Genomic DNA, 57671 nt, shown 5'->3' on the forward strand with positions numbered 1-57671 from the left:
TAAGTTATTGGTTGGCTCGTCCAGTAATAAAATATCGGGATTCGAAAAGAGCGCTTGGGCTAATAACACACGTAGCTTCCAACCAGGGGCAATTTCACTCATTAGACCATAATGCTGTTCAATGGGAATGCCGACCCCTAACAATAGTTCGCCAGCACGAGACTCGGCACTATAACCATCCATTTCGGCGTATTGGGTTTCTAAATCAGCCACTTTAAAACCATCTTCTTCACTCATTTCCGGTAAAGAATAGATCCGATCACGTTCTTGCTTGATTTCCCACAACTCAGTATGCCCCATAATCACCGTATCTAACACGGTAAAGGATTCAAAAGCGAACTGATCTTGACGTAATTTACCTAATCTTTCATGAGGATCTAACGCCACATTACCCGAAGTTGGCACCAAATCGCCACCAATGATTTTCATAAACGTTGACTTACCGCTACCATTGGCGCCAATAAGCCCATAACGATTGCCGTTCCCAAATTTAACCGAAATATTTTCAAATAGCGGTTTACTACCAAATTGCATGGTGATGTTATTTGTACTTAACACTGATCTATACTCTCTAAATGATTAAAGCTTTAACTTGATGCTTTTAATACCTTATAAGTTAAAGTTAAAAAATGTGATTTAACGCACATTATGCCATAGTTTAAACCTTTTGAGGATCCTAATAGTATTGAAGTGAGTCTATAAGGGCTGTAGGATAATTATGAACTTCAATGATCTTATTATCCATAAAGTTAGGTGATTGAAAATAATATCTTTTATCCTTAATAAACAGGTTAAAGATAAAATTGCCTTGGCTTTGTTCTTTTGCTAATCCTTGATAGGCGCAAAGACTGACGTCGTTTTTTAGGTATAACGGTAAATCGTAATCAAGCGTATTAAGTTTAATCTTAGTATCATGAATAGTAAGTGTTAAATAAGTCGAACTATAATGACCATTAAAATCTTTTAAGGTCGTTGGTTGATATTGCAAAATAGTATTAATTGCTGATTGATAATGTTGTTTGTATCGTTCTTCTAACTCAGGATGTTGTTCGACTAATGCTTCGGTGACAAAGTCTCCTAGAAAGTATCGGGAATGTTTAGGATCTCGGTAAGAATATAGTTGTGATTGTTCAGTGTGCTTATCGGTAAGTAAAAACCATGATTGCGAACCTAACAGGATATCATAAAGTTTATTATTTTTGGTTAATTCAGCTTTAATATAGATACCATCAGGGGTAAAACCATAATAATGTTCAAAATTAACATCATCGGGTAAATATTCTTCGTGCTTATTTTGCGTAATCTCTAGAATATCGTTTGCACTTAAATGCCAATCTAAACACATTTGGTAATAAATGAGATTTCGAAATTTTAAATCATGACATGACTTAGTCATATTGGTTATCTCATCTTGTGCTTGGCACGAGAAGGTTATTAATAGGCTTGTTATTAGTATTAAAATTTTATTCATTATTTCCAATCTACATTGTTATTTTTTATCATGCTTTTATATTAAGATTAATCTATTGATTGGACTAATATCCAAGCATTGAATTATTATTTAGGTATAGTTGAAAGTTCTTTTAACTCAACTTCGTACAAATCATCAAAGTTGTATATTTTTTTCGAGATGATTTTATTTTTTTCATATTGCGTAATAATTTTATAGTCTTTTCCAAACTCGTCGGGGTGGTAATACGCCGTTTCGATCAATTCGCCTTTTTCATTATATTTGTTCCATAATCCAACTTGGATTCCTGTTCCATTATAAATCCCTTGGCAACCTGATAATTTTAATGTTCCATTTGGAAAGTATTCTTTTATCGGTTTTTGACATAAGGCTTTGTCATTGGATAAAGTTTGACTAAAATCGCGTTTATTTTCGTCAGCCAAACTTGAATTACATGAACATGAAATGAATACTATTGCGACTAGTAAATATAAATTTTTTTTGAAATTACTCATCTTTTAAATTTTCCATGTTTTTTAGCTGTTTATCTTCTTTCGAACTTAAACTTTATTTGCCATTAAATTCGACTTGTTCATGACTTATCCATTGATTACCTTTCCACTCTCCGTCACACTTTTGCACCCCAGACCAGACAACTTTTGATTTTTTGATATCGATAATGACACATTGATAGTTTTCGTGTAGCCATCGCTAATTGTCTGATATTTCAACATAACCTTTGATAATCGCATCCATTTTAACATAATGTTTATTTTCAGATATTTTAATATTTATTGAGTCAATACCGGTATATTGGTCATCATCATCATATCCTTTGATTTTAGATGTAACCCCATTTTTAATTAATCTTGGATCTGAATAAAGATTGAATTCTTCATTATAAGTTAAGAAGATTAATTCTATTTGATCGGTAATTTTTAGTTTATTCGCAATAGGGACTGGTTTTATAGTTGTACCCACACAGGAAAGGCTAAAAATAAGTAATGTTATATATAATAAATATTTCATCAATCTTTTCGTTGCGTTTATCACATCTTATGGCAAGAGTATACCTTATTTCAGGTAATATTGAATTGTTTATTTTTCATTTAATGTGGATTCTTAATCAATCAATTACTCTGAATAATAACAATTTTTGTGAATACATTTTTTTATTATCCCGCATTTTACGCACTGCAATCCATAGTATAAAAATCTAGAATTGTTAAATACCATTTATTATCTAATTGAGTTAGATAAAATATGAACATATTTTTTTCATCCCTTGGTAAAATACCTGGAAAGTTTTCTATATAAACAACTTTCACTTTTTTAGGGGCTTTTTTATCGGCAATGGCTTGATACTCCTGCCAAACTGGTCTTTTTTCAAATTGATAGTGTTTTAATTCCCAATGATAATAATCAAGCGCTATTTTTAAAGCGTCAATATTACTTTCTTTTTGAAAAAAGATTTGCAAATATCTTTAAACCTCCTAAAAAATAGATAAATGCTTTCTATTCTATCAACAAAAGAAGAACACCAAACATTCACTAGTGCATGGAGGAAGAAATTTTCTTATGGTATTATTAAGCCATCATTTAAAGAAGTTGGAAATTTCGCAAGAGAATTATATAAAAATTAACCAGAAAATTAAAAAGTTTAGAACTATGAAGATAAAATATAGAATTGTTAAAAATTTTAATAAAGAAGAACAAAGTAAATTAGAAAAATTATGAATTAATGTAGGAGAAGGGTGGGATTCATTTGAAATCGAGGAAAATAATCAAAATTTTGAACCAATAAAAAATATGTTGAATAAGGATTGGGATAATGTTGCTCAAAAGAAAGGTTATTTTTCAGAAAAAGATATATCATTAGCCCCGTATTTAAATATATATGCAAATAAAATGTTGGGATATGCAAAACCAGATGATAAATCTATTGTAGATGAATACGAATATCCATTTGATATATACCCTTATTACAAAGGTGTCTTTGAAATAATTAATACTGACAAACAATTTGGAATATTAAGAGGAAATCAAATCGGCTATTATTCTTTAGAAAATGAACCTAATTGGAGAGGAAATGAAATTGCATGGACAAATAACATTGAAGATGCTTTTTTTGTAAAACCCGAAGTTTTTGAAAAAATATTTAGACCGTTAAATATTAAATCTTTGCCAGTTATCAATTATAAAACTCAAACAAAATTAGAAAATGTTGTACAAATAGTTCAACAAGGGATTAGTAAATCTCATTTAATTATTAATAAAACTCAAATCAAAGAAAAAACACATATTGTAAATTGGGATATTGATAAATATGTATTAAGAAATGATTCTTATTATCCATCTTTTGATTCTTCACCCGGTGAATTTGATTTTTTTTATACGCATGAGTATTTTGGTACAGGAGGATTAACTCAAAGAAATACAATAATTTCAAAAAAACTTTATAACATATTAAAAATTAACAATATTAAAGGTTTAAATTATTATCCTATGAAAGGATAATAGAAAAAGTTTAAAAAAATTGATACATGGATTTAATCAATATGAAAATAAAATATCGATTTTTTAAAAATTTTTCCTTAAAAGAAGTTTCTCAATTAAAAAATATAAATATTTATGTCGATGTGGGATGTGATGCTTTTACATTCTATGAAAATGACGAAATGAACGAGCAACTTCAATCCATATTCGGAAGCAACTATAAATACTATGTTTCTGTTGTCAAAACAGAATTTTCAGAAAACGAAAGAATTAATGCCGATTATTTATCAATTGAGTCTAGTAAAATATTGGGATATCCTCAACCAGAAGACTTAGATGGAAATGATGAATTGGAAAAATTTCCTTTTAATGTTTTTCCTTATTTAAAGAACGTATTTGAAATAACAAAAAGAAGTGAAAATTTTGGAATTATTAGAGGAAAGCAAATTGGAAGTATCTCATTATTAAGCGAACCTAAATGGAATAAAAAAGGTATAGGAACAATATATTGGCTTGAAGATACATTTTTTACTACACCTTCAATTTATGAAAATATATTTAAACCACTAAATATACAAAGCAAAAGTGTAATTGGGTATGGTAATCAAAAACCTCTAGTTACAGTAGTTCAATTGTTACCACAAGGAATATCCTCATCTAAATTAAATATAAATGATAATAATATAGATGAGAAAACACATATCCCAGAGTGGGAAATGACTAGGTTTCATTTAAACAATAAAGGATTTTTTCCGTCTTTTGAAAATCATCCTGGAAATTTTGATTTTTTTGTATCTCAAGAAAATTTTGGTTCCGGTCATGCCAATTATAAAGAAGTCTTTGTATCGCAAAAGCTATATCAACTTTTAAAAAATAATAATATAAAAGGACTAGATTATTACCCAGTAAAGAAATAGTAAGCAGAAAATTTATGTTGTTAGGGAGGAGTAACGGATAAAACAGCGAAAAGTTATATTGATAATGCTGCAAAATATTCCAACGCAAAACTAAACGGAACAGAACTTTCAAAAGAAATCTTCCTTCAAGTTCAAAATATGAAATGCGTTTTTCAAAAAGTATTAGACTATGCCAAAAAGAAAACGTGACTATTATTTTTTTGCTAGTTTAGCTTTTAAGTAAAATATTTTCAGACTTAAAAGCATAGCAATGAATAAGAACAACATTATCAAGTCAACATTCACGTGGTTGTTTTGATGATGTGTTTCTCATTTAATTCATTACATGGATTAGAAATATGTGATATCTCTTTCCTCTTATTCTTTCCAGACAAATTTTTCACCCGATTGTTTTTTTGTAAACACTCTTCAGTAGTATATTGTTGTGGGCAAGCAAAGCAGTCTTTTGTATTTTCATTGGCCAAATCTAAATCATCAGGGATTTTTATGATGCCATTTATTGGTTTTATTTTTTGACTTAAGCAGATCAAGCTTGCATTTGCAGAATCATAATCATCTTTTGCTATTTCAAATGTAAAAAGGATACGATCCCAACCCGTTTGTTTGAAGATTTCTAATTTGTTATTTCGTTCTCGAATAAATAATTGATAAGCGCTTACGCCTATTGTGTTTTGTATTTCGACAATGACATAATCCAATTTATTTATTAAAGAGATTTCAAAAACTCTTTCATAGCTATTCTGGAAATTTAAAAAAACGTCGGATTGCAAAATTATTTTATGAGAAAAAATATCAAAAGTATCCAAAATATAAGTACTTTCGAAATTATTTTCTATAATGGGTGACATTGCTTTAGCCGTTTCATGTATATTCTTTTTTTCATTAAAGAAACTAACTTCCACATTTTCTTGATTTAATTGTTTATTACTACAACTACATAGCAATACTATAATAAAAAAGTAACTTATTTTATTTTTCATCACGTTATCTATCTTATCGATTAAAACATTGTTTATCATATTTTATAAATTCTTCGATCCATTTGGTATTTTTTTCTTTATTCAATATTATTAAGTCCACCATTAATTTGTTTGGTAACAGATTCAACATCTGAATCTGTTAAACCTTTATCCATCACCTTTAATGTTTGTTTTATATAAATTGTAGAATACTTATCCTGCTGAGTTAAACAAATGAAATAAATCCTTGGAGAAATCTACTTCATCTTTATAATTTGTAGGACTTTTGTTTGATCTTCGAAGGTACTTCTAAATTGGGTTTTTCTATATAGAGTTGAGCAAGAAAGTTTATTTTTCTTTTTACATCTTTTAATATCAAATTTATCAATCAATAAAGATTAGTTTTGAATGATTATTTTTTTTATTTACTCATTTATATTGGTTTGCTTACCACCGTTCTTACTAATAAGGTGATAAGTAAAATTACCGGTTGTTTCATACACTATCGTTACTTCAATTCATCGATTTCTTTATCCACAAATTTGCGTTCGATAAGCTCACCGTCTTTATAGGTTTCTGTGTACAAAAGTTTGCCTTTTTTAGCAGAAGATAGATCAGCAGATCCATCTGGCTTCTCTTGGTAATCTAATTTATAAAATTTCCAAATTCCAATTGGTAACCCTTTATGGTAATTTGCTTCAAGATAAGTATAACAGAGAGGATAAGTATAATAACCTTTCGGCTTCTTCAACACCATAAAAACGGTAGGATCATCCTGACAAATAAGAATTTTGGTAAAAATTTAATTACTAGTAATATTATGATTAAAATCTTCAATAATTTCATAGTGCCATCCATTTATAATCTTCTTGGATAGATTGAATTTTGCCCTTTAACTGTCACCGGACTGTATCTTTATAGCGGAATAGGGTAACAAACCTTTCTTTGTTTTATCACTATTCTTTATATTGAAAAATTTTTGTACAACAATTTAGAAACATCTTGAGTCATGACAGGATGATTTGTATTTAATCATGTTTATGTTCCTTTAATATCTGAATTAAGTTCAATATATCTACGATTATTGGGTGTAAAATTCGAAATTTTATTTTCCATTAGACTTTTTACTTGTGGAATGGATTTTGCTACGGCAGTATTCGATGAAGAGTAATAATCATTTGTATACAGGTTATCAAGTAATGTAGTCGTGTAGAATGATTGAATAATTTAGATCATTAACGTTATTTGTCACCAATTATTGTAATAAATCGTTTACAAGTTAATGATGAATTGGTACGATGCGTGCAATTTAAATTTAATTTGTTATTTGTGATTTATGTTTTATCTTATTTTTGTCACGATTGTTTGGTCATTTTCATTCAGTCTCATTGCTGTTTATCTCAGTGGACAAGTTGACTCTTGGTTTGCTGTTGTGATGCGTGTTTTGTTAGCTTTTATTACTTTTATTCCTTTTTTTCGATTTCGTGGTATCCGCTTTAAACAGATGATTTTGTTAATGGGCGTTGGAGCCTGTCAATTGGGGATTATGTACTTTTTTTATTATAATTCCTTTCAGTATATTTCAGTACCTGAAGTCCTTCTTTTTACCATATCAACGCCTATTTATGTCACGATCATTTATGACATATTGCAAGGGCATCGTCTTCGATATAGTTATCTGTTAACGGCTATTATTGCCGTTATTGGTGCAGCTATTATTCGCTATGATCATATCAGTCGTGATTTTATTATTGGATTTTTATTAATTCAGGGCGCAAATGTTGTGTTTGCTTTAGGGCAGGTTGGATATAAACGAATTATGGAACTTTATCCATTGCCCCAACATCAAGCTTTTGCATGGGTCTATTTAGGGGCTGTGCTTGTTGCTAGTCTTGGCTGGTTATTGTTTGGTGATTATTCAAAATTACCTACAACCAACTTACAGTGGGGTATCATTATTTGGCTTGGTGTGATTGCCTCTGGTTTGTGTTATTTTTTATGGAACTATGGCGCAACTAAAGTGGACTCAGGGACATTAGCGATTATGAATAACGTGGTTATTCCAACAGGCATCTTGGTTAATGTCGTAGTTTGGCATCAATCCATTGACTGGATTCGATTTTCAATTGGAAGTGCGGTGATTGTGTTTGCTTTAATACTTCATCACAAAATAAAACGCCACTCCCCAAAATAAATTAAATAACATTATGTTAAGCCAAATTGTAACATAATGGATAATATCAACGGTGTTGTTATGGATGATAATGCTGTTGATATGAGTAAACTTGATGCAATAGGGCCTTGTAATACCTCAAATTGTCTTGCCATCATATAACAGTTAATCGCAATCGATACTGAGCTTAATAATACAATAACTTGTAATTCCAATACGGGTAATCCTAACAGTTTTCCTGTCACAAATGTAACAATAGGTAGTATTGCCAGTTTTATCATACAGATTGTTGCGGTAATGTGTAATTTGTTCCTGATTTGATATTCGGCCAGCCCCATGCCTAATACAATAAGTGATAAAGGTGCTGTCATGTCACTGACCATTTTTGTGGATTGTTGAATGAATTTAGGTAATGTGATACCCGTATAATTAACCGCAATACCGGCAAAAATGCCTATAATTATAGGGTTTTTGGTGACATTTTTGAATGCTTTAATAAATCCTTTGCTGGAAAGTTTTCCCATTTGTACAAATTCGATCGATACGGTTGCTAGCATCCATAAAATAAGTGCATTAAAGATGACAATAATCGCAACAATTGGAATTGCACTGTCACCCAGTAGCATTTTTATGATTGGGATACCAACAAATACTGTATTGGTATAGATTCCCCCCATAGCAAACATCGTACTTTCAGAACCATTTAGGTGAAAACATTTGTAGGCAATTAAGCAGCCTAAAGCAAAAACAATAAATGAGCTACCGAAGAAGACGAATAATAGTTTCATATCGATTTCAGAATGCTCGGAAAAATGGCTCATAATTTGAAAGAGCATAATCGGAAATGCGATATAAAAGGTGAATTTGGTTAAACTGTCGGTCACCGTTTTTTGCCAGCGACCTAATTTAACCGCTATATAGCCTAATAAAATAAGAATAAATAGCGGTAATGTTGCGACAAATTGTTGTCCTAACGTCGAAAAAAAAGCCATATGATAATTACTATTTATTGATGTTTACGAATAAAATACCATTCTAACTGCGTCGATCGTTTTGGATCAAATTGATAGCCTTCAAGGTTAAAGCTTTTTATATCATCAGGTTGATTGAGGTTATTTTTGATAATGTAACGACTCATTAATCCTCGTGCTTTTTTGGCATAAAAACTAATTACCTTGAATTCACCTTTACTTTCATCTAAAAAAATAGGTTGGATAATCGTCGCTTTTAATTGTTTTGGTTTAATGGCTTTAAAATACTCATTCGAGGCTAAATTGATTAACGTTGGATTTGCAGTTTTATGAAACTCATTATTTAACTGGTCGGTTAATTTATCTCCCCAAAATTGATATAAATTATTGTTATGACCGTTTTTTAGGCGTATCCCCATTTCTAAACGATAGGGTTGAATAAGGTCAAGGGGGTTGAGTAGACCATAAAGTCCGGATAAGATCCGTAAATGAGATTGAGCAAATTTTAAATCTGCTGCTGAAAAATCGTCGACATGAAGCCCTTCATACACATCACCTTTAAAAGCAAGAATTGCTTGTCTGGCATTTTCAAGATTAAATTCTTTATGCCAATGTTGAAATCGTTCATAATTTACTTCAGCCAATTTTAGACTAATTGACATCAATTTAGCTAAATCGTCGGCGGATAATTTTTTACACTCTTTAATAAGTATCTCAGAATCTTTAATAAATTTAGGTAATGTGTGTGTTTTTGTGATAAGCGGACTTTGAAAATCGAGGGTCTTGGCAGGAGAAATTATCGTTAGCATAAAGTGATACACCTATTGTAATTTATGTAAATTGAGGGTATTTTACACCTAATCTTGCAAAAAAGGGGTATAAAAATGAATCAAACCAAAAAAGAAATACATGACCTTCGTTCTTGGGCAAAAATTCGTGAAACATCTCTAGAAATTGCAGAAGCCATTTTTGAGTTAGCGCATAATGATGAAAAGCTTGCTGAACAAATTTGGTCAGAAGGAAGTGATGAAGTATTGCCACTTGCCTTTTCTAAAACAAAAGCAGATAGACTGTTTTGGGGTGAACAAACAATCGAGCGTAAAAATATCTAAGTTTTATGAAATTGACTTTTTTAGGCACCAGTGCTGGTTGCCCAACAGCTGAGCGTAATGTGAGTAGTATTGTGTTAGATCTTTTGCAAGAACGTGGCAAATTATGGTTGTTTGATTGTGGTGAAGCCACTCAAATGCAAATGCAAAAAGTTAAATTTAGTCTTGCAAAACTTGAAATGATTTTTTTAACACATTTACATGGTGATCATCTGTTTGGGCTTCCAGGGGTATTAACCACGCGTTCTTTAATGCAAAATCAATCCGCTTTAACCTTAATTGCACCTAAAGGGGTGAAGCAATTTATTGAAACGGTTATCGCAATTAGTCACTCTTGGTTAAGTTATCCACTCAATATCATTGAGCTTGAAGAAGACTGTACGGTTTTCGAAGATGAAAAGTTCAAAGTCGAAGCAACATTGTTGCAGCATCGCGTTCCTTGCTTTGGCTATCGTATTATTGAAAAGGATTTACCAGCTAGTCTAGATATCGATAAATTGAAACAAGATAATATCGAAATTGGCGCACACTATGCACTTTTGAAAGCCGGTAAAACTGTTACCTTAGAAGACTGCCGTGTTATTCATGGTAATGATTATTTAGGATCGGTAAGGCAAGGTCGAAAATTGGCAATTTTTGGTGACACTGTCCCATGTCAAGCCTCAATTGCGCTAGCCAAAGATGTTGATTTAATGGTGCATGAGGCGACTCAAGAGCATGCTTTGGAAGAAAAAGCCTTAGAACGAGGGCATTCTACCACTGTTCATGCTGCAACGATTGCTAAATATGCCAATGCCAAGCAACTTATCATGACCCATATCAGCCCAAGATATAGCCTTAAAGATAATGATAAATTAATTAATGAGGCAAGAAGCATATTTGCTAATACGGAAATTGCGAGTGATTTTTCAACGTTTAATATCTAATCCTTTTCGCCGACTGTTTCGGCGAAAAGGATATTTTTTATAAACAAAAATCTTTAATCAAATTTTCGATAGCTATTTTAGTCGGTTTTAAAAAATCCATTGAAATAAACTCATCAGGTTGATGTGCTTGTTCAATTGAACCAGGACCTAATACAATGGTTGGTGAAATTTGGTTTAAATAGGGCGCTTCAGTACTGTAGTTTACGGTTTGCGCAGTTTGACCAACTAATTTTTCAACTTGCTGTAAAGCAGGATGATCTTTTTTACATTCATAACCCGGAATTGGGGATACTTCATATTCAACCGAAATACGGTTAGGGTATTTGTCCATGATCGGTTGTAAAGCCTGACAGAGATCATGATAAAGCGAATTAACATCGTTATTTGGCAATACACGAATATCAATAATTAGTTCGCAACAACCACAAATACGGTTTGCTGCATCGCCCCCATGAATGACCCCGAGATTAAGCGTCGGATAGGGAACAGTAAAACCGTCATTATGATACCGTTCTTTAAACTGTTGTTTCAGTTTTAACAATTGTGCGATAGCTAAATGCATGACTTCAATCGCATTTATTCCTTTGTCTGGATCACTTGAATGACCAGACTTACCAATGACTTTGATTGAGTTGGAAATAAAGCCTTTGTGCGCACGTATCGGTATTAATGATGTTGGTTCACCAATGATTGTACAATCGGGTTGTAAGTGAGTATTTTTAGCAAAAAATGATGCTCCAGCCATGGTGGTTTCTTCATCAGCGGTAGCAAGAACATAAATAGGTTTAGTTAGTTTGGTTAGATCAATATCACGTAAGGCATCAAGTATAAAAGCAAAAAAACCTTTCATGTCTGCTGTGCCTAATCCATATAACTTGTTGTTTTCTTGCGTTAATTTGAAAGGATCTTTAGTCCATTGTCCTTCATCAAAAGGCACTGTGTCAGTATGGCCGCTAAGCAGTAATCCACCTTGTGTCTGGTTTTCATTATTTGAATAAGTCGCTAATAAATTAAATTTACCGCGAGTATTCGGTACGGGCTGTATTTCAACTTTGAAACCTAACTCTTCAAACCAGTTTGCTAATTTGTCTATTAAAGGTTTGTTTGAAAAATCGAGTTTTTCATTGGTTACATTGCTGATTGTTGGGGTTGATATCAGTTCACTATAAAGCGTTAAAAAAGAGGGCAGTGCCATACAAAATCACCTTAAATTGCTAATTAAATTAAATCCATTAATAAGATGATAAGCATATCACTTACTGTAAGATTTGCCTATGACTAACGCTTATGTTTCACGCTGTTTTTAATCTGCATGACTAATTTAGTAGTAACTCATTATGACCAGCAAACATTAATTTGGTGTGATCAATTGATAAAGATTCACTGATTTTCAATTTTTTAACATTTCTTGCGTTTATTTTGTATGCTGATTTTATTTGTAAAAAACATTTGTTATTATTTGATCATTACTAAATAGCATATAACGATTCAATATTTCGTTAAGCTTGATTATAAATTAATTATCTTGAACAAGGCATGAGTTATGAAACAAATAAGCAAAAAATGGATTATTATCACCGTCGTTATACTTGCTATTATTTTTATTGCATGGCAGCAACTAAAAACGGATGGATATGGTGCGGATTTTACTAGTGGAAATGGGCGTATTGAGGCAACCGAAATCAATATTTCTGCAAAATTAGCAGGTCGAATTGAAAAAATTAACGTGAATGAAGGGGATTTTGTTAAGGCAGGGCAACCACTCGTTGTAATGCAAACTGATACGTTGCAAGCCAAATTGAACGAAGCTCAAGCCCAATACCTTCAAGCTATCAGTAATGAGGCAAGTGCTAAAGCACAAGTTTCTTTAAAAATGAGTGATAAAATTGCGGCTTTAGCCGGTGTTACTCAGCGTGAAAGTGACTTAGATATCGCTTCAAAACATCTTCAACGAACAACCACCCTTTATCAAAAAGGGGCTTTATCCATTCAACAATTTGATGATGATACCGCTAAATTCAATAGCGCTAAAGCAGCATTAGATTCCGCTCAATCACAAGTGACAGCAGCGGATGCCGCAATAGAAGTTGCACAAGCTGGTGTGGAAAGTGCTAAATCAGCCATTAATGTTGCTGATGCCAATATCAGACAAATCCAAGCCGATATTGATGACAGTACACTCGTTGCACCTGTCGATGGTCGTATCCAATATCGTATTGCTCAATTAGGTGAAGTGATGCCTTCTGGTGGTAAAGTGCTAAATCTGGTTAATTTGTATGACGTTTATTTAACCTTCTTTTTACCCGAAACTGTAGCGGGCAAAGTAGCCATTGGTGACGAGGTTAGATTGATTTTAGATGCCTTACCTGACAAAGCCATTTCCGCTAAAATTTCGTTTGTTTCGAGTGTTGCACAGTTCACCCCTAAAACGGTTGAAACGAAAGATGAACGCCAAAAATTGATGTTTAGAGTGAAAGCACAACTCGATCCTGAATTATTAAAATGTTTTATCAATCAAGTAAAAACGGGTTTACCAGGTGTAGCATGGGTGAGATTAAACCCGAATACTTCTTGGCCAGCTGATTTATCTGATGTAGCCAAATGTCCAACTAAATAATTGGAGATAGCATATGTCAGAATCAGACAATAAGGATTTAGCTTTATTAGCAGAAGCTAAATCTATTGATGATGCAGTGGTTAAAATTAGCGATGTTTCACTGCATTATGAAAAAAATTGTGCGCTGGATAACATTAGTTTAACTATTCCACCAAGGTGCATGGTGGGATTAATTGGACCCGATGGGGTTGGTAAATCAAGTTTGCTGTCTTTGATTGCGGGTGCACATGTTATTCAAGACGGTTTAGTTTATGTTTTAGATGGCGATATGCGAGATAAGTCACATCGTAAAGCGGTGTGTACTCGTATTGCTTACATGCCACAAGGATTAGGTAAAAATCTTTATCCAACATTATCTGTCGAGGAAAATCTTCAATTTTTTGCTCGTTTATTTGGTAATGATGCCGCAGAGCGCCGACGTCGCATTGACGAATTAACAAAAAGTACCGGGCTCTATCCCTTTTTATCAAGACCAGCAGGGCGACTATCTGGCGGTATGAAACAAAAAGTCAGTTTATGTTCTGCTTTGATTCATGATCCTGATTTACTGATTCTTGATGAACCTACCACGGGGGTCGATCCCCTTTCCCGAGCGCAATTTTGGCAATTAATTAATAAAATTCGGCAGCAAAGACCACAAATGAGTGTTATTGTGGCAACAGCTTATATGGATGAAGCACAAAACTTTGATTGGCTTGTTGCAATGTATGGCGGTAAAATTTTAGAAACCGGCACACCTAAATCATTATTAAGCCAAACAGGAAAAGATAATTTAGACGATGCCTTTATTCAGTTGATGCCAGAAAGTGCCAAACAAGGCTATCAAGCCGTTGAAATTCCACCTTTGGATGTGAATAACAATCTACAAACAGCGATAGAAGCGAAAGGGCTAACTAAGCAATTTGGGGATTTTATTGCAGTCGATCATGTTAATTTTTCGATTAAACAAGGCGAGATTTTTGGCTTTTTAGGGTCAAACGGTTGTGGTAAATCAACAACCATGAAGATGTTAACTGGCTTATTACCTATTTCGTCCGGTGAAGCTTGGTTATTTGGAAAACCTGTTGATGCCAATGATATTAATACCAGACGGCATTTAGGTTATATGTCTCAAGCTTTTTCTTTGTATAGTGAATTGACTGTTGAGCAAAACTTAGTGCTACATGCACGTTTATTTGGCATTGAAGAAAGTAAAATACCTGAACGTGTTTCTGAACTTCTTAAACGGTTTGGATTAGAACAAGATGCTCAAAATCTACCTGATAGCTTACCTTTAGGGGTTAAACAGCGTTTATCTTTATCGGTCGCCGTTGTGCACAACCCAGAAATATTAATTTTAGATGAACCGACATCGGGCGTCGATCCGATTGCTCGAGATGACTTTTGGCGTTTGATCATCGAATTATCCCGTAAAGATAAAGTAACGGTTTTTATTACTACCCATTTTATGAATGAAGCCGCAAGATGTGACAGAATTTCTTTAATGCATGCGGGGAAAGTGTTGGCAAGTGATACTCCCGATAATATTATTGCATCGAAAAACGCGTCGACTTTAGAAGATGCCTTCATCCGCTATCTAGTTGATGCAGGTGCTGACGATAGCGATGCACAACAAAAATCGACCGAAGCTCCAGTTACCGCTGACAAATCCCAAACAGTCATCCCACCAGCGAATCATCTTCAAGGATTTAGTTTAACACGGATGATTGGTTGTTTATGGCGTGAAACACTTGAACTGTCGCGAGATCCTTTACGTGCGATGTTGGCATTAATGGGGTCAGCAATCTTAATGCTCGTTATGGGTTATGGGATTACGCTAGATGTCGAAAATTTACGTTTTGCCGTGCTAGATCGTGACCAAAGTGAAATCAGTCAAAACTATACGCTTAATTTGTCTGGTTCCAAACGTTACTTTGTTGAAAGGCCACCTATAACGGATTATGCCGATATGGATGCCCGTTTACGAAGTAATGATATTGCGTTAGCGATTGAAATTCCACCTAATTTTGGACGAGATATTCAACGTGGTGATTCCGTTGATATTGGTGTTTGGATAGATGGTGCCATGCCACTACGCGCAGAAACCATTAAAGGCTATGTACAAGGTATGCATCTTGCTTGGCTAAGTCAAAAAGTGAAAGAAATGTCGGGAAAAGATTCAACCAGTTTGGCGAATATTGAGACGCGGTATCGATATAATCCTGATGTAAAAAGCTTACCGTCAATGGTACCGGCGGTTATTCCTATTTTATTATTGATGATTCCTTCCATGCTGGCAGCTTTATCGGTTGTCCGTGAAAAAGAGATGGGATCGATTATTAATTTATATGTTACCCCTGTAACGCGTGCTGAATTTTTATTAGGTAAACAAGTACCTTATATTGTTATTTCTATGTTTAGTTTTTTGCTGTTGCTGTTTATGGCGATTACTATTTTTGGCGTGCCAATCAAAGGCAGTTTATTTACCTTGTGTCTGGCTGCTTTAGCTTATTGTATTATTTCAACGGGACTTGGGCTGTTGGCGTCAACAATTACACGTAGTCAAATTGCAGTGATATTTTTAACCTGTGTCGGCACTATGTTACCTGCTATTCAGTTTTCGGGTTTACTCAATCCTGTGGCTTCATTGGAGGGGAGTGGGCGTTATATCGGTGAAGTTTATCCAACAACACATATGCTAATCATTGCACGAGGTGTATTTAATAAAGCACTGGGTTTTAATGATTTACACAATTCTTTATTCGCATTATTAGTCACTATTCCTGTTGTGTTGTGCGCCAGTATTTTTCTTCTTAAAAAACAGGAAGGGTAGTTATGAAGCAAAGCTTAATTAATATTTATCGATTAGGTATTAAGGAATTATGGGGACTATTACGCGATCCTATCATGCTTCTGTTAATAGGTTACTGTTTTACGTTTGATATTTATATTGCCGCTACAGCAACATCTGACTCGCTTCATCATGCCTCAATAGCGGTGGTTGATGAAGATGATTCACCGTTATCAAGACAAATTGTTGCGGCTTTTTATCCGCCGATGTTTAATCAACCTGTAAAATTATACTCAATGGATGAGGTGGATCGAGGCATGGATACCGATAGTTATACCTTTGCTTTAAATATTCCGCCTAATTTTCAGCGTGATGTGTTGAACAATCAAAGTCCTGAAATTCAATTAAATATCGATGCGACTCGAATGGGGCAAGCTTTTGTAGGGAATGGTTATATCACACAAATCATCACGGGTGAAGTGACAGAGTATGTTAATCGTTACAGCAAAGCAACGGATTTACCTGTCAATATTCAAGTTCATACCTCATTTAATCCGAATTTAACTCGCTCTTGGTTTGGCTCGGTAATGGAAATAATTAATATTGTGACGACGTTATCCATTATTTTAACCGGAGCTGCATTAATGCGAGAACGTGAACATGGCACTATTGATCATCTGCTTTCCATGCCTGTCACACCGTTTCAAATAATGATATCTAAGGTATGGTCAATGGGATTAGTGGTCTTAATCTCAACTTGGGTGGCATTACTATTGGTGGTAAAAAGCTGGCTTAATGTTCCAATTAATGGCTCAATTACGTTATTTTTGATTGGAGCCGCTTTACATTTATTTGTGACAACGTCACTCGGGATCTTTATGGCAACCATAGCCAAATCAACGGCACAATTTGCCATGTTGTTAATTTTAATTTTATTACCGTTGCAAATGTTGTCCGGTGGTAGTACACCAAGGGAAAGTATGCCTGAAGTAGTACAAAATATTATGATGATTGCCCCAACAACGCATTTTGTCGAATTAGGGCAAGCCATACTATATCGTGGTGCAGGGTTGAGTGTTGTGTGGACATCCTATGTATGGTTAATTGGAATTGGATCGGTCTTTTTCTTTATAGCATTAAGACGTTTCCGTAGCTCAATTGTTAATATGGGATCGTAAGTCACTTGCTATATGCTGATAAACCATAAGCAATCGATTGATTTTTAATGAGTTGGTTATGGTTTATTATTTTTTCAATTTAATTGCCTTCATCTTCTATAATGGTCATTATCATCTTGAATCAATCATATTTACTTAAACCGATCAGTGAATAAAATTGCAATCTTCGTTTATTGAGCTAACTTAATGTTTGTCATTAATATTGGGTTGTTACGCCAAATATTTTCATAATTTTATAAATATGAATGATTTTGTCACTAAAATGAATGTAAATGTCATTTCTTTTATATCAGTTATTGTTAAAATTTACCGCAAATTTAGCCAGCTACAAGTGTTAAATCCTAATAAACATAATGGGTTAAGATTAACAGTTTTGGCAATGTTATTTTCTTGAGTAGTAAATAAATTAATGCTTGTGTTTGTCATTTAAGACTGTTGTATGAAAATTTAATGGTTTTCATATGATGAAATTCAGCGCTATTTCGTTAATTTAATTTTAGTGGTCTTGTTGTCGCTAATAGTTTTCACAAATTTTCAGTAAACGTCACGAAATAAGTAAAGGCTGTATTATTTTTGTTTTGAATTAAGGCTGATTCAACCTTAATTCCTGTATGTCTATCTATCAAGATAGATATTAAAATCTTTAAAGTTCCACCATTTATTCAATTACTAGAACTAGCATGTTTACCAGCGAAAGTAATATTCATTCTTAACGTGGTTTCCATTTAATGGAATAAATGATGAAATGTTTATTAGTTTCGTTTGGTGTTTTTTAATTCTCTTGGCGTTAATCCAAAATTAGCTTTAAATCTTTGTGAAAACCGAGTGGACGAAGAATATCCTATCATTTCAGCGATATATTCTGTTGAAAAATTAGAGGTTTGTAATAAATGAAGCGCTTGTCCCATCACGAGTTTTTCCTTAATTTTTTGTATATTTTCCCCTTCAAGTTTCAATTTTCGATACAACGTTGCTTTACTCATGCAGATTTCTTTGCAAATTTCATCAATGGTTATTTTTTTATTGTCTTTTTTATTAAATATTTCAATTACTTTTTGCGTGGTTTCTTTTCGATTGGGTAAACATGCCAAATTTTCATAACCGGAATGGACTAACAGTTTAATAATTTCTTTTCTACGATTTGTAATGATGTCATCAGATGCCCATTCTAAGCATTCTATCATTTGTGAAACACATTTATAAAAGGCAGAATTTGCTTTCCCTGCGGTATACTCATTGGTTTTCTTTGTATTGATGTTGATTGATGTATCATTAAAATCAGAAAATTCAAAATTAATAAGTAATGCAAAATAATTCGTATTTGCGGGTATATTTCTCATGTTCATTGATTGAACATCGGTGAAAAAAATAAAATCTCCTGTATTGCAGGCTAGTTTTTTTTCATTACCAATCACTTTGCAACCACTTAATATAATTATCAGTAAAGGCTTTAAAATTGGTATATTTGATAAATTTTGTTGCTTTTTAGAGGTGTAAATTGAGATATAATTGCTGTTACTATTTGCTTCACTTAACTGTTTAAGTTTTTCAATTTCTACTGCGGTATTATTCATCCTAATTGCCCCATTACTTTCGTGTATTTTTTATCGTGATGATGAAAAACATGTTGACGTTGTTCAGTATATCGTTCTGTTATAAAATTTATGTTTCATACACTGAATCTATTAACGTATAAGCAAACAATAAATAAGGTCACAAAAATTTTTTACACATTTAGTACTCCAGTTGGTTATGGAAAAATGTAAGCCAATGTCCAAAAAGTTGTGGCCTTTAATGGAAATTTTCTTATAAAGCTTTGTTACTAAAAAATTAATTCACAACTTTTTATAAGCAATGCCATAACCTATCAAACATAATCTATGTGAAAATGTATATTTATTTAACGTATTTTAATTACTCAAAATAAAGCTATTTATTTCGTTTAAAACTGTTTTTTCGAGCTTTGTTATTTCTGGATAAGCATTTTGAAGACATACTTTAGCACTGTATATTCTTCTTTTTTGACTTATTTTTGAACTGTTAGTATGCATTTAATACACGCTAACAACTCGATAAAGTTAACATATTTTAATCAAAACGTTAACTTTTTGTAAAATAAATTTTATGAGTAAAAAATCAAATTTGCATGTTATGACTATTTTTATATGCCCAATCGTTATTTATCTTAACGTTTATTATGATAAAAAAACGTAATTTAGATTTTTCTGTTGGAAATGCAAAAATTTACAACATTATTCTTCGTTATAATGATTGGTTATTTTTGTTGCTAATTATCATTTAACTAATGGTAATTCATCCCAACGTGTTGTGTAACGTTGGCTAAGCCGTTCTCGTTTGATCTGCCAAGGTGCGGTTTTTCTACTTCCGCCTAATTGAATGGTATTTTTACCCATTTTTTGATTAATGGTATCGATTGTTTTCATTAAGTTATCATTTTTTTGCTGTAAGACTGGCAGACTATTTAAAGCAAATAAGTCAGATTGGCAAAAGCTATCTTTAGCTTTTAAATCGAGTAACATAACACCTGACTTCATAAATAAAAATCCTTTTTTATAAATTGTTGTTAGTCCCTGTTGTGCCGCATGAATAATTACTCTTGAATCATCAGTAGGTGATAGTAGCGGTACGACAATCGAGGGATTGTATTGAATTAAGTCTTGACGAAACCGATTTGTTTTCAAAAAAACAAGTACAGCATTAGCAATCGATTTTTGTTGTCTTAGTTTTTCAGCGCCTCGACTGGCATGAATACGAATGGCCTCTTGCAAATCAAATAATTCATCTGTTAACTGCCCAAAACTACGTGATGTCATAATGTTTTTTTTAGGTGTTGCAATGTCATCTAATTCAATAGCGTTAATACCTTGCAACTCTAATATGGTACGTTCAAGCACGACGGAAAATTGTTGTCTAATTTGTTTTAAATCTGCCTGACGCAGATCCCACGCAGTATGAATACCTAATGTTTGCAATCTTTTGGCTATGCGTCTGCCAACGCCCCAAATTTCATCAACAGGAAATGATTTTAAAATCTGATCAAGTAAGGCTGAATCGTTAGGAAGGCAATAGACCCCTTGATAAATAGGCTGCTTTTTTGCAATGTGGTTTGCCAACTTTGCTAACGTGTGGGTTGATGCAATGCCAATACTTACCGGAATTCCCGTATCACGTTTTACTATTGCCCTTAAATGTTGACAATGGGTTGTAACATCGCTAAATCCCGCCAGTTTAATAAAAGCTTCATCAATAGAGTAGGGTTCAATATCGGCAGTATAATGGCTGACAGTATCAAAAACACGTTGGCTCATATCGCCATAAAGTTCATAGTTAGAACTTAATAATGTAATTTGTTTTCGAATGTTAGCCTCAATTTGGTAGGCAGGCATACCCATTGGTACTAAAGGTTTAAGTTCATTGGAGCGTGCGATGACACATCCATCATTATTGGATAAAATGCCAATTGGTTTTCCTTCTAATTTAGGGTTAAAAACACGCTCACACGAAGCATAAAAGTTATTACAATCAATCAGCCCAATCATGCATGACCACGTTTTCGTAAAGAATGAATAGTGTGTATAACAACGCCCCATATATGGACTTCTTTACCCGCTAATGAAATAGGGGGATAAAGTTCATTGCCTGATAATAGATAATGTTGTCCATCAATAAGTCCCAGGCACTTACATGTTAGTTCACCGTCAACAGCTGCAACGACAATATCTTCTATTTGGGGTGCTAATGAACGATCTACTACTAAAAGATCACCACTAAAAATACCATAGTTAATCATTGATTCACCTTGTGCTTTAATATAATAAGTAGCACTTGGGTGTTTAACTAAGTGATCGGTTAAGTCCAGTTTGGCTTCTAAATAATCATCAGCAGGCGATGGAAAGCCAGCCCTGACAGGGGTATCAACCAAAGGTAAGTAATTTTTGATAGTGCTATCAACGGTTCCTAGCACAATACAGGATTTACTCAAGAACGTTTCTCCTAAAAATATACAGGTAAAATTTATACTATGTAGTAGTATTCGTGATAAAAAACGAATAGTGTATAAATATACAGTATAAAATTCTTGATTCAATGAAAAACACTGTAAAAAATTAGCAATGTGACAAAAAATGACCATGTGTAATGGATGATAAGTATATTTTAACGAACCAGTAAGTTTGACGATCTGAATCAAGAATAGTTGAAATAATGGCAGGATTGAATTTGTATTGTTGCAAAAAATAAAGAACAAAATCGCAAGCTATCATAATAATTGATTTAAATTACATTACGGCATTTTACAAAACCACTTAAATAGTTTACATTATATTGATTATTTATTAATTAATTTACAACATAATTCACTATACCTTGTATTTTTGTTCACAGCCCTTATATAAGAGACTAAAGGTAAACTTTAAGTGTGACTTATCGAAATAATACAAAAAGTCAATTTGTTAACCTAACTACGCCTGATGCAATTTTGATTGGTTATCGATGATAAAAAGCGCTATTTAGTTTGTTTTAGCTTAATTTTGATTTTTACTCTAATTTAACGCTCGTTTTTTTTATTTTCTAATCTTTTGTTTTTTATAAGAATAAAATACAAATATTGATATATATCAATAATATTTGTTGCGATTTTTTGTTTTTTTAGACAGTCAGTATTGTCAGCTCGACACAAGGGCGAAAAGAATCAGATATAATATTTTCCAAGTTATGTTATTTGACATTTAAATATAGCAAGGGTTGTCGTATTAAAAATATTTTTCAAAAACACAAAGTGCGTAAAACAACATTTAGTTATATCAAGTTTTTAAAAAACTGAAAAAAAGGTTTTGGCGCTAGTTTTATTATAACTGGGTCATGTTCAGTTTTATTACCTACTTATTTTAGCTCGGTCTATAAATATAAATTCTAATCCAAAGTTACCGACCAATTACCGAATATGTATTTTAAGTAATATTATTTTAGGAGTTTTAAAAAAAATGAATCTAATTTGGTCTGCAGTAGGGCAAGTTGTTAGTTCTTGTCTTCCGGTGTTTTTATTAATTTTTCTTGGTTGGTTATGTGTTCATCAGAATATTTTTACCAAAGACTCCAAGAAGCTATTATCCGGTTTAGTGTCAAACTTTGTATTTCCGGCATTGCTTTTTGTGCATACATCACATGCTAAGCCGTCTGAAATATTCAACGGTATTTGGATGATTGCATTTTTCTGTACAATGTCATTTTTATGGATAATTTGTTTTTTAACCAATAAATACATTTTACATAAAGATTTAAAATCAACAGCGATGAACGCGATGTTATGTTGTTTCCCGAATATGGGGGGAATGGGCGTACCATTTTTAACATTGATGTTAGGTGCATCGTCAACCATTTCAGTCGCTGTAGCGAATTTTGTGGTGGCGTTATCATTGATACCAATGACGATTTTCTTATTGGAATTGTGTGATACGAAAATATCTGGCGGAAAAGTAACGGGCAACATGGTATTTAGCGCAGTGAAAAACTCGTTAATGAAACCAATGTTTTTAGCGGTCATTCTGGGCTTAATTGTCAGTGTTACAGATGGAACAAAATGGTTACCACATTTTGTCTTTAATACCTTTGATATCATGTCGAATGCTTGTAACTTTATTTCGTTAATTGCCGTTGGGGTAGGTATCTATGGTGTTAAATTGAATTTTTCAAAACCGTTGATTATCAATGTGATTTTAAAAAGCTTCTTTACACCAGTAGTAGCTTTAATTGCGGTAAACCTTTTTGGTATTACGGGTATGGAGGCGGAAGAGTTAGTATTCTTGTTAGCTATGCCAACAGCATCAACAGCCGTTATTTTGGCTTATAATTGGAATGTTGAGCAAGAACAAGCATCAAGTATCTTTTTTGCTTCAACAATTTTATCCATATTTATTTTACCAACGTTGCTTTTAATTATGCATTTTACGGTACCGGGTGTGCAATAAACAATTTGTTTAAGCGAAAAATAGGTATAAAAAAACGGGTATTAAGCCCGTTTTTTTGTTTATTACTTGTTGTTGTTTTTTTATTTTGGCGGTGTTTGCTTTAACATAAGATAAAACAGTATTTTGATAGGATTGTTTATTACAATTTAAATAAATTTTCACTAATGTAAAAAGCTATTTTTGTGCAATAAATACCGCTCGCATTGGGGCAGGATAACCCTCAATGGTTTTACTCAGATCATTTGGATCGAGAAAATCAGCAAGTGAATCAGACGTCATCCAATCGGTTTTACGTTGTTCTTCTAAACTAGTTTGTGAAATATCCACCATTCTGACATCTTTAAAACCGCATTTTTGCAGCCAATTTATCATGGTAGGTACCGATGGAATAAAGTAAACATTGCGCATTTGTGCATAACGTTCACCTGGCATAAGCGCTTGATGTAAGTCACCTTCAATAACGAGTGTTTCTAATATTAATTGTCCACCATCAACAAGCTGATCTTTTAACTGGTAAAGATGATCAAGAGGCGAACGGCGATGGTATAAAACACCCATCGAAAATACCGTATCAAAAGCATTAAGCTTTGGTAGCTCTTCAATGCCAAGTGGTAATAAATGTGCTCGTTTATCATCACCTAATAATTTTCTGACGGCTTCAAATTGACATAAATAAAGAGCCATAGGATCGATGCCTACTGCAAGTTTAGCCCCAGCGCCAATCATTCGCCATAAGTGATACCCACTATTACAACCAACATCTAAAACAAGTTTACCTTCTAAATTGTCAATATGATGAATAAGACGTTCCCATTTCCAATCAGAACGCCATTCAGTATCGATATCTATACCATAAAAATGAAATGGTCCTTTGCGCCAAGGCATCATGTTTTTTAATAGCTGAGTGATACGTTGCTGTTCCCCAGTTGAAAGAGGAGTTTGCGTTTTTACGCTGACACTATGCAATAAATCTATATGATAGGGCGTTATAACAGGTAAGTGTTTAATACTATTTAGCCATTGTGTAAAACGGCTATCTAAGTTTTGTTTTTGCCAATTGGCTAATTGTGCCGGTAATACTTCAAGCCAGCTACTGAGCCTATTTTTTGCGATAATCTGGTAAAAATCACCAAAATCGATCATTCTTTTGTGTCCTTATTAATTTGATTTTTGACTGATATATGGATTGATAACTATCCTAAATAACGGCTATTTTATAGCAATGATAGAACCAAAATTGAAACATTGGAACCAGGTGTTAATATGTGTAAAACCTGCTTTGGTTAAGCGTTCATTATGGATTTCGACAGTATCAGTCAGCATGACATTTTCTAACATATTACGCTTTTGACTAATTTCTAACTCACTGTAGCCATTCGCACGTTTAAAATCATGATGCATATTGAACAGTAAGTCATCAATAGTTGAATCAGTAAAACTAAATTTTTCAGATAATACCAATATACCATTGGGGTTTAATGCTTGATAAATCTTATTCAAGACTTGTTGTCGGGATTCGGGTGTTAAAAATTGTAATGTAAAATTGAGAACAACCATGGATGCATTTTGCATCTGGATATTACAGATGTCGTCACAGATTACATCAACGGGCGTATTAGCCTTAAAGGCGTCGATATGGCGTTTACAACGTTCAACCATCGGTAACGAATTATCAATAGCCACAATATGGCAATTTTCATGTTTAATATTACGACGAATAGAGAGCGTTGCTGCACCTAATGAACAACCTAAGTCATAAATCATTGAATTCGGTTGGACAAATCGTTCAGCCAACATACCAATCATAGAAATAATATTCGAATAACCCGGCACCGAGCGTTGAACCATATCTGGAAACACCTCAGCAACTTTTTCATCAAAAGTCCAGTCACCTAATTTATCGATAGGGGTTGAAAATAATTGATCTATTTTTGAATTCATAAAAGTTGAAGTTATAGATAACGAATAAAAAATAATTCTGTTATGATACCACTTTTTTAAGTTAATTTGTTTGAAGCATTATGAATTTTGTTATTCTTTTTATAAGTTTGATGAGTATTTTAGTCATTATTTACTTAGGTAAACGGTGGTTATTTTGGCTAGATTTTCATTTAAATGGTTATTTGAAATTGGCTTATTGGTTAGCATTAGCAACCATAGCTACCACATTTATCCTGTCAAAAGTATTGAATGATTTTCCGGCCTTTTTTGGCATATTATTCAGTTTAACTATCTGTTTTGTTTATGCGACATTGCTTTTTGACTTTATTCACTTAATAAGTAGAAAAAGATTTAAACCCGATTTTTGGGTGAGTTATGTTTATGTCGGTTGCGTAATTGTACTGTTTATATTTGGTCATCAAATGGCGACTAATTCTAAAATAGTAAATTATCAAGTTACGATTAATAAACAGGCTAATGTTGATCATTTACGTATTGTTCAATTAAGTGATATTCATCTTAATGGCTTAACCCAGCGTAAATTTATCAAGCAAATGGTGGACGAAGTTAACAAACTTAATGCCGATCTTATCGTTATCACGGGTGATACGCTAGATAAACAATTAAAATCATTTACAGAAACTGACTTTAATAAACAATTTTCACAATTGAAATCGAAATATGGTACCTATATTATTTTTGGTAATCATGAATATCTAGCCATTAATAAAGAACATCCTCATGGCGAGGATATTGTTGATGCGTTTAAAGCTGCCAATATGCGCGTTTTACGAGATGATATTGTGTACCTTAGTGATTTGAATATCACGTTAATTGGTCGAGAAGATTTTTCATCGAGTAAGTATGATTTAAAACGAGCGGAACTTGCTGATTTAATGATGTTTGCTGATACGTCTACACCCATCATTTTATTAGATCATCAACCCAAAAATCTTGATGAAACAGCTAACGCCGGGGTTGATTTAATGATTTCAGGACACACGCATGGTGGGCAACTTTTTCCAATCAATCTTTTGTTATCTGTTATTTATAAAAATGCTGATGGGATATATCATGATATAGAAAAACAGTTTACCAGTATTGTAAGTAGCGGTTATGGCTTTGGAAGTATACCTTTACGCTTAATGACACGTTCAGAAATTGTTGTCATTGATGTGACGTTTGATAATAACAAAGAACAATCAAATCATTCTTTAGAATAGGTAATTAATATTGACTTATCAATTTATTATAAATAATGAACAACTCGCTGATTATTGTTCAAAAATCAAAAATAGTGCAGCTATTGCATTGGATACTGAATTTGTTCGAACTCGAACTTTTTATCCTCATTTAGGCTTACTTCAGGTATTTAATGGTGAATTTGCTGCCTTGATCGATCCTATTGCAATCACCGATTGGCAATGTTTAATCGACATTTTTCGAAATGATGCCATTGAAAAATATTTTCATTCTTGCAGTGAAGATATTGAAGTATTTATGCATCATTTTGATTGTGTCCCAACGCCAATCATTGATAGTCAAGTCCTTGCATCTTTTTTAGATAATCCATTAAGTAGTGGCTATGCCAGTTTAGTTAAAAAATATCTCAATATTGATCTTGATAAAAGTGAAACCCGTACAGATTGGTTGAAACGACCATTGACAGACAAACAGTGTCAATATGCGATTAATGATGTGATATACCTGTTTCCGTTAATGCAAAAACTTAAATCACAATTAATCAGCAACCATTATTTAGTTGCCGCTTATCAAGAGTGTCAAATGGTTATTGGTCGCAAATGTGAGGTGATCAATCCAGATGATGCTTACCTGAGTATTAAAAATAGCTGGCAATTGAAAGGTAAGAGTTTAGGGCAGTTATATAAATTAGCGAGTTGGCGCTATCAATTAGCTAAGCAGCAAGATATTGCTGTAAACTTTGTGGTCAAAGAAGAGGTATTGTGGAAAATAGCTCGTTATTCACCCTCATCCTTGTCAGAACTCGATAAATTAGGATTGCATGGAAAAGAGATTCGGTTATATGGCCAACAGATTCTGAATATTTTATCGGAACCTATTCCAGACATTCCAGCAATACGTCGTATTAATAGTTATCCTGATTATAAGATGATTACAGATCAACTAAAAAATGCAGCTGTCCAGATTGCCTCACAAACAGGGCTTAATGCAGATTTGTTACTATCCAGACGATTAATAAACCAATACGTGAAGTGGAAGATTGATAAAATAGGGCAGGATCCAGAAATTTTATCAGGCTGGCGAAAACCTTTATTTGAACCCTATTGTCAATAAATGTTGCTAATGAGCAGATATGATCTGCTCATTTAATATGACATGTTTTTCAATTATCAATGTCTAAATTTGACAACAATTAAGCAAGTTCAGTTAGCATTGATTCGACAATCAATGAAGATTGTGTTGCAGCCAATTTTAAGAAAGATTGGAAATCAACGGCTGATTCACTATCACCATTATCCGAAATTGCTCTAACCACCACAAAAGGTATCTGATATAACCAACAAACATGACCAATAGCAGCCGCTTCCATCTCAACAGCGATAGCATTGGGAAATGTTTGCTTAATTCGTTCCAGATTGGTTTTTCCATTGATAAATGCATCACCACTACCGATCGATCCTTCAATAGCGTTGACCCCTTGTTTTTTAATACACTCTTTGGCTAATGTTTGGTAAGTTTCACTTGCCTCAAATGCAATCGGGCATCCTGACATTTGACCTGGTTGATAACCAAACGCAGTTAAATCCACATCATGATAAAATACATTTTTCGATACCACGATATCGCCAATGTTTAATGCCGTTGAAAGTCCACCTGCTGAGCCAGTATTGATAACCGCATCAACTTGATAATTGTTTAATAATAGGGTGGTTCCTGATGCTGCTGCGACTTTTCCAATGCCTGATTGAAGAAGTACAATTTCACAATTGGCTATTTTTCCAAGATGAAAATCGCAATTTAGATGGCGTTCCACTCTATAATGGGTAATTTTACTTTTTAATATCGCAACTTCTTCTTCCATTGCGGCAATGATAGCGATTCTCATACGATCCTCATGACTAACGTTAAGTAACTTAAATTAAGATGTGATATCATAATTGCTATAGGCTAACTTGACAACATACAACTATCTGGGAGAAGAGAATTGCGCACAATATTTATAACGGGCTGTTCAAGTGGAATAGGGCTGATTTCGGCTGTTGCACTCAAACAACGAGGATATCGTGTTATTACTTCTTGCCGTAAAGACGAGGATCAAAAAAAACTTATTGAGCAAGGATTTGAAGCAGTGATTCTTGATCTCAATAATCCTGAATCTGTCACTCAAGCTGCTAAGGAAGTGTTAGCATTATCCAATAACAAGTTATATGGTTTATTTAATAATGCTGGATTTGGTGTATATGGTCGATTAAATACAATCAGTCGTGAGCAGTTAGAATCTCAATTTGCAACTAATTTTTTTGGTGTTCATCAATTAACTCAACTGCTCTTACCCGCCATGATTGAACATAATGAAGGACGAATCATACAAACCAGTTCAATCGTTGGTATTATTGCAACACCGGGACGAGGTGCTTATTCAGCCAGTAAGTATGCTTTAGAAGCCTGGTCGGATGTATTAAGACTTGAATTAGCCAATACAAATATTAAAGTGTGTTTGATTGAACCCGGTCCATTAACAACAGCTTTTTCAAAAAATGTCAATCAAACAGAAAAAACACATCGGATTGAAAATCCACCAATAGCTAAACGATTTACCTTACCGCCCGAGGCCGTTTTGCCATGTTTATATCATGCCCTTGAACATCGCAAACCTAAAATACGTTACAGGGTAACAAAAGTAACCCAGTTAGCGGCGATTGGCAAACGTTTGCTTCCAGATAGATTAATGGATAGAATTTTACTCAATAAATAATGAATCTCAATATTCATAGGACATAATATGCAAAACCCTTTTATTTTTGATGTTAATGAACAAAATATTCAAGAAATTTTAGAAAAATCAACTAAACAGCTTGTGTTATTTTACTTTTGGTCACCAAGAAGCCCAAATTATGAAGAAATGACACAAACATTGACTAAATTAGCTGATGAATATCATGGTCAATTTATTTTAGCGAGTGTCAATTGTGATGAGCAACAGATGTTGGCTGCTCAATTTGGGTTACGTGCCATTCCGACCGTTTATTTATTCCAAAATGGCCAACCTCTCGATGGTTTTCAAGGGCCTCAACCCGAAGAAAAAATTCGTGAATTACTTACTAAAGTGTTGCCTAATGAAGATGAACTTAAGTTAATTGAAGCACAAAATCTATTTAATGAAGAAAAATACGAAGAAGCTTTGCCATTATTAAGACAAGCATGGAAGAATTTAAAGGATCATTTAGGTAAACCAAGATCCGATATTGCATTCATGTTAGCCAAAGCACAGATAGCATTAAAGCAGCTAGCGGAAGCAAAAGATGTTTTAGCTTCTGTTCCATTGCAAGATCAGGATACTACCTATCATGGTTTACAAGCTGAAATTGAGTTATTGGAACAAGCTGCAAATTCTCCCGAATTGCAATTATTACAAGCTGAATTAGAAAAACACCCGGATAATGTAGAGTTGATGATCCAATTATCATCGCAATTAATGCAAGTAGGACGGCAAGAAGAAGCACTTGAATTACTATTTAAGCCTCTTACTCAAGATCTTAATGCAGGTGATGGACAAGTTAAGAAAACCTTACTTGACCTTTTAGCAGCGTTAGGCACAAGTAATCCGTTAGCGGCTTCTTATCGTCGTAAACTTTATACATTACTTTATTAAGATGAATTAGAGAAGATAATCATGATTCAACAATAAATTTATTGTTGAATCATCAGTTTTAGTGTTCGATTACTCGAGGGAAGTTTTCATTACTGCGTAGCGTTAATACTTCAACACCATTATCTGTCACTAAAATAGTGTGTTCATATTGAGCAGAAAGTCCATGATCTTTGGTTTTTACGGTCCAACCATCTTTCATTGTTCGAGTACGCCAATCACCTGTGTTTACCATAGGTTCTATAGTGAATGTCATACCCGGTTTTAAAATAACTCCACCGTCATCAGCATCATAATGCAGCACTTGCGGTTCATCATGATAAACTTCACCGATTCCATGGCCACAATACTCCCTAACAGATGAAAAACCAAATTTTTCTACATATTTTTGAATTGTTTTACCGATTTCTCTTAATCGAATACCTGGCTGAATAATTTTAATCGCTTCATACAAGCTATTTTGTGCCACTTCACACAACTTTTCGCCAGCAACGGTTGGTTTTCCTGCAATATACATTCTTGATGTGTCACCGTGATAACCGTCTTTGATAACAGTGACATCAATGTTAAGTATGTCACCATCTTTTATTTTTTTATCAAAACTTGGGATACCATGACAAACAACGTCATTGATTGAAATACAGCTTGTATGTTGATAACCGCTATAGCCGATATTTGCAGGGATAGCTTTTTGAACATTGACAATATATTCATAGCAGATTTTATCCAGTTCACCTGTCGTAATACCGGGCTTGACATAGGGTTCGATCATTTCTAATACATCGGCAGCAAGTTTGCCAGCGATACGCATTTTTTCGATTTCTGTTGGCGTTTTTAACTTAATAGACATTAAATTGTTCCTGTAATGTTAATGGCTATATCCTATCATATAGCGCTATGACGTCAAACCTTGGTAATGAAATAATTAAATATCTTTTTGATAAATAATTAATTTTTATTTTCAAAAAGTCAATATCAGGCTGTCTTTTGTGGTTTGGCTTAAAATAACTAATCTTTGAAACAATTTAATTATATAATAACTTATTATAAAACGAGGTTATGACTATAATGCAGTGTCGCTATTATCAGCAAAAAAAATGTTTATCATGTAACTGGATCAATTATTCTTACGCCACCCAACTTCAAGAAAAACAGAGTAATTTATCAGAAAAAATAACGGAGTTTAACCCTAAAGAGGTTAAGCCGCCTGTTGCTAGCTCAGAAGTAGCTTTTCGTAATAAGGCAAAAATGGCCGTACTTGGCACTGTTGAAAAACCGATATTGGGTATGGTAAATGGTAATGAAGCTATTGATCTTTGCGATTGTCCGCTTTATACCACCAGTATGCAAAATATTCTTAAAATAGTACGAACGTACATCCGTAAACAAGGTTTAGTTCCTTATAATATTAATAAGCGAAAAGGGGAATTGAAGTTTGTCATCATTACAGAAAGTACCACCGAAGAAACAAATGGTTTTATGATTCGATTTGTGATGAGATCACACAAGTTTGTTGAGAAAATCAGAAATTCACTTCAACAGCTTCAAAACAAAATTGAAAATTTACAGGTTGTTTCAATAAATATTCAACCTAATCATTCAGCTATTTTAGAAGGTGAAGAAGAAATTGTTCTTACCCAAAATAGTTATTTGAATTTTACATTGAATCACATTCCCCTTTATATTAAAGCTAAAAGCTTTTTTCAAACCAATACCAATATTGCTAAGAATCTTTATCAAACAGCAAGTGATTGGGTAAATAATTTAAAAATAAGCTCCATTTGGGATCTGTTTTGTGGGGTAGGCGGATTTGGTTTACATTTAGTCAATTCTTCAGATAACAAGAATATAGAATTGACGGGAATAGAAATTAGCCAAGATGCAATAGAGTGTGCTTCACGCTCAGCACATGAAATGGGTTTTACTCATCTTACCTTTAAATCATTAGATGCAACCCGGTATAGCATTGGACAACAGAATATACCTGACTTAGTATTACTCAATCCACCCAGAAGAGGGGGAGGTGAAACATTAATGCAATTCTTAGCTCAAGTTAAACCTCATTATATTTTATATTCTAGCTGCAATTTATCATCATTAGTTGAAGATATACGCTTATTATCGGATTACCAACTTAAGAAAGTTCAATTATTTGATATGTTTCCTCATACAGCGCATATGGAAGTATTAGTTTTATTGGAAAGAAAAGACGGATAGGGTATGATTAATCGCCTTTACAAATAGTTAACAACATAATGCTAATTGAGTAATGCCTATAAAACAATAGGGCTACACAGTGCACCCAATAACAATGATTAAAGTTATGACTCTATATTCAATTGATTAACTGATTGATCAAATAACGATTAAACTTTAATCTATCGAACTAATTAATAAAAAATAAATTAAAAAGTTAAAGGAGATTTTTATGGCTGAGTCCAACATTGAGATAGTTCAAAATACAATAAATAGCCTTCATGAATCCGTCTTATCGGTCATATTATCGACCACTAATCAAAACGGAGAGGTCGAAACAAGTTATTCACCTTATTTTTTTGATGGTAAGGATTACTATATACTTATTTCTGATTTAGCCCCACATAGTCAGAATATCAAAGCTAATGCCCATATCTCCGCTTTTATTATTGAAGATGAATCTAAAACGAAGAACATTTATGCTCGTAAACGTTTAAGCTTTCAAGCCACAGTTGTTATGATCGAAAAAGATTCTGAAATGTTTAATTCTATTATTGAGCTATTTGCTTTACGAGTCAGTAAAATGGTTTATATGTTGTCAGAAATGAAAGACTTTAACTTATTTAAAATTTCACCAATTCAAGGCAGACTGGTTATTGGATTTGGTAAAACCTATCAAATCGATCATCAAAATAATAGTATAACGCAAGTTGATGAAAGCTATATTGCCAATCAAAAAGCACAACAACAGAGTTAAAACTTTGCGAAATTGATGATATCTAATTGTTTTACATTAAAAGGAATGCGGATGATTACCCATTCCTATCCATGAAATAGACAAGATTATTAAATGTCGATTCATGACCTAACTATCAATAATAAATAGTATTATTGAGTGTTTTCATCTTTGAAATCAGTTCTAATCTGATAAAGCATGAGTGAAAAGCCAAAATTACCAATAGAAGCTTGTAAATTATGATAATATTGAATATATAAAACTCAATTTAGGATAAATAAAGATTATGATACCTGATGTTTCTAAAGCACTTAATTGGTTAGAAAAACATTATACTATCTTACAAGGTATTCAACGTGGACTGGAACGAGAGACCTTACGAATTTTACCCGATGGTTCTTTATCTAAAACGCCTTTTCCCAATAAAATTGGTTCAGCCTTAACTCACCCTTGGATCACAACTGATTTTGCTGAGTCGATGCTTGAGTTTATAACACCGGTCAATACGAACATTGATTATATGTTAACGTTTTTGCGAGATTTACATCGTTATGCCAGTATTAATATTGGTGATGAAATGATGTGGCCACTCAGTATGCCGTGTTTTGTTGCGAAAGAAGACGATATTATTTTAGCGCAATATGGTTCTTCAAACGAAGGGCGTTTAAAAACACTGTATCGTGAGGGATTAAAAAACCGTTATGGTGCAATGATGCAAACTATTTCAGGTGTCCATTATAATTTTTCTTTACCGACAGCATTTTGGCAAGCAAGAGACGGGGTAAAAAATACTGAAGAGGGTAAAGACGTTATTTCAGAAGGCTATTTCACTTTAATTCGTAACTATTATCGCTTTGGTTGGGTAATCCCGTATCTTTTTGGTGCATCACCATCAATGTGCTCTTCATTTATTCAAGATCCCGAAAAAGCGAAAGCATTCATTGAACAAACTAACGGCAACTGTTATTTACCTTATGCCACATCTTTAAGGCTTAGCGATATTGGTTATACCAATAATGCTCAAAAGCAATTGGGTATCACTTTTAATCATTTGAATACTTATGTCGAGGGATTAAAACGCGCAACTAAAACACAATCTCCCGAATTTAGTCGCTTAGGCATTAAAGTTGATGGTCAGTATCGTCAATTAAATGATAGAGTCTTACAAATTGAAAATGAGTTTTATGCGCCGATTCGTCCTAAACGTGTTCCTAGGGCAGGGGAATCACCTTCAGATGCATTGCTACGTGGTGGAATTGAGTATATCGAAGTAAGAGCTTTAGATGTTAATCCATTTTCACCAATCGGTATTACAGAAGAACAGATTCGATTTATCGATTTATTTTTAATTTGGTGTGCATTAGCACCGGCACCTGAAATGAGCAGTCAAGAGCTAGAGTGCGCAAAATTAAACTGGAATCGAGTTATTTTAGAAGGTCGGAAACCGGGGATTGAAATAACAATGGGGTGTGGAAGTTATCATGAACCAATGGCCAAAGTAGGTCATCAATTATTTAAGGATTTACTACGTGTTGCTGATGTTTTAGATCATCATGATGAAAAACAGCACTACCGTAAGGTTTGTGAGCGACTTGATGTTATGTTTGATTATCCAGAATTAACTTTATCAGCAAGAACATTACAGGCGATAAGTGATTTGGGAACAGCTAAATTTGGTTTAGCTTTAGCAAGTCAATATAAAAAACAGTTATTGTCAGAACCTTTAGCCGTGTTAACCGATAATGATTTTGTTCAACAGCGCTATATTTCACTCGAGAAACAGAAAAGATTAGAAGAAAATGATAAAGTATCGTTTGATGAATATTTAGCTCAATAAAATAAATAGTTAATATGTTTAAACATCGAGATTATACCTTACGATATCGGGCAAATAATGAAGTAGAAATTATTTTGCCCAATAGTCAATTGATAGTAAATAAACCATTAATTGATAAAACTACTTTTACAATTATGGTTTGGAATATTTTTAAACAAAAAAGAGCCGACTGTATTCAAATTTTAGAACATTATGCAGATGAAACTAAATTGATATTATTACAAGAAGCGCAAACCACACCACAATTATTGAACTTTATTACCCGACAAAATAAGATAGCAGACCATGTGCCCGCTTACTGCTTCAATAATATTTATGCTGGTGTGATGACAATTACAGATACATTACCTATCTTTATCTATTCATTTAGAGAAAAAGAACCCCTTATTCGCGTTCCAAAATCCGCTTTAATCACGATATATCCTATTTATAACTCAACACATCAATTGCTGGTTGCGAACATTCATGCCGTTAACTTTAGTATTGGTGTGAAAAGTTATCGGCAACAAATGCATATGCTATTAAATCGAATCAAGGAGCATAATGGACCGGTGATCTTAGCGGGTGATTTCAATGCTTGGAGTCAACAGCGGTTAAATCTTTTATATCATTTAGTAAGTACAATCGACCTCAAACCGGTGAATTTTTCAATTGATATTCGAAAAACATTTATGGGAAGACCATTAGATTTTGTATTTTATCGAGGATTACAATTAGATACAGCAAAAATAATTAGGACTTCGGCATCTGATCATAATCCTTTATTGGTTAAATTTAGATTGGATTTGCAAGATTAATGGTTAATACATCACCTTCTTTGATATCCTGATCGGTCAAATTATTCCAAGTTAAAATATCTGTAATTTTAACACGATAATTTTTAGCTATAGTTACTAAATCATCACCTGCTTTAACTTGATAAGTGATCTGTTTATTGGATTTAGTATGAAGCGTTTTATTCTTATTATTTATTCCACTTGACACTTCGGACTTGATTGCTACTGTTTTGACTTCCAAAGGCATAGTGTTATGAGGCACATCTTGTAAAAGTTCTGTGATTTCGGCTGAAACAAGATTTTGTGCTTGTAGCTTTTTATGTAAATCTTCCGCATAAGAATACGGAACCAGTAAATGAAATGGTCCACTTACAGTTTGTTGTAAATAGCCTGCATTAAAACTTTTTAAGTCGTTAATTGGTATCCCAGTATATTGAGCAATTTTAGCTAATGAAATATTTTTAGACATATCAATTCTAACTAATGAGTTTTCATAGTTACAATCGGGTAATTTAATACCGTAACGTTCACTATTTTTTACAATATCAATAATGGCTAAAATCTTCGGTACATAGTGTCGGGTTTCAGTTGGTAAATCCAGCGCCCAATAATTTGTTGGTAAACCATTTGCTTTATTTTGTGCAATTGCTTTTCTAATGCGACCTTCGCCAGCATTATAAGCAGCAAGAGTTAATAACCAATCCCCTTTAAAACGACCGTTCAGATCTTTTAACAGCGTTATCGCTGAATTTGTTGATGCAATTAAATCACGTCTTGGATCAAATGAGTGACTTTTATTGAGACCGTATTCTCTGGCCGTTATGGGTACAATCTGCCATAAACCGGCAGCTTTACCAGCCGATGTTGCTAACGGATCGTAGGCACTTTCAATCAGTGGAATTAAAGCTAATTCTACTGGTAAATTATTTTGACGTAGTTGATCCATTATGTAATATACATAAGGCTCAGAACGAAGCGCTGTAGTTTCAAAAGCTTTAGGGTTGCGTAATAAAAGCGCTCTTTCTTCTTTAATACGATTATTTTCAGGGACTTTCACATTCAGTTGGCTTATCATATAATGCCAAGGATTTTGAGTAATTAATTTATTATTAATTCCACTACTTTTTAAAAGTCCACTGGTAACGATTGATTCTGAGTTATGTGTTGGATAGACACTACTATTATATTGAGATTGATGGTTTTGGCATGCAACCAAAAATGAACATAATGCTGTGAATATAAATAACTTTTTCATTACCTTAAAACATTAAACATTTATTAAAACCGTATATTATACCTAAAAAATATCCTTTTGGCTTCTAAAAAAAACAAATAAATCTAACTCATTGTTAAAATTTAATTTATTTTGTATGTTTTTTTCTTTACATCGTAGAAAAACATTAATTTGTTTTTCATTTCTTAAAGTAGATGGTAAAGTAATTGATTTATCGGAAATTAAATCATAATAGGCACTAATTTTAGTATCATTTGGTAACATATTGAGTGCAAAATCGAGATTAGATTTGGTATATTCATGACCAGCACAGACTAGGGTATCATCAGGTAATTGGGCTAATTTGTTAAGTGAATTTAGCATTTGCTGATAAGTACCTTCAAATACACGTCCACAACCAGCCGATAACAGCGTATCGCCACAAAAAAGATAAGGCTGACAATAGTAAGCCAAATGACCCAATGTATGGCCTGGTACAGGAATTATCTCAAATTTAAAATCGGCAATAATTAATTTATCCCTATTTTCTACATATTGAATAGGTAAAGGAATCTCTTTGGGCCCATATACCTCAATAGAATTAAAATCATTTTGTAGTTTTACCACACCGCCAATGTGGTCTATATGGTGATGAGTAAGCAAAATTGCAAGGGGTGTTAAATTATGTAGATGTAGATAGTTATAAACAGGTTCGGCTGCCCCTGGATCAATGATAATAACTTGTTTAGCATTATTTTCTAATAACCAGACATAATTGTCTTTTAAAACGGGGATTATGTGTAATTTATACATAAATGAAATCCATGCTATTAAGTGACATTTGATAACTATAATGGGTTGGTCTCATGTGAAGTAATAGGGTTTAAAACTTATTACGCTGAATTTGATTCTTCAAAAAAAGTATCCACTAAAGTAGGGGACTCAGCTTTAGATTTGGCTATGATATCACATTGTTCATTTTCAGGATGCCCTGCATGGCCTTTAACCCAAATCCAATCGATTTTATGTGTTTGTACCGCTTTATCAAGCCGCATCCATAAATCAACATTTTTGACAGATTTGTTATTTGCGGTTTTCCATCCATTTTTTTTCCAAGTATAAATCCATTTTGAAATACCATTTTTCAAATATTGGCTATCAGAATAGAGATCAATTTGACAAGGCTCTTTTAATTTTTCTAAAGCGACAATTGCAGCTAATAACTCCATTCGATTATTAGTTGTATTAAAATATCCTTCTGCTAATATTTTTTCATTGTGCTTATATCTTAATATGGCAGCATATCCGCCAGGCCCAGGGTTTCCAAGACAAGAACCATCTGTGTATATTCTGATTTGTTTTAACATTTTTGCAAACTTTTCGGCAAACTAGGTTGATAACTCCCAAAATGTAACACAATTTAAAAATGGTAAGCAAATCTGAAGATTCAGCTTCCAATAGCGGGTAGGTATCAACATTAATAGTATTTAATGGTAAACTATATCACTAATTCGTAGTTTTCCCAATGTTTGATATAAAGAGAATAACGTGATAACTCATTCTACTCGCCAAATTGTACTCGATACAGAAACAACAGGTATGAATCAAGATGGAAATAATCATTATGAAGGACATAAGATTATTGAAATTGGTGCTGTTGAAATCATCAATCGCCGTTTAACAGGCAATCATTTTCATGTCTATATTAATCCAGAACGCTTAATTGATGAAGAAGCGTTTAAAGTTCATGGTATAAGCAATGAAGCTGTTAAAGATAAACCCATATTCAAAAATATCGCCCATGATTTTATTAAGTTTATTGATGGTGCTGAATTAATTATCCATAATGCATCGTTTGATGTCGGGTTTATGGATTATGAGTTTCGTCTTTGTGGTTTAGATTATAAAACTGCTGATCACTGTATTGTTACCGATACATTAGCAATGGCAAGACGGCTCTTCCCTGGCAAACGTAATAATTTAGATGTGCTTTGTGAACGCTACCAAATTGATAATTCTCATCGTACACTTCATGGCGCTTTACTGGATGCTGAGATTTTAGCTGAAGTATATTTAGCTATGACGGGGGGACAAACGACATTATCCTTTAATATGGATGAACATAGTCTAGCTAATGGTGAAAACAGCAATACTCTTCAAAGAATAGAGCGAGGATCGACCCCTTTAAAAGTCATAAAAGCATCAGAATATGAACTTTCAGAACATGAAACTGTTTTATCAAAAATTGATAAAAAAAGTGGCGGAGCATTATGGCGCGCCAGTAAATGATTGTTTTCTATTCAATTGATTGCATATTTTAAAATATCTATTGACGCCATCGAAAATAATCTTTAATATCACGCCTACTTCAGCAGTGATGCCTTGAAGTAGTCTAAAAAGCGGAGCGGTAGTTCAGTTGGTTAGAATACCTGCCTGTCACGCAGGGGGTCGCGGGTTCGAGCCCCGTCCGTTCCGCCAATTTCATCAGTTTTTCCATAATGTTTTTGTTCCAATCCTCTATACAAAATCAATAGTTATTTATAATTCGCCTTTTTGAATTTTAATCAAATAATTGAGTGCTTCTTCGTTATTTTGTAATCCATGATAAAAACAGGCATCCCAATTATTGGGTGTTCCGCCATTATTCTCGTAAATTAATTGGATTTCATATAATTTTTTTATGATGTCTTCTAAATTAATTGCGTTTTTTATATATATCTTTGGTGATTCACATAATTTTGTCCATAAATAAGAGAAATGATTCTTGATTCCTGAAGGGATGACAATATTCTTGATGTGCCATTCAACTATAATTTTTTCTTCATCTTTTACATCTATGGCTATAGGAGTAATTAACGGTGCTCGCCAGTCTGGTTTAAAGTGAGATGACATGATTCTTTTTTCAATAAATTTATCAAAATAAGGGTGAATAGGCCTTTCATGTAATATATCTCCTTTTATTTTTAATGATCGTTCCTTATTGCATCTATCACAAGCAGGTATCAGGTTCTTGGAAAAAAAAGAGTATTCTGGAAAAATTGATTTAGGTAAATAATGATCGATTGTTCCATTGCCATGTCTCCCACACATTGGGCATGCACCTTGAATACTTTCTCTCAGCGATTTAATGAATTTAAGTGCTTGTGGCGGGTTATCATATAAAAGATTCATGTGTTGTTTAAATGCCGATAATGAAGGTATTGTTTCTTCTGACAATGAATTAATAAACCAAGGGTTACCATTATGCTTATCATAATGTTCGTAAGATTTTTTAATAATATCGATATAAGATGAAATAAACCGAATATGTTTTCCTTTTCGATTTTTTTGACAAAGTTCATCTAATTGACAGCTATCAATAATTTCTGCGCTATTATATTGTGGAAAATTTAATTTTCTCATATTAATATTCCATATTATTCCTTAGCTGTAAGAGGGCATCTGGACTTATTTCACCAATATACTTATCGAGAATTTCATCGAAGGTTAAATCATCTTTAATGTTATCAACTAATTCATTGTATAGATGGATTAACAGATCATCGCCAAAGATTTCATTTGAGATGCTGGTCACATTAGCGCCTAATGTTTGCATTCGCGGCTGCTTAATTTTGAAATCTACTTCGTCCTTTTCAATAATATGAACTTGTGCACTTTGTACTTCTCTGACAATGTAAGGAGAATGAGTAGCGATTATAGCGATGGATTTTGTGGTCTCTAATACATTATTAAGAATTCTCATAAATTGAGAAATAAGGTTAGGATGTAAAAAAGTTTCTGGTTCATCAATAAGCAGTACTGATGCCGGTCCGACATTGGCAAAAACGTTTAAAATGAAACGGATAAATGTTGATTGTCCTAAACTTGGATGATATTTTTCGTCATTTTTATATATAACGAGATTTTTTTCTCGGTCAATCGTCGCTATCCTATCAAGCCAACGTTGCTCACCATTGTATCGGGCAAAGTTTTTTATTGCGATTTCGTGGTGTTGATCTAGGTTAGCCGAATGATCCACTAAAAGCGGAACTTTTATTGTTAAATCATAAAATTCTTGGGAAATGATATTACATAATTCGGATATTCTATTGTTTCTTAACACATCTACCAATAAATGATTGTCTGTTTTTTCATTAAAAACCCTGTCGTTCTGAATATTAGGATCTAGCTGTGAAATAGAAACACTAGGATTATTGATAAGTTCTTTGTCAATTGAATTAAGTGTTGCATGATGAGCAAACAAAATAACTTGGTTAAAGTCAAGTTGTGGAACAATTGAGATATGTTTTGATTGCCTATCAGCAAGCGCTTTAACGAGTTCTGTCAGTATCGTTGTTTTTCCACATCCATTTTGCCCTATTATGGTCGCAATGCGACCCCGTAATTTATTCTGATTGGTAAATTTAAATTCGAGTTGAAGAGAATCTAAATTTTTAAACGTAATGTTGAAGGTTTGTTTAGAGTCCGCATTTTCAATGACTTTACCTTGTATAATAGAATATCCATGCCGATAAGCAAAATACGCCTCACTCGTTCTAAGCATAGCTCTACTATACACATCGGTTTTATAAAAATCATCCCACTTTGGTATTCTAGAAGGTTTATCCACATATAAACAAATATCATTTATTTCTTCAAGAATGTTTATTGCTCTTTCAAAACCAATTAATCGGCTGATGGCGCTATAAGATTTTTGATTTGTGAATAAATGAGCAAAAGCTAAATCTATCGAAAAAAGATTTACAAATTTCTCTTTTTTTAGAATTGTAGAAACATACTTATAAGTATTATCTTGATCTTTGAAAGCAAATTTTGAATCAAACCATTCAATTGAATTATCATTTAATCGAATACCTATTTCTGTCGCTAATTGGTATCCAAAATCATTCCAATAACTATCTATTGGTTTTATAAAAACCGATCCTTCTGTTAAAAATTTTGTCGAACAATCAGGAGAACAAAGAAGTATAGTTAACTTTTTCTTTTTTTCCATATTAAAACTGATCCAAAACTAAAATTACCTAAATATGTAATTGTTTTTATATAACACATTTAACATAAATGCAAAGAAAAATGTAATTTAATCAATATGAAAAAATCATGTTTCATAACGTTTTTTTCTTTTAAAACTCTGTTATATACTTAAGTTGTCACACAATGAATAATTTACCCTAACTTTAGGCGTAATGATTAAGTTTTTTGGAATATTGAATTCATGCTTTGTTATTCGCAATCAAAAATTTTAATAATTATCTATAAGTATACTTAGTTATGTTAAAAAAATGGTTATTTATTATTATAGGTAGTGTTTCATTTTTGCTGGGAACGGTAGGCATTTTCGTGCCACTTTTGCCGACAGTACCTTTCTATTTGTTAACCGCATATTTGTGGCTTAATAGTTCAGATCGTCTTTATCGCTGTTTTACTCAAAGTCATTATTATCAAACTTATATACAAAAGATGCTTATTGAGAAAAAAGCATCTAAAAAAAGTTTGTTTAAAATGCTAGCTATGGTTTTTATCGCATTGTTAATCCCATTTATTTTTATTCATTCCTTGCATGTGCGCATTATTTTAGTAATCGTTTTTTTAGCGCATATTGTTATTGGCTTTTATTATTTTAGAAAAAAGAAAATTTAAAGAGAAAAGAAACGTAATTACAGGGTAAGTTACCCTGTAACAATTATAAATATTGCTAATAATCTAGTTCAGACTTTTCTTAATCTCTATAGCAAGTAACGGATTCCACATGGCTCCTGTCGCACTCATCACAGCATCAGCACCGTTTTTAATGAATTGATGATAATGTTCACTGTTGCTAACTCCACCAACACCTATAATGGTAAATTTTAAATCCATTTGTTGACGATATTTATTAAGGCGACTCACCATATCTAATCCAGCCCAACGTATGGCATCGCCACAAATTCCACCTTCCTTTCTATTTTCTCCTAAAGCTGGCTGACCATTTGCGTTAACAGGTTTAGCTGATAAGGTATTAATAGCACTTAATCCATCAATTATCGATCCGACTTTAGTAAGTAATGAAATAATTTTTTCATCATCCGGAAAATAGGCTAGTTTCAATATAAGTGGACGATCGGGAACTGCATTTTTAATTTCATTTACAATGCGTTCTACTTTATTAACATCAAAACAGAGTAATTTACTCGCTCCTTCATTTGGGCAACTCAAGTTTGCTTCAAGAATTGGGGCATTAGTTTCTCTTACTAATTTAGCGGCTAACGCATAATCTTTTTCAATTTCGCCATGTCCTTGTGTTCCTTGAAAGCTACCAATAACATATTGACCTTGACCAGCGGCTTTTACCGCATCAGCCATATCAGGTTGCCAAACATCGGGAGCAAGAGAAGGAACACCAAACGAATTGGTAATTGATAGCGGTTGAGTATAATTTGTATCTGCTAAGACAGTATCAAGATTACTGGATAATTTACCGTTAGGATGAACAGATAGCACATTCGGCAATGGATGACATTTGTGAAATCTTGTTCTTACAGTTTTATAGACGCATAAGTCAAATCCATACGCAAACGCAGCTTTAATATAATTGGCATTTAGGAGGGGACCGGCAGGCATTCCAAATGGTAAATTAACATCAAGATTGAGAAATTGACTGGTTTGGGTTGCGACATTTTCAACGTGACTTAATTGTGTAAAAAGCCCAAAAGGACCGTTTGCATAATTATCTTCATAACTGATAGTGGGATCGTAAAACGGTGTTAAAGATTTCATAATATCTCCTGTGATGAGCACTTAAAAAAATTCTGAGGAAAGAGGTGTATATTTTTGATAAAAAAAATCCTCCATAAAGGAGGATCAATAAATTGAATTAAAAAAGAGTGATACTTAATTTTGGATAATAATTTTTCTTTTTTCACTCTAATCATTCTTAGGTTCTCTTGTACAAACTTGCATGCATTCTAGCTTAATCTATTCAAACTTCAAGCCAATTATAATGATAAATATGTAACTAAATGAAATAGTTGCAGTGTTTTTTTTTAGATTTATCGTTGCAATATGACTATCTTGAAAACTGTTTTGCTTACTTAAGCTACAATGTTATTTGTTTAGATAAACAAATAGCACATAATACTTTAAAAAATATATAAAAATTTTTGTCTAAAAAATAATACATCAGTACATTAATAGTCTGTTTCGAAGTGGAGAATGATTATAAGTAATGCTATTATTAACAACAGTTAATAAATCTGAATAAAATAATTAGGTATATAATAATGAAAAAAGAAAATATTTTTAAACCCTTCACTTTACCCAATGGCGTTGAATTAAAAAATAGAATAATGATGGCGCCAATGACGACCTGTTCCGGATTTTATGACGGTTCAGTCACGCATGATTTAATTGAGTATTATCGAGATCGAGCAGGTGAAATTGGAACAATCATCGTTGAGTGCGGGTTTGTCGATAATAAAGGATTAGCGTTTCCTGGTGCAATAGGTTTAGATAACGATGATAAAATTGAAGGATTAGCTAAAATTGCGAAAGCAATTAAAGAAAAGGGATCGAAAGCAGTCATTCAAGTTTATCACGGTGGTCGAATGGTTGAGCCAAAACTCATTGGTGGACAATCTCCTGTTGGACCAAGTGCTATCGCAGCCCCTAGAGTAGGCGCAGCAACACCGATCGCATTAACAGCAGACGAAGTCGACGACATGATCGAAAAATTTGGTCAAGCGGTACGTCGTGCTATTGAAGCCGGTTTCGATGGTGTTGAAATCCACGGTGCTAACACTTATTTAATCCAACAATTTTATTCTCCAAATTCAAATCAACGAACCGATAAATGGGGCGGAAGCCGTGATAATCGCTTGCAATTCCCTTTAGCAATCTTAGATATCACACATAAAATGGTTAAACAGTTTGCAACGCCAGAATTTATTGTTGGTTATCGTTTTTCTCCGGAAGAACTGGAAGTACCGGGTATTCGTTTTGATGACTCCATGTATCTACTTGAAAAGTTAGCAGACAAAGGTCTGGATTATATCCATTTTTCAATGGGCGCGATTTTAAGACCTTCAATTGTTGATACCCAAGATCCAACCCCGTTAATCAATAAATATGTGGCAATGCGATCTGCGACATTAGCTAAAATTCCGGTAGTAGGTGTAGGTAATGTGGTTAATCAAATTGATGTAGAAACGGCGATTGATAATGGTTACGATTTGGTCGCTGTTGGTCGAGCATGCATCGCTTATCCAGACTGGATTAGCCGTATTGAAAAAGGTGAACAACTGGAGCTAACTATCAGTAGTGATAAACGTGAAGAATTGAATATCCCTGAACCTTTATGGCGTTTTTCATTAGTTGAAGCATTAATTCGTGATGCAAGTCTAAATAATAAGAAATTCAAACCTGGTCAATATCAAGAAAAAGTTAATGATGAATCTTATGAATTTCTTATTAATGTCGAGTTAGGCAAAGATTTCATTAAAGATATGCAACTTGTGAATGCCAATGAGTTTGATAACCAAGTTTTAGATAATTTTGCAGAAATTAAACAACGAATTATTAATTCAAACAGTCCACATGTGGATGCAATTTCTGGGGCTACATCACAGTGTGAAGCATTCAAAAAAGCCGTTACTAAGGCCATGACACAATCGAATAAAGAAGCCATTATTGCTGAAGGTGGTGATCCAAATGATAAATCTTACGATATTGTTATTGTGGGAAGCGGGGGAGCAGGGCTGGCTTCTGCAATACGAGCTCATGATTTAGGGGCTAGCGTTGTTGTCGTTGAAAAAATGCCTGTTATTGGCGGAAATACCAATAAAGCGTCTGCTGGTATGAATGCAGCTGAAACTAAATTCCAAAAACTTAAAGGCATTGTTGACAGTAAGGATCTATTCTATAAAGAAACTTTGGCTGGTGGTAAAAATAAAAATAATCCGGAATTACTTCGTTACTTTGTTGAAAATGCCCCCGATGCGATTGATTGGTTAGATGAAAACGGTATTGAACTAAGTGGTATTACGACAACAGGTGGAATGAGTATCGACCGTACACATCGACCAGCAAGTGGTGCAGCTGTTGGCGGATTTTTGATTAGTGGATTGGTAAAAAATCTTAATAAACGTGGTATTGAAGTCATGTTAGATACCAATGTGACTGAAATCGTTACCGAAAATCATAAAGTTGTTGGCGTTAAAGTCGTTGAAGAAGACGGCACAAATTATATCATTAAAGCGAAAGCGGTGGTGATTGCAACGGGCGGATTTAGTGCTAACCGTGAAATGGTTGAAAAATATCGTCCTGACTTAAAAGGTTTTGTGACAACCAATCATAAAGGGGCGACAGGTTCTGGTATCATGATCTTAGAAAAACTTGGGGCTGGCACTGTTGATATGGGCGAAATTCAAATCCATCCAACTGTTGAACAAACTACCTCATATTTGATCTCAGAATCTATACGTGGCGGTGGCGCAATTCTTGTTTCTCAAGAAGGTAAACGTTTTGTTAATGAATTAGATACCCGAGATAAAGTTTCAGCGGATATTATCAAATTACCTGAACACTATTCCTATATTTTATTCGATCAACAAGTTCGTGACGAAAACAAAGCCGTTGAAGAGTATGTTTCTAATGATCTCGTTGTTCAAGCCGATTCAATTACTGAATTAGCTAACAAACTTTCTATTGATGCTAATAATCTGTCAAAAACGATTGAACGTTATAATGAGTTTGTAATTAACAAACAAGATGAGGATTTTGGTCGAACGACGGGAATGCGTCATCCAATTAACACCGCACCATTTTATGCAATTAAAATTGCACCGGGTGTTCACCATACAATGGGAGGTGTAACGATAAACACTGAAACACAAGTATTAGATAATGATAAACATGTGATTAAAGGTGTTTTTGCGGCTGGTGAGGTTGTTGGTGGTGTGCATGGAGCAAATCGCATTGGTGGTAATGCTGTTGCTGATATCATTATTTTTGGTATACAAGCAGGTAAAAAAGCCACAGATTACATTAATAGTTAATTGAACTTTGCTAAAAATGGTAAGTTCTACCTACGACTATTCTCAAACATTGATGGGGATGACGGTAACATTGACGCTATTAGAGCAAAATGAAACCGTCGCAAAACTTGCTTTTGCTACCATTAAATTGCTTGAAGATAAATTGACTGTTAACCGCCCAGTTTCGGAGGTTATGTCAATCAATCTTGCAGCAGGCAAACATCCTGTTGAGGTAAGCTTACCTGTATTTTCACTTATTAAACAGGCTTGGCAACTGAGCGTGAATCCTTCAAGTTGTTTTAATATGGCTATCGGCCCTGTCGTCAAACTTTGGAAAATAGGCTTTAAAGGAGATAGTATTCCTGCCGATCATCATATCAAACAACAACTATTATTAACCGATCCATTTGATATAGAATTAAATGATACAACCCATTCTGTTTTTTTAAAAAAAGCAGGAATGGAGATAGATCTTGGTGCTATCGCAAAAGGTTATATCGCCGATGTCATTAAAAATCTGTTACTTGAACATCATATTCACCATGGCATCATAAATTTAGGTGGAAATATACTAACGTTAGGAGCCTCCCCAATAGAAAAGTCAGGTTGTTGGTGTATAGGGTTAAGAAAACCCTTTTCTTTATCTGATGAGTTAGCAGGTATAATAAAAGTTAAAAATAAATCAGTCGTTACTTCGGGCATTTATGAACGTTATTTTGTGCAAAATAATCGGCTTTATCATCATATTTTCAATCCTTTAACTGGCTATCCTCTTGATAATGAAATTGAAAGCGTTACCGTTATTTCAAATACTTCTCTTGAAGGCGATATTTATTCAACGATTTTTTATGGATTAGGCGTAAATGCCAGTGGTGAATATTTAAAAAAACATCCAGATATTTCAGCCATTTTTTTACTAAAAAATAAAACGATGACACTGATCAATCCGAAAAATTTTAATTTTGATCTAATTGATAAACACTATGAAATAAATCTGCATTAAGAACCAATGACAATGAAATTGCTAAACTTTTATTGTTTTAAATGAATTAATTACGTTTTTACATTAAAGAAGGAAATTATTATGAACGCAGTGAAAAAACCACCAGTAAAATGGTTACCGCTCATAATTATTGCTGCTATTTCAGCAATATTATGGCTATTTGTTTCGCCTCCACAAGGAATAAGTACAGAAGGTTGGCGAACAAGCATTATTTTTGTGGCAACGATTGCCTGTATTGTTGCAGAAATTATGCCAATTGGCGCAATAGGCTTATTAGCCATTACGGTTTTTGCTATTTTAAGACCATCTGGTGCAGCTAATGCAACTGAGTCTATCAAGATATCATTAAGTGAATTAAATAGTAGCTTAATTTGGTTGATCGTTGTTGCTTTTATGATTGCGCGAGGATTTATTAAAACTGGTTTAAGCAAACGTATTGCTTATTATTTAGTAAAAATTTTAGGTAAAAACACTTTAGGCTTAGCTTATGGTTTATCTGTAACAGATGTGGCATTGGCGCCTGCCATTCCAAGTACGACAGCTCGTGCTGGTGGTGTGATTTATCCAATCGCTGAAGCGTTATCGATTAACTTTAATTCTAATCCGAAGGATGAATCAAGAAATCGAATTGGCACTTTTTTAATGTTAACCATTAGTCATATCAATGATATTACCTCAGCAATGTTTTTGACTGCATTTACCGGTAATTTATTAGCCGCTAAATTAGTCACAGAAACATTAGGCGTGACATTGGGATGGGGACAGTGGTTTATTGCAGCTATCGTACCTTGTTTAGTTTCTTTTATTGTGATTCCATTAGTCATTTATTTCTTAACCAATCCAGAGCTTAAAAAGACACCTGATGCGCCAAGATTAGCCGTTGAAGAATTGAAAAAAATGGGACCAATTACCGCTAAAGAAATTATTATGGGTGGGACGGTAATTTTATTATTAGGTCTTTGGATTTTCGGTAAAGACTATTTAGGTATTGATGCAACAACGACTGCTTTTATTGGTTTAACGATTTTAATCTTAACTGGTGTACTAAGCTGGGATGATGTGAAAGGTGAAAAAGCGGCATGGGATACCTTAATTTGGTTTGCGGCTTTATTAATGATAGCAGGACAAGTCAATAAGCTAGGTGTTACAAAATGGCTAGGCGATACTATCGGTAGTGCAGTAAAGGGGCATTTAGGTGATAGTAGCTGGGTATTTGTTATCATTATTTTGTGTGTTGCCTATGTTTATTTACACTATTTCTTTGCTAGTGGCAATGCGCATATTGCGGCGCTATTTCCAGTATTCTTATCTGTAGCAGTGGCACTTCATGTTCCACCAATGATTGCGATATTTGCATTAGTTATTTGTACCAACTATTTTGGTTCCATTACCCAATTTGCCAATGCTCGAAATCCGTTGTTATTTGCTGAAGGTTTTGTTCCAGTCAAAACATGGTGGAAAGTAGGATTTATCTGTAGCGTTGTTAACTTAACCATTGTGTTTACCGTTGGTCTTTTGTGGTGGAAAATGTTGGAATTAGGTTAAGAAATAACGTATCTTAAACACTATTCAACAAAAAAACCGTCAGAAATTGGCGGTTTTTTTATCCTCTAATTATGATAATCTCATAACAACATAATCGATAAACTCCAATCATTAATGGCCTGCCAATATTTTTGTTCCTGCTCTAAATCTAATAAAATCAATTTATTACTTTCCACAAAATTAGTGTCAATTTCGAATGTCATTTTGGTCAATTTGTCTTTAACTAATTTTAATCGAAATGCATTCAAATTAATCTCTGTAGAGCGTTGATTATTGATCAGAATGGAGAGCCTGAGTATTTGTAATAATGAAATAATATGTTTAAATTCAAAAAGGCTAAAATAAGGAAATGCTTCAATATTAATTGATTTTCGATGATAACGAACGAGTGTCGATAACAACAGTTGTTGTTCTTCGTTAAATCCCGGCAAATTGCTGTTTTGCAGAATGTAACTTGAATGTTTATGCACAGACGAAAAATTAATTTTTAATCCTACCTCATGTAAAAGTGCTGCCCAATATAAAATGGATTCCACACAAATTGGAATATCGATTTGTGCTTGCTCTTTCCATTGTAAAAAAAAGTATTTTGCTGTTTTGACAACTTGCATAGCATGACGCTGATCGATATTGTAGTGTTTAGATAAAGATTCGGCGGTTGTTTGACGTATGTCTCGATAATTAGGACCACCGATTAATTCATACAAAACCCCTTCACGTAAAGCATTAGAACTATACTGCAACGAACTTAATCCCAATGCATTAAATACACCACAAAATATTGCCAGTCCACTCACAAAAACCTGTTTACGTTCATCAGATAGTGAAGGGTAGGTAATATCATCAAATGTTTCAAAGTCCAATACATAACTAACTAAATCATCTAATCTCTTCGGGGTAATAATACCGTCACTCACACCAAGATCTAATAGAATATGATGAATTGATTTAATGGTTCCTGATGTACCAAAAGCAACCGTAATATTCTGTTTTTTGATAGTACTAATCATGGTTTCAATTTGTTGCTCGGCTGCAAGTTTTGCTCGTTGAAATGACTCTTCATCAATCTTTTGTTGTGGAAAAAAACGTTTATTAAAGGTTACGCAGCCCATTGGACGACTAGCGACAATGATAGGTTTAAGGTCATTGCCTTTGCCAATCGCAATTTCAGTTGATCCTCCGCCAATATCAATAACAAATTTAGTATCAATTGATGAAGTGGGTTCAGCGGTCATAGTACCTAAATAGACTAAACGGGCTTCTTCTTGACCTGAAATAATTTCTATAGGGTAAGGTAATATTTTAGCTGCAGCCTTCAAAAACTTATGCCTGTTTGATGCAACACGAAGTGTGTAAGTTGCAACAATTCTCACATTTTCCGGAGGAAATCCATTTAAACGTTCAGCAAACAGTTCAAGACACTCTATTCCCCGTTTAATACTCGATTCACTTAATTGATTATTTTCATCTAATCCAGTCGCTAAATGTATATTCTTTTTATTTTTATAAATTATCTGTGTTGCACCATTAATGATTCGTGCAATAATCATATGAAAACTGTTAGAACCGAGATCGATAACCGCATATTCATTAGATTTCTTCACGTTTAGATATCCTTATTGTTTGGCTTCTAATTGTTTTAAATAATCATAAATAGCATGCTGTGCTCGAATTTTTTTCTTATTACCGCGTTGAACATAATTATTCATGTTTTCTTTATCAATAATTCGTGCTTTGACATTATCATTACATTGGATATTAAAAATATCATGAATAGTTGATTTTAAGATAGGATCAAATATCTTCACACCTACTTCTATGCGGTTATCCAAATTACGTGGCATCCAGTCAGCAGAGGAGATGAAAGTATCTTTTTTACCATCATTTTCAAATATATATACCCGTGCGTGCTCTAAATATTGATCGACGATACTAGTTACATATATATTTTCACTCAGATTGGGAATTTGAGGTTCTAAAACACAGGTTCCTCGAACAATCATTCTAATTTTTACACCTTCGCATGATGCACGGTATAACTGGTCTATCATCTCTTTATCAGTGATCGCATTAAGCTTTAAATAGATGCCTGAAGGTTTTCCTGCTTTGGCATTTTGAATTTCTCTTTCAATAAATTCATGAAAACGCAAACGCGTATTTTGAGGGGAAACAAGCAAATGATTGAACGAAACTGGCTTGAATGGATTTTCAATAAAATTAAACACTTTTATTACTTCGTCTGTAATGGCTGGATCGGCGGTTAATAATGAAAAATCTGTATACACACGAGCAGTTTTTTCGTTGAAATTCCCCGATCCAATATGTGCATATCGAACAATCTTGTTTTCTTCACGACGATCAATTAAAAATAGTTTGGCATGAATTTTGAGTTTGGGTTGTGAATAGATAACTTTGATTCCACTACTGAGTAGTCTTTTTGCCCATTTAATATTTGCTTCCTCATCAAATCGAGCCTGAAGTTCAACCACTACGGTGACTTTTTTACCGTTATTAGCAGCATTAATTGCTGCATGGATAAATCGTGAGTCTTTTGCTACCCGATAGATATTCATGCGGATATGGGTTACAGCCGGATCAAATGAAGCTTGTCGCATAATTTCTAATACATGCCCAAACGAGTAGTAAGGGTAATAAAGAAGTACATCACGATCTTTAATCGTCGCAAACGCATTTCTAAACTTTTTAAAGCGATTATAAGCCAAACTCGGTAATCGTTTATTTAAAAGGTTTTTTCCACCAAGATCAGGAAAGTTAGCCAGATCTTTAAAATTAGGGTAACGTCCACCTGGCATGGCATCTTGTTCAGTTAATCTTAATTTACTGATTAATAACTCAAATAATGCTTTAGGCATATCTTTTTGATAAGTAAAACGAACAGGTTGTGCCGTCAATCGCTGCTTCAATCCTTGAGACATTAATTCTAACAAACTGTCTAATTCTGTATTTAATTCATATTCTGCATCTCGATTGATATTGATTGAATATGCATTCAGTTCTGTGGCATCAAAAAAGACTTTGAAGATATCAGATAAACAATAACGAAGGATGTTATCCAAAAAGATAATTGATTTATTTTTGGTTGATACTTCTGACGGCAAAAGTACAAATCGAGGTGCGTTGTCGGTTGGTAACTCAAGCAGGGCATAACTTATCTTTTCATCACAGATAATTTCAACGGCCAAATAAGCATGATCATCTTTTAAAAATTGGATCAGTTCTGTGTGACTATCCAGTAATATTGGGGTAATGTATTGTCTTAAATTCTGTTTATAATAGTTTTTTATCCAATCTTCCTGATAAGATGAAAGTTGTCTCTCATTAATTAAGAAAATTTGATTTCTTGCCATTTCAAGTAATAATTCGTTATACAGTTGATCAAACTGGAGTTCAAGTTGTATGACTTTCTGATTAACTTGCCTTAATAATAACTTTGCGTTAGAAGTAGCGGACTGTCCTTGTTCCTGTTCAATTAATACATATTTTTTCAAATTGGCGTATTGTACTTTATAAAATTCATCGAGATTGCTGGAATAAATGCCTAAAAATCGAACACGCTCAATAAGTGGATTACTTTTGTCTGCTGCTTCTTGTAAAACACGTTGATTAAAAGCAAGCCAACTAAGTTCTTTGGGAAAATACACTTTTTCTTGTAGCATTCTTTATCTCTTAAAATACAATAATGAAATTTAATACAGGATAACTTAACTTAAAAAAAAAGCTAGCATATCGCTAGCTTTTAATTTAAATATATTAAACAATTTTTGCTTTAAAGCAACTTTACCTAAATACGGTGAACTGAAGTGGTATTCGTTGTGCCACTTGGTACTAAAGCACCAGATACCATGACAATAGTATCACCTTGTTGTAAACCACAAATTTTTACAGCTAACTCTTTACCTAAACGGTAAAAATCATCTGTTGAATTAATAGCATCAATTAAAATTGGCTCAACACCTTTTGTTAGGGCTAATTGATTAACCGTTTTTTGACTTGATGATAATGCTAAAATACGCGCTCTAGGGAAATAATGACGGACTTCACGAGCAGATTTACCACTACGAGTTGCAACAACAATTAAAGGCGCACTTAGACGTTCAGCTATTTCTACCGCACCACAACAAACAGCCGCAGTAATACGTAATTTTTCTTCTTTGGCAGTAAGCTCTAAAGAAGCAGGAATGGTAATGTCTGTACGTTTACAGATAGTCGCCATAACATTAACGGTTTCTAATGGGTATTTACCTTTAGCACTTTCGCCTGAAAGCATGACTGCATCAGTTCCGTCAATAATGGCATTTGCCACGTCACCCGCTTCAGCACGAGTAGGGCGTGGGTTTTTAATCATAGAGTCAAGCATTTGAGTTGCAGTAATAACAGGTTTAGAAGCTTTATTACATTTTTGAATCATCATTTTTTGAGCAAAAATAACTTCTTCAACCGCAATTTCCACACCTAAATCACCACGAGCAACCATGATACCGTCAGACGCTTCCAAAATTTCATCAAAATTATCTAATCCTTCTTGGTTTTCAATTTTAGAGATAATTTTAATCTCTTCACCGCCATGAGATTTCAAATGTGCGCGAATATCTTCAACATCTGAGCGTTTACGAATAAATGACGCAGCGATAAAATCAACACCTTGTTCACAACCAAAAATAAGGTCATTTTTATCTTTTTCTGCAAGTGCCGGTAATTTTATTGAAACACCAGGTAAATTAATACCTTTGTTTTCACCTAAATCACCATTATTCAATACGGTACAGATGACTTCGTTGCCTTTTATTTCTTTGACTTCCATCGCAATTAAGCCATCATCAACAAGAACGCGATTACCCACTTTGAGATCTTGAGCAAAACCTTTATATGTTACAGCTACGCGCTCAGCGTTCCCAATGACTGTTTCGTCAGTTGTGAATGTGAATGTTTGACCTGCAACTAGTGAAACGTCATTCCCACCTTCCAATTTAATTGTACGAATTTCAGGACCTTTAGTATCAAGCATAATTGCTGCTTTTAAACCTGTTTCTTGCATGACTTCACGTAGGTTTTTGATACGATTTCCATGTTCTTCATAATCACCATGGGAAAAGTTCAAACGCATTACGTTCATGCCTGCATTTAATAACTTAGCTAGCATTTCTTTTGATTCTGATTTTGGTCCAATAGTACAAACGATTTTTGTCTTTTTCATAATATTATCTACTAGTTGTTAAGGTTGAAGTTTAATTTTAAATAAACTGTTTTTAATTATGTTCACGCAAAAAAAAACCAATGCCCATGCATTGGTATGTAATAAGTTAGCAGTAACCCAAAAAGTTACTTGTATTAACTGCAATCTTTGAAAAATTAAATATTTTCATCAAAAAATATATATCCTTAAAAATCTGTGTTTATTATAGTCTTAACCACACTTTAAATAAAGTTTTTTATCAAAAAAACTAGATTATATTTGACGAAAACAAAAGAAGAATCATCCTAATTAACGAATACAAATGGCAAGATGTTCTTAACGACATTCATTGCTATTACATCAGATCTTTAAGTTGAAAAATGAGTTCATTGCTTTCATTTTTCAATGTCAATTGATCTTTGTTCAAGCTGACTTTTGCACCTTCTGTAATCATTTGGGTAATAATGCCATCTAACTTATCTAATTGTTCATCATTACAAAGCATCTTTGTCATACCAACGCCTGCACCTTTGATTGTTTCATTTTCTAAGGTGACTTTTGCGACAAATCGGTTACACATTTTTCCAGTAATATTCATATTTTCGCCAAACTCAAGTTCTGCAGCTTTATCTGAAGAAACATCTTGTCCATTCGCTTTTACCAATACAAAATGGTGATGTAACAAATCTTCAGCTTTAATTTTATTTGATTCTCCACATCCAGTTACTACTAAAGCTCCTACAAATAATGATGTTAATAGTAATGTCTTTTTCATCTTAACTCCTAATGATAGTTTAAATTTGTTATAATAGATTTAATTAAAATTACTTACAAATATTTTACTCTTTATGTTATCTCAACAGCAAATTAAATTTCTAGAATCAGTGACTTTCTTAGACAAGCATAAAATATTGAAGCTTGCTAAGAATAATCAAGATCTAGCAAAAATCAATTTAGCGGTAACTCAAGCTGTTTCACATTATCAAGCAAGATTGACGTCTTTACCTGCACAGATTGAATATCCGTCTAATTTACCTGTGGCTGAAAAAAAATCAGAAATTTACCATGCGATTCAGCAGCACCAAGTGGTAATTATTGCAGGTGAAACTGGTTCCGGTAAAACAACACAAATTCCTAAAATCTGTTTAGAATTAGGTTTAGGTGTAAAAGGATATATTGGACATACCCAACCAAGGCGGCTTGCAGCCCGTTCTGTCGCCAATCGCATAGCGGAAGAGTTAAATACCGAAATAGGGCAGTTAGTCGGTTATAAAGTCAGATTTTCTGATCAGGTTAGTGATACCACATTGATAAAATTAATGACTGATGGCATTTTGCTGACTGAAATTCAAAAAGATAAACTTTTATTGCAATACGATACTATCATTATTGATGAAGCTCATGAACGTAGTCTTAATATTGATTTTATTTTGGGATATCTGAAACAATTGTTACCTAAACGCCCTGATTTGAAAGTGATCATAACGTCTGCAACCATTGATGTTGAGCGATTTTCTAACCATTTTAATCATGCGCCTATTATAGAAGTATCTGGAAGAACCTATCCTGTCGAGGTACGATATCGTCCGCCAATATATGATAACGAAGATGATAAAGAGATTAACAAAAATAGTGATTTTCAACCTATCATTGATGCAATTGATGAGTTATCAAAAGAGAATTCAGGTGATATTTTAATATTTTTAACTGGTGAGCGAGAAATACGTGATTTAGCCGATACACTAAACAAGCTTGAATTACGTCATACCGATATATTACCGTTATACGCTAGGTTATCTGCTTCCGAGCAAAACCGTATTTTTCAACCACATTCTAAACGACGCATTGTGCTTGCTACCAATGTAGCGGAAACTTCATTAACCGTACCCGGAATTAAATATGTCATCGATCCTGGATTGGCCAGAATAAGTCGCTACAGTTATCGAACTAAAGTTCAACGTTTACCGATTGAACCTATATCGCAGGCTTCAGCTAATCAACGAAAAGGTCGATGTGGACGTACTTCAGATGGTATTTGTATTCGTCTTTATGATGAACAAGATTTTTTATCTCGCCCTGAATTTACCGACCCTGAAATCTTACGTACAAATCTTGCTTCTGTCATATTACAAATGACATCGTTAGGTTTGGGTGATATAGCTGCTTTTCCTTTTGTCGAGGCTCCCGATTCAAAATATATTCGTGATGGAATTCGTTTATTAGAAGAACTTGGTGCGATATTCACTAAGCATCATCAATATCATTTAACTCAAATAGGCAAAATTTTGGCACAATTACCGATTGATCCTAGATTAGCCAGAATGTTAGTTGAAGCAAGACGATTAGGTTGCACCAAAGAAGTTATGATAGTAATCGCAGCGTTGTCAATTCAAGACCCAAGAGAACGCCCTTTTGATAAACAACAGGCTTCTGATGAGAAGCACAAACGTTTTGCAGATAAAGATTCAGATTTTATTTCTTTTATTAATTTATGGAATTATATTCAAGAGCAACAAACCCTGTTATCCGGTAATCAGTTTAGAAAGTTATGCCCGAAAGAGTATTTGAATTATCTCCGCATTCGTGAATGGCAAGACGTCTATACTCAAATTCGTCAGACCATTAAACAATTATCTTTTCCAATCAATAGTCAACCCGCAGATTATCGATCATTACATTTGGCTTTATTAAGTGGTCTACTTTCACATATTGGTTTAAAAGAGATTGAAAGAAACGAATATCTTGGTGCTCGAAATATCAAGTTTGCCATTTTTCCAAATTCAGTGTTATTTAAAACTCAACCTAAATGGTGCGT

At 33.6% G+C, this 57671-nt stretch carries 50 protein-coding genes and 1 tRNA gene (2 of these 51 running past the window's edge); 24 read left to right on the plus strand and 27 right to left on the minus strand.

What is annotated here, in order from left to right; translation table 11 throughout:
* From ACGH4F_RS01910 to ACGH4F_RS01930, 5 genes are all read right to left on the minus strand, one after another.
* Positions 1–558 carry the beginning of an ABC-F family ATPase gene (locus ACGH4F_RS01910; protein WP_267359707.1) on the minus strand. The gene continues 1035 nt to the left of window position 1, outside the view, so only the first 558 of its 1593 coding nucleotides appear in the window; it begins with the start codon at positions 556–558; its stop codon lies off the left edge, out of view.
* Between the two features lie 118 nt (positions 559–676).
* A complete protein-coding gene (locus ACGH4F_RS01915) occupies positions 677–1396 on the minus strand; it encodes a hypothetical protein (RefSeq protein WP_411589785.1) in 720 nt (239 codons plus the stop codon).
* Positions 1397–1557: 161 nt separating this feature from the next.
* Positions 1558–1965: a hypothetical protein gene (locus ACGH4F_RS01920; RefSeq protein WP_267350875.1), complete on the minus strand. Its 408-nt coding sequence runs from the start codon at positions 1963–1965 to the stop codon at positions 1558–1560.
* Positions 1966–2161: 196 nt separating this feature from the next.
* Positions 2162–2479, minus strand: coding sequence for a hypothetical protein (locus tag ACGH4F_RS01925; protein WP_411589787.1), 318 nt, complete (start codon positions 2477–2479; stop codon positions 2162–2164).
* Between the two features lie 158 nt (positions 2480–2637).
* Positions 2638–2928 carry a hypothetical protein gene (locus tag ACGH4F_RS01930; RefSeq protein ID WP_411589789.1) on the minus strand — a complete coding sequence of 97 codons (291 nt, stop codon included), beginning with the start codon at positions 2926–2928 and terminating at the stop codon, positions 2638–2640.
* 331 nt (positions 2929–3259) lie between these two features.
* Here ACGH4F_RS01930 and ACGH4F_RS01935 point away from each other — a divergent pair, with 331 nt between their 5' ends.
* Both ACGH4F_RS01935 and ACGH4F_RS01940 read left to right on the plus strand, forming a co-directional pair.
* Positions 3260–3967, plus strand: a complete 708-nt coding sequence (locus tag ACGH4F_RS01935; protein WP_411589790.1) for a hypothetical protein — start codon at positions 3260–3262, stop codon at positions 3965–3967.
* A gap of 41 nt (positions 3968–4008) precedes the next feature.
* Positions 4009–4863, plus strand: a complete 855-nt coding sequence (locus ACGH4F_RS01940) for a hypothetical protein (protein ID WP_267350879.1) — start codon at positions 4009–4011, stop codon at positions 4861–4863.
* Between the two features lie 281 nt (positions 4864–5144).
* Here ACGH4F_RS01940 and ACGH4F_RS01945 read toward each other — a convergent pair whose 3' ends face one another.
* Both ACGH4F_RS01945 and ACGH4F_RS01950 read right to left on the minus strand, forming a co-directional pair.
* Positions 5145–5843, minus strand: a complete 699-nt coding sequence (locus ACGH4F_RS01945) for a hypothetical protein (RefSeq protein ID WP_411589792.1) — start codon at positions 5841–5843, stop codon at positions 5145–5147.
* Between the two features lie 487 nt (positions 5844–6330).
* Positions 6331–6579 (minus strand): hypothetical protein, encoded by a 249-nt coding sequence (locus ACGH4F_RS01950; RefSeq protein WP_411589793.1) that lies wholly within the window; start codon positions 6577–6579, stop codon positions 6331–6333.
* Between the two features lie 579 nt (positions 6580–7158).
* On the opposite strand from ACGH4F_RS01950, the gene ACGH4F_RS01955 reads away from it, so the two are divergent.
* Positions 7159–8016, plus strand: coding sequence for a carboxylate/amino acid/amine transporter (locus ACGH4F_RS01955; RefSeq protein WP_267350887.1), 858 nt, complete (start codon positions 7159–7161; stop codon positions 8014–8016).
* A gap of 11 nt (positions 8017–8027) precedes the next feature.
* On the opposite strand, the gene ACGH4F_RS01960 is transcribed toward ACGH4F_RS01955, so the two are convergent.
* On the minus strand, positions 8028–8987 hold the full coding sequence (locus ACGH4F_RS01960; protein ID WP_411589794.1) for an AEC family transporter: 960 nt from the start codon (positions 8985–8987) through the stop codon (positions 8028–8030).
* Between the two features lie 14 nt (positions 8988–9001).
* The gene (gene yaaA / locus ACGH4F_RS01965; RefSeq protein WP_411589796.1) at positions 9002–9775 is read right to left on the minus strand and encodes a peroxide stress protein YaaA; all 774 of its coding nucleotides are present in this window, start codon (positions 9773–9775) and stop codon (positions 9002–9004) included.
* Between the two features lie 75 nt (positions 9776–9850).
* Here yaaA and ACGH4F_RS01970 point away from each other — a divergent pair, with 75 nt between their 5' ends.
* Together ACGH4F_RS01970 and rnz are read left to right on the plus strand one after the other, a co-directional pair.
* A complete protein-coding gene (locus ACGH4F_RS01970; protein WP_220217224.1) occupies positions 9851–10078 on the plus strand; it encodes a YccJ family protein in 228 nt (75 codons plus the stop codon).
* Between the two features lie 5 nt (positions 10079–10083).
* On the plus strand, positions 10084–11001 hold the full coding sequence (gene rnz / locus ACGH4F_RS01975; protein WP_411589797.1) for a ribonuclease Z: 918 nt from the start codon (positions 10084–10086) through the stop codon (positions 10999–11001).
* A 37-nt stretch (positions 11002–11038) separates the two neighbouring features.
* On the opposite strand, the gene argE is transcribed toward rnz, so the two are convergent.
* Complete coding sequence (argE, locus tag ACGH4F_RS01980; RefSeq protein ID WP_411589799.1) at positions 11039–12196, minus strand: acetylornithine deacetylase; 1158 nt, start codon at positions 12194–12196, stop codon at positions 11039–11041.
* Positions 12197–12544: 348 nt separating this feature from the next.
* Here argE and ACGH4F_RS01985 point away from each other — a divergent pair, with 348 nt between their 5' ends.
* From ACGH4F_RS01985 to ACGH4F_RS01995, 3 genes are read left to right on the plus strand one after another with little or no spacing between them, the layout of a single operon-like run.
* Positions 12545–13618, plus strand: coding sequence for an HlyD family secretion protein (locus ACGH4F_RS01985; protein WP_267350896.1), 1074 nt, complete (start codon positions 12545–12547; stop codon positions 13616–13618).
* A gap of 13 nt (positions 13619–13631) precedes the next feature.
* Positions 13632–16430 (plus strand): ribosome-associated ATPase/putative transporter RbbA, encoded by a 2799-nt coding sequence (gene rbbA, locus ACGH4F_RS01990; RefSeq protein WP_411589801.1) that lies wholly within the window; start codon positions 13632–13634, stop codon positions 16428–16430.
* A 2-nt stretch (positions 16431–16432) separates the two neighbouring features.
* Positions 16433–17566, plus strand: a complete 1134-nt coding sequence (locus ACGH4F_RS01995; RefSeq protein ID WP_267350900.1) for an ABC transporter permease — start codon at positions 16433–16435, stop codon at positions 17564–17566.
* 752 nt (positions 17567–18318) lie between these two features.
* On the opposite strand, the gene ACGH4F_RS02000 is transcribed toward ACGH4F_RS01995, so the two are convergent.
* The 3 genes from ACGH4F_RS02000 to ACGH4F_RS02010 all read right to left on the minus strand — a co-directional run bounded on the left by ACGH4F_RS02000 (position 18319) and on the right by ACGH4F_RS02010 (position 21569).
* The gene (locus ACGH4F_RS02000) at positions 18319–19140 is read right to left on the minus strand and encodes a helix-turn-helix transcriptional regulator (RefSeq protein ID WP_267350902.1); all 822 of its coding nucleotides are present in this window, start codon (positions 19138–19140) and stop codon (positions 18319–18321) included.
* A 720-nt stretch (positions 19141–19860) separates the two neighbouring features.
* Positions 19861–21126, minus strand: coding sequence for a Y-family DNA polymerase (locus tag ACGH4F_RS02005; protein WP_411589802.1), 1266 nt, complete (start codon positions 21124–21126; stop codon positions 19861–19863).
* Positions 21123–21569, minus strand: coding sequence for a LexA family protein (locus ACGH4F_RS02010; protein WP_267350906.1), 447 nt, complete (start codon positions 21567–21569; stop codon positions 21123–21125). Before ACGH4F_RS02010 ends, ACGH4F_RS02005 begins: the two co-directional genes overlap by 4 nt.
* Before the next feature lie 1000 nt (positions 21570–22569).
* Here ACGH4F_RS02010 and ACGH4F_RS02015 point away from each other — a divergent pair.
* Complete coding sequence (locus tag ACGH4F_RS02015) at positions 22570–23553, plus strand: AEC family transporter (protein WP_267350908.1); 984 nt, start codon at positions 22570–22572, stop codon at positions 23551–23553.
* A 174-nt stretch (positions 23554–23727) separates the two neighbouring features.
* Here ACGH4F_RS02015 and cmoB read toward each other — a convergent pair whose 3' ends face one another.
* Entirely contained in the window at positions 23728–24696 is a 969-nt protein-coding gene (cmoB, locus tag ACGH4F_RS02020) for a tRNA 5-methoxyuridine(34)/uridine 5-oxyacetic acid(34) synthase CmoB (protein WP_411589804.1), read from the minus strand.
* A 66-nt stretch (positions 24697–24762) separates the two neighbouring features.
* The gene (gene cmoA, locus ACGH4F_RS02025) at positions 24763–25494 is read right to left on the minus strand and encodes a carboxy-S-adenosyl-L-methionine synthase CmoA (protein WP_267350911.1); all 732 of its coding nucleotides are present in this window, start codon (positions 25492–25494) and stop codon (positions 24763–24765) included.
* 80 nt (positions 25495–25574) lie between these two features.
* Here cmoA and ACGH4F_RS02030 point away from each other — a divergent pair, with 80 nt between their 5' ends.
* Positions 25575–26717, plus strand: a complete 1143-nt coding sequence (locus tag ACGH4F_RS02030) for a metallophosphoesterase (RefSeq protein WP_411589806.1) — start codon at positions 25575–25577, stop codon at positions 26715–26717.
* Between the two features lie 10 nt (positions 26718–26727).
* On the plus strand, positions 26728–27810 hold the full coding sequence (gene rnd / locus ACGH4F_RS02035) for a ribonuclease D (protein WP_411589808.1): 1083 nt from the start codon (positions 26728–26730) through the stop codon (positions 27808–27810).
* A gap of 79 nt (positions 27811–27889) precedes the next feature.
* Here the strand turns inward: rnd and ACGH4F_RS02040 are convergent, their stop codons facing one another.
* Complete coding sequence (locus tag ACGH4F_RS02040) at positions 27890–28582, minus strand: 5'-methylthioadenosine/adenosylhomocysteine nucleosidase (protein ID WP_267350916.1); 693 nt, start codon at positions 28580–28582, stop codon at positions 27890–27892.
* Between the two features lie 99 nt (positions 28583–28681).
* Here ACGH4F_RS02040 and ACGH4F_RS02045 point away from each other — a divergent pair, with 99 nt between their 5' ends.
* Together ACGH4F_RS02045 and ACGH4F_RS02050 are read left to right on the plus strand one after the other, a co-directional pair.
* Positions 28682–29452 carry an SDR family oxidoreductase gene (locus ACGH4F_RS02045; RefSeq protein WP_324101151.1) on the plus strand — a complete coding sequence of 257 codons (771 nt, stop codon included), beginning with the start codon at positions 28682–28684 and terminating at the stop codon, positions 29450–29452.
* A 27-nt stretch (positions 29453–29479) separates the two neighbouring features.
* Positions 29480–30349: a thioredoxin family protein gene (locus ACGH4F_RS02050; RefSeq protein ID WP_267350917.1), complete on the plus strand. Its 870-nt coding sequence runs from the start codon at positions 29480–29482 to the stop codon at positions 30347–30349.
* Positions 30350–30407: 58 nt separating this feature from the next.
* Here the strand turns inward: ACGH4F_RS02050 and map are convergent, their stop codons facing one another.
* The gene (map, locus tag ACGH4F_RS02055; protein ID WP_267350918.1) at positions 30408–31196 is read right to left on the minus strand and encodes a type I methionyl aminopeptidase; all 789 of its coding nucleotides are present in this window, start codon (positions 31194–31196) and stop codon (positions 30408–30410) included.
* Positions 31197–31414: 218 nt separating this feature from the next.
* Here map and rlmC point away from each other — a divergent pair, with 218 nt between their 5' ends.
* The 4 genes from rlmC (at position 31415) to ACGH4F_RS02075 (ending at position 35912) form a co-directional block, all read left to right on the plus strand.
* A complete protein-coding gene (rlmC, locus tag ACGH4F_RS02060) occupies positions 31415–32563 on the plus strand; it encodes a 23S rRNA (uracil(747)-C(5))-methyltransferase RlmC (protein ID WP_411589811.1) in 1149 nt (382 codons plus the stop codon).
* A 211-nt stretch (positions 32564–32774) separates the two neighbouring features.
* Positions 32775–33299: a HugZ family protein gene (locus ACGH4F_RS02065; RefSeq protein WP_411589813.1), complete on the plus strand. Its 525-nt coding sequence runs from the start codon at positions 32775–32777 to the stop codon at positions 33297–33299.
* A gap of 265 nt (positions 33300–33564) precedes the next feature.
* The gene (gshA, locus tag ACGH4F_RS02070; protein WP_411589815.1) at positions 33565–35115 is read left to right on the plus strand and encodes a glutamate--cysteine ligase; all 1551 of its coding nucleotides are present in this window, start codon (positions 33565–33567) and stop codon (positions 35113–35115) included.
* A gap of 14 nt (positions 35116–35129) precedes the next feature.
* The gene (locus ACGH4F_RS02075; RefSeq protein WP_411589817.1) at positions 35130–35912 is read left to right on the plus strand and encodes an endonuclease/exonuclease/phosphatase family protein; all 783 of its coding nucleotides are present in this window, start codon (positions 35130–35132) and stop codon (positions 35910–35912) included.
* Here the strand turns inward: ACGH4F_RS02075 and ACGH4F_RS02080 are convergent.
* The 3 genes from ACGH4F_RS02080 to rnhA form a co-directional block, all read right to left on the minus strand.
* Positions 35890–37146: a transglycosylase SLT domain-containing protein gene (locus ACGH4F_RS02080; protein ID WP_267350928.1), complete on the minus strand. Its 1257-nt coding sequence runs from the start codon at positions 37144–37146 to the stop codon at positions 35890–35892. The genes ACGH4F_RS02075 and ACGH4F_RS02080 overlap by 23 nt on opposite strands.
* Positions 37147–37188: 42 nt before the next feature.
* Positions 37189–37917: a hydroxyacylglutathione hydrolase gene (gene gloB / locus ACGH4F_RS02085; RefSeq protein ID WP_267378695.1), complete on the minus strand. Its 729-nt coding sequence runs from the start codon at positions 37915–37917 to the stop codon at positions 37189–37191.
* Positions 37918–37997: 80 nt separating this feature from the next.
* The gene (gene rnhA / locus ACGH4F_RS02090) at positions 37998–38471 is read right to left on the minus strand and encodes a ribonuclease HI (RefSeq protein ID WP_267350932.1); all 474 of its coding nucleotides are present in this window, start codon (positions 38469–38471) and stop codon (positions 37998–38000) included.
* A 181-nt stretch (positions 38472–38652) separates the two neighbouring features.
* On the opposite strand from rnhA, the gene dnaQ reads away from it, so the two are divergent.
* Positions 38653–39393 (plus strand): DNA polymerase III subunit epsilon, encoded by a 741-nt coding sequence (gene dnaQ / locus ACGH4F_RS02095; protein WP_267350934.1) that lies wholly within the window; start codon positions 38653–38655, stop codon positions 39391–39393.
* Positions 39394–39505: 112 nt separating this feature from the next.
* A tRNA-Asp gene (locus tag ACGH4F_RS02100) sits at positions 39506–39582 on the plus strand.
* A gap of 60 nt (positions 39583–39642) precedes the next feature.
* Here ACGH4F_RS02100 and ACGH4F_RS02105 read toward each other — a convergent pair.
* On the minus strand, positions 39643–40506 hold the full coding sequence (locus ACGH4F_RS02105; protein ID WP_267378698.1) for an HNH endonuclease: 864 nt from the start codon (positions 40504–40506) through the stop codon (positions 39643–39645).
* Position 40507: 1 nt separating this feature from the next.
* Positions 40508–42097, minus strand: coding sequence for an ATP-dependent nuclease (locus tag ACGH4F_RS02110; protein ID WP_411589819.1), 1590 nt, complete (start codon positions 42095–42097; stop codon positions 40508–40510).
* Positions 42098–42375: 278 nt separating this feature from the next.
* Between ACGH4F_RS02110 and ACGH4F_RS02115 the strand changes: the two genes are divergently transcribed.
* Positions 42376–42744 (plus strand): YbaN family protein, encoded by a 369-nt coding sequence (locus ACGH4F_RS02115; RefSeq protein ID WP_267378702.1) that lies wholly within the window; start codon positions 42376–42378, stop codon positions 42742–42744.
* Between the two features lie 63 nt (positions 42745–42807).
* On the opposite strand, the gene ACGH4F_RS02120 is transcribed toward ACGH4F_RS02115, so the two are convergent.
* Positions 42808–43860 (minus strand): dihydroorotate oxidase, encoded by a 1053-nt coding sequence (locus tag ACGH4F_RS02120; protein ID WP_411589821.1) that lies wholly within the window; start codon positions 43858–43860, stop codon positions 42808–42810.
* 503 nt (positions 43861–44363) lie between these two features.
* On the opposite strand from ACGH4F_RS02120, the gene ACGH4F_RS02125 reads away from it, so the two are divergent.
* The 3 genes from ACGH4F_RS02125 (at position 44364) to ACGH4F_RS02135 (ending at position 49662) form a co-directional block, all read left to right on the plus strand.
* Entirely contained in the window at positions 44364–47135 is a 2772-nt protein-coding gene (locus tag ACGH4F_RS02125; RefSeq protein WP_411589822.1) for a flavocytochrome c, read from the plus strand.
* Positions 47136–47151: 16 nt separating this feature from the next.
* Positions 47152–48117, plus strand: a complete 966-nt coding sequence (locus tag ACGH4F_RS02130) for an FAD:protein FMN transferase (RefSeq protein WP_411589824.1) — start codon at positions 47152–47154, stop codon at positions 48115–48117.
* Positions 48118–48198: 81 nt separating this feature from the next.
* Entirely contained in the window at positions 48199–49662 is a 1464-nt protein-coding gene (locus ACGH4F_RS02135) for a DASS family sodium-coupled anion symporter (protein ID WP_411589825.1), read from the plus strand.
* Positions 49663–49742: 80 nt separating this feature from the next.
* On the opposite strand, the gene ACGH4F_RS02140 is transcribed toward ACGH4F_RS02135, so the two are convergent.
* The 4 genes from ACGH4F_RS02140 to ACGH4F_RS02155 all read right to left on the minus strand — a co-directional run bounded on the left by ACGH4F_RS02140 (position 49743) and on the right by ACGH4F_RS02155 (position 55631).
* The gene (locus ACGH4F_RS02140) at positions 49743–51212 is read right to left on the minus strand and encodes an exopolyphosphatase (RefSeq protein ID WP_411589891.1); all 1470 of its coding nucleotides are present in this window, start codon (positions 51210–51212) and stop codon (positions 49743–49745) included.
* A 66-nt stretch (positions 51213–51278) separates the two neighbouring features.
* Positions 51279–53339 (minus strand): polyphosphate kinase 1, encoded by a 2061-nt coding sequence (ppk1, locus tag ACGH4F_RS02145; RefSeq protein WP_267350947.1) that lies wholly within the window; start codon positions 53337–53339, stop codon positions 51279–51281.
* A gap of 125 nt (positions 53340–53464) precedes the next feature.
* Entirely contained in the window at positions 53465–54877 is a 1413-nt protein-coding gene (gene pykF / locus ACGH4F_RS02150) for a pyruvate kinase PykF (protein WP_267350949.1), read from the minus strand.
* Between the two features lie 334 nt (positions 54878–55211).
* The gene (locus tag ACGH4F_RS02155) at positions 55212–55631 is read right to left on the minus strand and encodes an META domain-containing protein (RefSeq protein ID WP_411589828.1); all 420 of its coding nucleotides are present in this window, start codon (positions 55629–55631) and stop codon (positions 55212–55214) included.
* Between the two features lie 73 nt (positions 55632–55704).
* Here ACGH4F_RS02155 and hrpA point away from each other — a divergent pair, with 73 nt between their 5' ends.
* On the plus strand, positions 55705–57671 hold the 5' portion of the coding sequence (gene hrpA / locus ACGH4F_RS02160) for an ATP-dependent RNA helicase HrpA (RefSeq protein ID WP_411589830.1). 1915 nt of this gene lie beyond the right edge of the window; only the first 1967 of its 3882 coding nucleotides appear in the window; its start codon is at positions 55705–55707; its stop codon lies beyond the right edge, outside the window.

Origin of the sequence: Gilliamella sp. CG35 (assembly GCF_046635745.1) — a bacterium.
Classification (GTDB): Bacteria; Pseudomonadota; Gammaproteobacteria; order Enterobacterales; family Orbaceae; genus Gilliamella; species Gilliamella apicola_I.

Coding starts and splice junctions, on each gene's coding strand:
- gloB (WP_267378695.1), bottom strand. CDS start 37,917: ATGTATAAATTACACATAATCCCCGTTTTAAAAGACAATTATGTCTGG.
- cmoB (WP_411589804.1), bottom strand. CDS start 24,696: ATGATCGATTTTGGTGATTTTTACCAGATTATCGCAAAAAATAGGCTC.
- ACGH4F_RS02130 (WP_411589824.1), top strand. CDS start 47,152: ATGGTAAGTTCTACCTACGACTATTCTCAAACATTGATGGGGATGACG.
- ACGH4F_RS02030 (WP_411589806.1), top strand. CDS start 25,575: ATGAATTTTGTTATTCTTTTTATAAGTTTGATGAGTATTTTAGTCATT.
- ACGH4F_RS01935 (WP_411589790.1), top strand. CDS start 3,260: ATGTTGAATAAGGATTGGGATAATGTTGCTCAAAAGAAAGGTTATTTT.
- ACGH4F_RS02140 (WP_411589891.1), bottom strand. CDS start 51,212: ATGATTATTGCACGAATCATTAATGGTGCAACACAGATAATTTATAAA.
- ACGH4F_RS01970 (WP_220217224.1), top strand. CDS start 9,851: ATGAATCAAACCAAAAAAGAAATACATGACCTTCGTTCTTGGGCAAAA.
- rlmC (WP_411589811.1), top strand. CDS start 31,415: ATGCAGTGTCGCTATTATCAGCAAAAAAAATGTTTATCATGTAACTGG.
- pykF (WP_267350949.1), bottom strand. CDS start 54,877: ATGAAAAAGACAAAAATCGTTTGTACTATTGGACCAAAATCAGAATCA.
- argE (WP_411589799.1), bottom strand. CDS start 12,196: ATGGCACTGCCCTCTTTTTTAACGCTTTATAGTGAACTGATATCAACC.
- ACGH4F_RS02155 (WP_411589828.1), bottom strand. CDS start 55,631: ATGAAAAAGACATTACTATTAACATCATTATTTGTAGGAGCTTTAGTA.
- ACGH4F_RS02015 (WP_267350908.1), top strand. CDS start 22,570: ATGAATCTAATTTGGTCTGCAGTAGGGCAAGTTGTTAGTTCTTGTCTT.
- ACGH4F_RS01920 (WP_267350875.1), bottom strand. CDS start 1,965: ATGAGTAATTTCAAAAAAAATTTATATTTACTAGTCGCAATAGTATTC.
- ACGH4F_RS02125 (WP_411589822.1), top strand. CDS start 44,364: ATGAAAAAAGAAAATATTTTTAAACCCTTCACTTTACCCAATGGCGTT.
- ACGH4F_RS02135 (WP_411589825.1), top strand. CDS start 48,199: ATGAACGCAGTGAAAAAACCACCAGTAAAATGGTTACCGCTCATAATT.
- ACGH4F_RS01995 (WP_267350900.1), top strand. CDS start 16,433: ATGAAGCAAAGCTTAATTAATATTTATCGATTAGGTATTAAGGAATTA.
- map (WP_267350918.1), bottom strand. CDS start 31,196: ATGTCTATTAAGTTAAAAACGCCAACAGAAATCGAAAAAATGCGTATC.
- ACGH4F_RS01985 (WP_267350896.1), top strand. CDS start 12,545: ATGAAACAAATAAGCAAAAAATGGATTATTATCACCGTCGTTATACTT.
- ACGH4F_RS02050 (WP_267350917.1), top strand. CDS start 29,480: ATGCAAAACCCTTTTATTTTTGATGTTAATGAACAAAATATTCAAGAA.
- ACGH4F_RS01950 (WP_411589793.1), bottom strand. CDS start 6,579: ATGGTGTTGAAGAAGCCGAAAGGTTATTATACTTATCCTCTCTGTTAT.
- ACGH4F_RS01925 (WP_411589787.1), bottom strand. CDS start 2,479: ATGAAATATTTATTATATATAACATTACTTATTTTTAGCCTTTCCTGT.
- ACGH4F_RS02005 (WP_411589802.1), bottom strand. CDS start 21,126: ATGATTGGGCTGATTGATTGTAATAACTTTTATGCTTCGTGTGAGCGT.
- gshA (WP_411589815.1), top strand. CDS start 33,565: ATGATACCTGATGTTTCTAAAGCACTTAATTGGTTAGAAAAACATTAT.
- ACGH4F_RS01940 (WP_267350879.1), top strand. CDS start 4,009: ATGAAAATAAAATATCGATTTTTTAAAAATTTTTCCTTAAAAGAAGTT.
- ACGH4F_RS02120 (WP_411589821.1), bottom strand. CDS start 43,860: ATGAAATCTTTAACACCGTTTTACGATCCCACTATCAGTTATGAAGAT.
- rnhA (WP_267350932.1), bottom strand. CDS start 38,471: ATGTTAAAACAAATCAGAATATACACAGATGGTTCTTGTCTTGGAAAC.
- ACGH4F_RS01915 (WP_411589785.1), bottom strand. CDS start 1,396: ATGACTAAGTCATGTCATGATTTAAAATTTCGAAATCTCATTTATTAC.
- rnz (WP_411589797.1), top strand. CDS start 10,084: ATGAAATTGACTTTTTTAGGCACCAGTGCTGGTTGCCCAACAGCTGAG.
- ACGH4F_RS02040 (WP_267350916.1), bottom strand. CDS start 28,582: ATGAGAATCGCTATCATTGCCGCAATGGAAGAAGAAGTTGCGATATTA.
- ACGH4F_RS01955 (WP_267350887.1), top strand. CDS start 7,159: ATGTTTTATCTTATTTTTGTCACGATTGTTTGGTCATTTTCATTCAGT.
- yaaA (WP_411589796.1), bottom strand. CDS start 9,775: ATGCTAACGATAATTTCTCCTGCCAAGACCCTCGATTTTCAAAGTCCG.
- rbbA (WP_411589801.1), top strand. CDS start 13,632: ATGTCAGAATCAGACAATAAGGATTTAGCTTTATTAGCAGAAGCTAAA.
- ACGH4F_RS02000 (WP_267350902.1), bottom strand. CDS start 19,140: ATGAATAATACCGCAGTAGAAATTGAAAAACTTAAACAGTTAAGTGAA.
- ACGH4F_RS02105 (WP_267378698.1), bottom strand. CDS start 40,506: ATGAGAAAATTAAATTTTCCACAATATAATAGCGCAGAAATTATTGAT.
- ppk1 (WP_267350947.1), bottom strand. CDS start 53,339: ATGCTACAAGAAAAAGTGTATTTTCCCAAAGAACTTAGTTGGCTTGCT.
- cmoA (WP_267350911.1), bottom strand. CDS start 25,494: ATGAATTCAAAAATAGATCAATTATTTTCAACCCCTATCGATAAATTA.
- ACGH4F_RS02065 (WP_411589813.1), top strand. CDS start 32,775: ATGGCTGAGTCCAACATTGAGATAGTTCAAAATACAATAAATAGCCTT.
- ACGH4F_RS01960 (WP_411589794.1), bottom strand. CDS start 8,987: ATGGCTTTTTTTTCGACGTTAGGACAACAATTTGTCGCAACATTACCG.
- ACGH4F_RS02115 (WP_267378702.1), top strand. CDS start 42,376: ATGTTAAAAAAATGGTTATTTATTATTATAGGTAGTGTTTCATTTTTG.
- ACGH4F_RS02075 (WP_411589817.1), top strand. CDS start 35,130: ATGTTTAAACATCGAGATTATACCTTACGATATCGGGCAAATAATGAA.
- ACGH4F_RS02080 (WP_267350928.1), bottom strand. CDS start 37,146: ATGAAAAAGTTATTTATATTCACAGCATTATGTTCATTTTTGGTTGCA.
- ACGH4F_RS02110 (WP_411589819.1), bottom strand. CDS start 42,097: ATGGAAAAAAAGAAAAAGTTAACTATACTTCTTTGTTCTCCTGATTGT.
- ACGH4F_RS01945 (WP_411589792.1), bottom strand. CDS start 5,843: ATGAAAAATAAAATAAGTTACTTTTTTATTATAGTATTGCTATGTAGT.